This is a genomic window from Bacillus pumilus (assembly GCF_038738535.1).
GTDB lineage: Bacteria > Bacillota > Bacilli > Bacillales > Bacillaceae > Bacillus.
Genome location: NZ_CP046128.1, coordinates 286,023 through 343,693 on the forward strand (window position 1 = coordinate 286,023; position 57,671 = coordinate 343,693).

Here is a 57,671-nt window from a genome sequence, read left to right on the forward strand (position 1 = left end):
TTTATATTTTAAGGTTTTGAGTCGGATTATTGAATAGGTTCAAATGACTGTTTTTGACGAAGGTGTAGCAATTAGAAGGATTTTTATGACTTGTAAATGAGTCTATAGTAATGAATATTTTTTCCTGTTATGTGTATGATCACTTGGTTTGTGTGTTGTTGGCAGAGAGACACATGTCCAGCAAAATGTTGAGGTGTTTAGACAGGCTCTCGACACTGAATGTGTCTTTTCCCGTCAAAATGGCAGTCATCTACACAGAAAGACCACATAAAATAAAAGAGAAACGAAATGGAGGTGGATGTATGGCAGTGGTAAGAGCGACAAGCTCTGATATTGATCTAATGGCCAGACTGCTGAGAGCGGAGGCAGAAGGTGAAGGGAAGCAAGGGATGCTGCTCGTAGGAAATGTGGGCATCAACCGGTTGCGTGCCAACTGCTCTGACTTTAAAGGGCTGCGTACGATTCCACAAATGATTTATCAGGAGCATGCATTTGAAGCGGTCACGCATGGTTATTTTTATCAACGAGCACGAGAAACGGAAAAAGCACTAGCGCGGAGGAATATTAACGGAGAACGATTTTGGCCGGCAAAATTCAGCCTTTGGTATTTTAAACCGCCTGGAAATTGTCCACCGACTTGGTACAATCAGCCGTTTGTGGCAAGGTATAAGTCGCATTGCTTTTATCAGCCAACCGGTGAAACATGTGAAAATGTCTATAACACCTTTTAGCTTGATGAACAGCACAATCCTCTTAGTCAACGATTGCAGAGGGTTGTGTTTTTCTTTTTTTCAAAATGGGTAACCATTGTGTATCAACAAGATGAAGCACGTGATTGGGGGAAATGAAGATGTATCAAGATTTAAAAGGAAAAACAGCCATTGTCACAGGTTCTTCAAAAGGAATCGGACAAGCCATCGCATTACGATTTGGACAAGAGCAAATGAATGTGGTTGTAAACTATAAAGGCGATGAAGATGGTGCTGAAGAAACGGTACAAGCCATTCAGCAGCGCGGAGGTCAAGCGGTGAAAGTACACGCAGATGTCTCCAAAGAGGAAGGAATTCAAGCCATCATGGATACAGCACTGGAGCATTTCGGTACAGTAGATGTGTTCGTTAATAATTCAGGCTTTAATGGCGAAGAAGCGATGCCGCATGAGATGACGCTTGAACAATGGCAAAAAGTCATTGATGTCAATATCACAGGCGCCTTTTTAGGAGCAAAGGCTGCGATCGCCTATATGATGGAGCATGACATCAAAGGGTCCATTTTAAATATATCCAGTGTCCATCAGGAAATACCGCGCCCGTTCAATGTTCACTATTCCACTTCCAAAGGTGGAATGAATATGATGACGAAGACGCTGGCTCTTGATTATGCGGAAGCAGGTATTCGGATCAATGCGATTGCTCCAGGTACAATGGCGACCGAATCGAATGATGATTTGCAGGATGAACAGAAAAAACAAAAGCAGCTTGAAAAGATTCCGATGAGAGCCTTTGGCGAACCGAAGGAGATTGGGTCCGCCGCTGCATTCCTCGTATCTAAGGAAGCTTCGTATATCACAGGCACCACCTTATTTGTGGATGGAGGAATGACGCTTTATCCTTCTCAAATCAATGATTAATACAAAAAGCATCCGCCCGATCAGCCGGCGGATGTTTTTTGTTCGTAGCGGTGTGCGGCTTTGGCTGGTTTGCCGAGCAGCATCGGATACTTGCTCAGGAAGGAGATACACGGCACCATAAGCAGCAAAGTCCCGATCGTATAAAAGAGTGTCCAAGAGAGCTGCGCTGTATCCGCAATATTGATGCCAAGTCCATAATAAACAAATGCTTTCATAATATCGATGCCGGCAAACTGCAAGACAAGAATAACAATAGAATTTCGTCCGAGATACGTCAAAATAGGGGACGTTTTGAATTTAAAGCTTAAATAAATCACGGCAGCTGAACCGAGCAGTGCACATGCATAGAAAAGAAAGAGATCGCCATAGTCGTTAACGCGCATATCGACCCGTGAATTCAAGCTTTGCATGTAAGCCGTCAGTACAAGCAGACCTGTACATAGAAGAAGGGTTGGATCTGTTTTTAATTCCACAAACCATTGCTTTGCCAAAAATCCAATTGAATAAAACACAACAGCCGTCAAGGCGACATTGGCATTCCAAGGCAGACTTTGGTCTAAAAGCAATGTAGAGGCATATCCAGCACCTCCGCAAAGAACGGTCAGTAAGATCAAGACAGCAGGTTTCCCTTTTGTCAGACGGTGCATAAAGAAAAATATAATTTCCACTAAAAAGAGCGTCGTTAAAAACCAGATGGCTGGGTTATGCGTGAGTCTAGCTTCATCTGCATTGGATATAAAAATACCTGTAAACGGAACGAAAGGATCAATATCCGTTTGTCCCTTAAAGGCAAAAAACCGAGTAACGGAGAACCAGAAAACATACGTAATGATGGAGAAATAGAGATAGGGCAAGAGTAAGCTCTTGGCTTTCTTCTGAATAAATGACAGAGCAGGGTGTGAGGATGATCGAAACATCATGCCTGATAGTAAAAAGAAAAGCGGCATATGAAAAGAGTAAATGAATTGCTTTAACGAATCTGGAATGGGCACATGCGCCATGACCACGAGCAGAATGCCGATTCCTTTAGCCGCATCGACCCAATCGAGTCTCTTTTTCATGGCCTGTCATCTCCTTCCTTCTAGCGTCGTAAACGATTCTTTAATATGTACCTCTACTATATAAAAGGTACACCCCTTATGCGTTTACAGTTCGCTAACGATTAGAAGACACATTTGCGATCAGATGACAGACGGAAGGATTTTGACATCTTGATGTTACATTTCCCATTTTTTATGACAATGTAAAAAAAGAAGCCAAGGGGATTGGCTTCAAAATAATTCTGCGATTCGTTTGAAGGAGCGCTGTTTTTCTATCGGATCAAAAGAATTGTTTAGAATCATGATGTCATCCGTTTGATAGCGATCCATCAAGCTAAGTAATTGCTCTTTCACCGTTGCTTTTGAGCCGACAATCATCCGCTGGCGGTTTTGTAACACTTTTTTCTTTTCCTGCGTGGTGTAGTGATAGGCACTGGCTTCTTCTATAGAAGGTACGCGGCTGTCCAGTCCTTTTTCAACACGCAGCAGCCATAAATCTGTACTGCTGGCGATCCGGTCAGCCTCTTCATCTGTTTCACCACAGATGACAAAAACGGCAAACATAGCGTGCGGCTGCGTAGAAAAGACAGATGGAGAAAAGTGAGACCGGTACGTCTCAAATGCTTGTTTGCCGCGTGCAGGGTGGATAAAGTGACCAAAAATATAGTTGATCCCAAGCTCCGCCGCCTGCATGGCACTATTTTCTCCTAGACCAAGCAGCCAAACCGGCGGATGAGCATCGACAAGCGGAGAAGCTTTGACTCCTGCATGCGGGTGCCCAGAAGGCAGGCTGTCTGATAAGTAATATAGAAGATCCTTCAGCTGGCGGTCAAACTGAGACAGGTCTTTATGCACGCCGTCCGTCAAAGCCAGTCTCGTCCTTTCAATTCCGCCCGGAGATTTGCCGACACCGATTTCAATTCGTCCAGGATAAAGAGCCTCAAGCTGCCGCGTGACCTCTGCTACTTTAAAGGGGCTGTACTGCGGAAGTAAAATGCCGCCAGACCCGGTACGTAAGGTTGATGTATGAGCAGCAATATGTGCCATTAATATTTCAGGTGCTGTACTAGCGAGCCCTCTTGTGCTGTGGTGTTCAGCAAACCAATAACGCTCATATCCAAGAGTTTCCGCAAGCTGAGCCAGCTGCGTTGTGTGAATCAATGTCTCTTGGGCTGTCTGACCTTTAGGAATAGCGACTTGATCTAATATGTGAAGTGATGGCATCATCAACATCCTTTCATCGACACGGTCAATGTTCTTCATCTCAAGTATAAAGAAATCCATGAATAGAAGGAAACGAAAGGGTTTATCTCTCGATCGCAAGCTTTTATATTTTCTATATCAACATATAAAACCAAGTGAAATGATGCCTACACTTCGTTCATTCAGCTAGAGCTGCTTACCGGGAACATTCGACAATGTTTCACATGAAACACTTCATTTACGACATGAACCATTTTCAACATGGATCTTTCGTTAAAAAAATATCATCTGTTTGAAACCTATCTTGAACATAGATCGTATATACTAGTAAATAGAAAAAAGAGTAAGAGGCTCCAATGTCATATCATGAATTTTGTCGAATTTTCATGTATGATAATTTTAATAGGGTCCATCGCTTAATAAATAGATTTTTATTATGCTGGAGGAGTGATTGATTTGGCGATTACATTAGAAAAAGGTCAACGTATTGATTTAACAAAAGGCAAAGCAGGGCTAACGAATATTCTTGTTGGACTTGGCTGGGACCCTGTATCACAAGGCGGCGGATTTTTAGGAAAGCTGTTTGGCGGCGGAGGCGGCGCTGATGTTGATTGTGATGCTTCAGTGCTCATGCTGAAAAATGATAAGTTTACGGAAAATAAAGATTTGATTTATTTTGGCAACTTGAAAAGCAAATGCGGTAGCGTCGAGCATACAGGTGACAACCTGACTGGTGAAGGAGACGGAGATGATGAACAAGTCCTCGTCAACTTGAGCAAGGTGCCAGGCAATGTGAATAAATTGGTGTTTGTTGTGAACATCTATGATGCACTAAGAAGAAATCAACATTTTGGTATGATTCAAAATGCGTACATTCGCATCGTGGATCGTTCAAACAATCAAGAATTAGTGAAATATAATTTAAAAGATGAGTATGCAGGGAAAACATCGTTAATCGTTGGAGAGCTTTATCGTCATGAGAATGATTGGAAGTTTGCGGCTGTTGGAAACGGTACAAATGATGCGAAGCTTGCCGATATTACGAGAAACTATATTTAATCAGAAGGGAGAGATTCCTAGTGGGAATTTCCTTAGCGAAAGGTCAAAAAATTGATTTAACAAAAACGAATCCAGGTTTAACAAAAGTGGTCGTCGGTCTTGGCTGGGACGTCAATAAGTATGACGGCGGACATGACTTTGATCTAGACGCAAGTGTATTTCTTTTAGATGCGGCAGGTAAGGCAAGCTCTCCATCGGATTTTGTCTTTTACAATCAAACAACTGGCGGTGGCGGCAGTGTCGTACATACAGGCGATAACCGCACTGGTGAAGGAGACGGAGATGACGAGCAAGTCAATATCGACTTATCAGCTGTACCAGCGAGTATTGAGAAGATTTCATTTGTCATTACGATTCATGATGCGGAAGCGCGCAGTCAAAATTTCGGACAAGTAACGAACGCATATGTGCGTATTTTAAATGCGGCATCAAATGAAGAACTCATTCGCTACGATTTGGCAGAGGACTTCTCCATCGAGACAGCGATTATTGTAGGTGAATTATACCGTCATGGCGGGGAATGGAAATTCTCAGCTGTCGGATCGGGCTATCAAGGCGGACTTGCCCGCATTGCAACGGACTTCGGTTTAGATATCGGGTAACGGCTAGTTTCATATTTTCAAAGACAGGAGAGGTACGAATATGGCGATTCAGCTTTCAAAAGGACAACGTGTCGATTTAACAAAAACCAACCCAGGGCTGACGAAAGTGATGATCGGTCTTGGCTGGGATACGAATAAATATTCTGGTGGAGCCGAATTTGATTTGGACGCTTCGGCTTTCTTAGTCGATGCAAACAATCGTTGTCAGCAAGACACAGATTTTGTCTTTTATAATAACCTTCAGCACCCAAGCGGCAGTGTCACTCATACAGGTGATAACCGGACGGGCGAAGGAGATGGAGATGATGAGCAAATTCTCGTTGATTTCTCAAAAATTCCTGCTAACATTGATCGTATCGGAATTACAGTTACGATTCATGATGCAGAGACGCGCAGCCAGAATTTTGGACAAGTCTCTAATGCGTTTGTTCGGGTTGTAAATGAAGAGGGCGGGGAAGAATTGATTCGCTTTGATTTAGGGGAAGACTTCTCAATTGAAACAGCTGTTGTGGTATGTGAGTTGTACCGCCATGGAAGCGATTGGAAGTTTAACGCCATCGGAAGCGGATTCTCTGGCGGACTTGCAGCTCTTTGTCAAAATTATGGGTTAGAAGTGTAAACGATAGAAACAAATCGATTCAAGTGGCGCTGCCAATGACTCATATGAGGGCCTTTTCCAAAGTGAGAAAGAAACAGCGGTCAAGAATAACAGCAGGCGAAAGCCTGCTGATGCTTCTACACTTATAGGAGGAAAACCAGTTGGATATTTTGAAACATATGTTGGACACGTATGCCTCGTTTTTTGATTGGCATATGTGGGCAGAGGTATTAACAAACCCTGTCTCTTGGGGGCTCATTGGGACCCTTGTTGTGCTTGAAGGATTGTTATCAGCAGATAACGCGCTTGTATTAGCTGTCATGGTGAAACATTTACCAGAAAAGCAGCGTAAAAAGGCATTAACCTACGGATTAATTGGCGCTTATTTCTTCCGTTTTCTATTCATTGGCGTAGGGATGCTGCTTATTAAGTTCTGGTGGATTAAGGTCCTCGGAGCTGCATATTTAGCATGGCTTGTCATTAAGCACTTCTGGTTAGGCGATGGCGATGACGAAGCGAAGGAATTGAAAAAAGAAGGCTGGATGGTTCGTGTATTTGGCGTGTTTTGGGCAACTGTTATTTCTGTGGAAATTATGGACCTTGCCTTCTCGGTGGACAGTATTCTTGCGGCATTCGCTGTATCTGAGGAAGTATGGATTCTGCTATTAGGCGGAATGCTTGGAATTCTCATGATGCGTACAGTGGCACAGTTATTCCTTGTCCTCATTGACCGTATTCCAGAGCTTGAGAATACAGCGTTTATTCTCATTGGAATTATTGCTATCAAAATGGGCTTAAGTGCTGCTCATATTGAAATTCCGCATGTCGCATTCTTTGCAATTATTATCCTAGCATTTATCGGGACGTTTATTGTTCATAAAATCAATAAGAAGAAACATCAAGATGTGACAAACGAAGCTGCGGCTTCAAAAGAAGAATAGGACGATCAAAAAGGAATGGAGTTGACTAGCGGCTCCATCCTTTTTTGAATCATCAGGTCATTTATTTTCTCTAAACAACAGGAGGTGGCACAGCATGCGGTATTTTCGATTTTTATCAGAGGCGAGGCAGCACGATCTTTTTTTCAAGCGGCCAGGGGCGATGCATCCACTGACACAGAGGCATGTTCTTGCGCATGCATTAGGTGCTACTTTGTATATGCCTGCGACAAGACAAGATATAGCAGATATGCTGCTGTCACAGAAATATGAAGCGCTTTGCTCTGTTGTATTTTGCTTGGAGGATGCCATCGGTGATCAAGAAGTGGACATGGCCGAACAGAATCTAGTGGCACAATTGGCCAGTCTCAAAGAGAAAGTAACGCATGCTCCTGAAACGGCTGAACATTTGCCTCTTTTATTTATTCGTGTTCGTTCGCCGAAACAGCTGCTTAAAATGGCAGACTTGCTCGGTTCCTCTCTTCAATTACTTACCGGTTTTGTGTTCCCGAAGTGTTCAGTTCATAATGCGAAGGATTATTTGGACAGTCTGAAACAGGCATCGTCCCAAACGCGGACAACACTTTATGGGATGCCCATTTTGGAAACACCCGATTTATTAGAAAAAGAAACAAGAGATACGGTGTTGTCTGAGTTAAAGCAGATCTTGCTGAATGACGAGGAATATATTTTGAATATTCGCATTGGGGCAACGGATCTTTGTGGTTTGTACGGTATTCGCCGTGATCGTGACACGACCATCTATGAGATCAAATTGATTGCAGATTTAATCACAGATATCATCAATTATTTTGGGCGTTCCTTTGTAATATCTGGGGCTGTGTGGGAGCATTTTGGCCCTGCTCGAAAGGAACAAAAGCCATTCATCCGTGCGCTTTCTCATAGGAGCGGTGAACCGTCTTTATCTGAATTTGATGACGTACAAGGTTTACTCAAGGAGACAAAACTCGATGTGGCTAACGGCATTCATGGAAAGACGGTCATTCATCCAACACATCTTAAGCCGGTGCAAAGCATGTATGTTGTGACGAAGGAAGAGTATATGGATGCATTAAGCATTCTTGAACATGCAGACGGCACAGTTGGCGTAATGAAGAGTACCTTCTCTAATAAAATGAATGAAACGAAGCCGCATTACCGGTGGGCAGAGCACATTTTAATTAAGTCAGATATTTACGGGGTGTTTCATGAAAATAGAAGCTATATCGACATACTCACAGAAGCAGAAGCCGCATACGCTGAGCATCTTGGAACATATGGAAGTTGAGCTTGATCTCAAAGAAGGTGCGCTTCAGCTGGAAAAAGAGCATCTTTTTGACATGGCAGCAAGGGTGAACAAAAAAAGAGCCTTTTTATTCGTTAGTAAGGTGCTCGGTAAGCATATTCCTGTTCATCCAGTAAAACCGCTCCTTGTCTCGGGTCTTTTAGCCATGGCATATGCCCAAGAGCAAACAGGCAAGACATCTCCGCATCAAGACCTTTTAGTAGAAGCACTCAAGACGGATGACCACATGGCATTAACTAAAGCCTACGAAGTGCTCAAAAAGGAGAAGCTTTCAGCAGGAAAACAGCCGATCGTGATCGGCTTTGCAGAAACAGCAACAGCACTGGGGCATGGTGTGTATGACGTAATAGAAGGAGCATCTTACATCCATACGACACGTGAACAGCTGCTGGATCTTGATCCTTCATTGGTATTTGAAGAAGAGCATTCGCATGCGACGGATCAGCTTTGTTATGCAGACGAAGCATTACTTCGCACAGACCGTCCCATCGTGCTAGTAGATGATGAAGTCACGACAGGCCGTACGAATATCAATATCATTCGGGACCTTCATGCAAAGCATCCGCGGCATTCTTACACGATTCTTTCTATTTTGGACTGGCGGACTGAGGAGCACGAGAAAGCCATGTGTGAGCTTGAAGAGGAGCTTGGTATTCACATCACATCATTGTCTTTATTAAAAGGGCAAATGGTCTTTCGGGGCAAAACGCTGGATGAGCCAGCTTATTCGTATGAGATTGCTGAGCAAAAGGATCTGCCAAGTCTCTCTGTTCACTCTCTTCAATCTTTCTTTAAGCACGAGCCGTATGCACTTTCTCATGCAGCAAATTCGGCAGGTCATTCGCCATATATACATGAAACGGGCCGTTTTGGTTTAAACGCAGCAGATACGGCAGCCATCGACCAAGCAGCTGCAGAGGCTGGGCTGAAACTGAAGAAGGAACGCAAAGGAAAGCAGACACTTTGTTTAGGAACAGGTGAGCTGATGTATGTGCCGATGAGACTGGCTGCACATATGGGAGAAGGCGTTCTCTTTCATTCAACGACGAGAAGCCCAATTCACCCTGTTGAAAAGGATGGATACGCTGTTCAAAATGGGTTTACCTTTGTGAGTCCAGAGGATGCCCGAATTCAGCACTACGTGTACAACATACCAAAAGATCAATACGATGATGTATTTCTCTTTTTTGAGAAAAAGGTCTCTCAGGAGGCATTGCGTCCGCTTGTTCACTTATTTGCCGAGCGGCATGTGAAGCATGTGCATATTGTGACTTTATCAGACGAGGTGAAGGTGAATGGCTAATGTGTATACAAAGATGGGAAGCTATCCAGAGCAGGATGTAACCTTCTTACTCAAAGATTTATCATCCATTGAGATGGAGAAAAGTACAGAAGAGCGGGAGCGTTCGATTCAGAGCGGTGCGCATTATTCAGAAATGCTGCCGATTGAGTATAAACCAACGGAATCTTATATGGATTTATTCTATCAATCTCTGAAAGAAAGTAAGGAAAAGGTAGCAGAAGCAGTAGCTGTGGTAGCAGAACAGATTGTGAAAAAGCGAGGCTTCCAAACGGTTCTTTGCAGTTTGGCAAGGGCGGGAACGCCGATCGGGGTGCTCATCAAACGATATATTCGAAAGACATATGGTCTTGAACTGCCTCATTACAGCATCTCTATTATTCGTGACCGAGGAATAGATGAGAATGCGCTGCATTATATGCTCAAAGAACATCCGGGCTTTGAGGTTGCCTTTATTGATGGATGGACCGGAAAAGGTGCGATTTCGAGAGAGCTCCAAAAAGCTGTGATTGATTTTGAAAGAAAGTATGATATTCGTCTTTCTAGTGAACTGGCTGTACTAGCTGACCCTGGCTATTGTACAAATGTCTACGGAACGAGAGAGGACTTTCTCATTCCAAGTGCCTGCTTGAATTCGACGGTATCTGGACTTGTCAGTCGAACGGTACTAAACAACCGCTGGATCAGTGCCGATGATTTCCATGGGGCGAAGTATTATGAAGAGCTGCTTGATGAGGATGTGTCCAATCTGTATGTGGATACAATTGAAGAAGCATTTTCTAGCCTCGAACCAAATGTACGAGAGAAAGCAGAGACCATCCTCACACAGGGAATGCCTGCGGACTGGCGGGGGATGGCGTCCATTGAAGCGATCGGTCAGGAGTTTCAAATTAAAAATACCCATTTGATTAAGCCGGGTGTTGGTGAGACGACCCGTGTGCTGCTTAGAAGAATCCCTTGGAAAATCCTGATTCAGCCTGGGTCTCAGGAGAAGCTGAAGCATATTTTGCTTTTGGCAGAGGACAGAGGCGTTCCTGTCATTGAATATGCCAATATGTCCTATACGTGCTGTGGGCTCATTCGTCCGCTGGAGCAGACGTCATGAAGACAAGTGCGTTTGCTAGTGATTTAGACCGGACACTGATTTACTCACATCGAGTGCTGGATCAGTATGAGTATGAAGGAGATTATGATTTAGTTGAGGTGCTGGATGAACGGCCGCTTTCCTATATGTCGGTTGAAACGAAAAAATCCTTGCAGACAATCCATCAACTGGGCTGGTTCATTCCAGTGACGACAAGAACGACCGCTCAGTATGAACGGATCACCTTCTTTCAGCAAAAGCTCAAACCGGAGTATGCCGTTACGACAAATGGGGGCTGTATCCTTCATCACGGCAAGCCGCTTGAGGATTGGCAGGTCATCGTTGATGAGAGGCTCAAAGCGTGTATGTCAGTCAGAGAGATGCTGAAAGCCATCTCCGACCTTCCAGTTGCGGCATGGGTGAAGCGTACCCGGACAGCAGAGGGGAAATTTCTTTATTTGATTATGAAAGATGAGTATTTGTCTCACATTCCACTTGCTGAATTGAAGCTGTGGGGCGAGGAGAGAGGCTGGCAGGTGTCTCTTCAAGGACGGAAGCTTTATTTTATTCCGGAGCCGCTGAATAAGTGGGATGCTGTTGCTTTTTTAAAGGAACGGCTGGAGCTTGAATATGTATATGGTGCAGGCGATTCCCTTTTAGATGCAGGTCTTATTCGTCAGGCGGATATGGGCTTTGCCCCAAGGCATGGAGAAGTGCTCGACTTTGACCCACTACTTGAGCCGACAGCAGCATCGGGCATGGCAGCAGCAGATGAAATCACCGCTTGTGTCATGAAGCAGATGACGACCGTAAAAAAGCCTTCGATTCGATAGCAGAAGTAGAAGGGTGAATGATATGATAGTAGTAGCTTTCGAGAAAATATAGGAGAAAGGAAGGAGCGGCGTGAGTTATAAAGAAATCGATGTCAACCATACACGGGCGGAGCAGGAAGCCTGGAAAAACGTGCTGAAAAAGCCGCTCCCTGAAAGAGACGGTTATGTAAAGGACGAGCATACATTGTCCTTGCCGCGTCTCGCCGTCCGGGTCCTTGGAACTCCGCATGATGCAACCGATTATTTTATTTATTTACATGAATTATATGAAACAGATGGTGTTCATATTTTAAGTGAAACGCTCAATCGTCATATTGAGCCGGAGCATTTTCAAGCGCTTCAACGCATTCATTTGATTAACCAAGAAGAAAAGGGATTGTCCGTGAATCGCTTTGTGGCTTTTTTAGATGGTGAACAGCTGATTGTACGCCATCCAAACCCTGTGATGAACCGGCATATCCGCCTTTCATTGATCAAGGTGTTTGAGCATTTCAAACAGATGCATGAGGGTGGATTTCAGCATCCCGATTTCCGCCGGGTTCTGCTGGATGTAGTGAAGTTTTCAAATAATCATCTAGGTCCATGGCTGAAGGAAGCCAATATAGAAGAAAAAATGCCGGCTGTCATTTGGTATGGAGAGGCGAATAAAAGTCAGCTTTATTTTCTTTACTATGTCATGCTGATTGGCTGTGATGTTGTGCTATTTCATCCAGAGGGCGAGGATTCGTTCCGCGAATTAGATCCAGAAGAAAAGCTGACTTTTATTGATCAGTATCCGGGAAATTCAAAGCTTGAACCGTTCCCTACTGAAAAGCCTGAGAGGAAATCAACGGTGGCGTACCGCTCGACAAGAGAGCTTGAAGAGGTGCTCCACACGGAAGATTCAATGCTGTATAAGCCGTGGCAATTCAGAGATCATACCCCTCATTCCATTACGCTGAAGACAACGTATGATGAGCTGTTTTTAATTGCAAAGGAACGTTCCTTTATCCGCCCTAATTTTCAAGCAGACCGGGACACGATACAGATTCCGAATCTCTTTGCGAAAATGATGGGGGTCACACGAGACAAGCGTGAATACTGGTATCGTATCCACACATTAATGGAAGGGAAAGAGACGAAGACCATTCGCCATTTTCCTTTTACGAAAGAAGTGTCTTCGAATTATCAATTTCATTATCAGCATGCCCTTTCGTCTGCTGGAGAGATTGATCCTGAATTATTAATGAAAAGCAATGTATGGCAGTTTTCTCATCTATATGAGGGCGCGCAGCGTGCGATAGCAGAGGCGGTATCTCGAATCTGTCAGCATCCAAAGCTATTAAAAGAAGGCAATGAGACCGAATTAGATGTCCGTATTTATTTATTCAAACAGATACTGCATATCGGCCAGGAGCTCATTGAACTCATTCAAACCTTTGATTATGCACAAACCGTACCGAAAGTGATTTTATACCATACGGAATATAATGGTGAGCTGACTCGTTCTGATGCGGCTGCCCTCATTTTCCTAAACGAAATGGGGGTGGATCTCTTCGTGTATCATCCGGCGGGATACCAGTGTATCGAGCGGTATATAGATGACCAATTATTTGATACCCATTGGCTTGATGAGATGGTCATGAATCAGGAGTTTAAAGAGCCATCCATCGTCAGAAAGTTATTTCAATCCATTAAAAATCGATAAGGAGATCAAAGCTTATGACAAATACAAACGGAAATGACATCATTTCAATTGATAAAGAGGAAATCTCCATTGAGAAGGCAGACGATATCCGCGTTCAGCTTCGAAATGAACCAGAAGTGCAAAATATTGCGAGACAGATCGATGCGAAAAATCAGCTGGAGCTGCTTGAATACGGAAAACAGCCGGCCGTTGAAATCTCTAAGTTCTCTGATCGTATTCTTTCGATGATGCGTTCAACAAGTGTCACTGACTCAGGAACGATGCTGACGCAGCTTGGAAAAATTATGGATCGTTTTGATAAAAATGATTTTGACGAGCCAAAGGGTGGTTTGTTGTCAAAAATCTTTAAGCGCGGCGGCAGCATGATTGAAAAGATTTTCAGTAAATATCAAACGCTCGGTGCAGAGATTGAAAAAATTAATGTAGAAATCAGTAAATATAAAGACGAAATGACCAAATCGACTGTGACGCTTGAAGAAATGTATGAGCATAACATTCAATACTATATGGAGCTTGAAAAGTATGTTGTTGCAGGTCAAATGAAAATCGAAGAATTAAAGCAATTGGTTCCTTCTTATGAAGAAAAAGCGGCTAGTGGAAACCAGCTGGCACAAATGGAGCTTGATACACTTCGTAACGGCATTCAAGCATTGGAAGAGCGTGTATATGACCTTGATATGGCACGGATGGTGGCTCTTCAAACGGCACCGCAAATTCGTTTGCTGCAGCGTGGGAATACGAAATTAATCGGTAAAATCAACTCAGCGTTCATCATCACCATTCCAATTTTTAAAAATGGGATCATTCAAGCTGTTACAGCGAAGAGACAAAAGCTTGTGGCTGATTCAATGAGTGAGCTGGATAGAAGAACAAATGAAATGCTGAAACGAAATGCTGAAAACATCTCAAGTCAAAGTGTGGAGATTGCCAAATTGTCTGGACGTCCAAGTATCGACATCGAAACGATCGAATCTTCCTTTAATACAATTGTACAAGGGATGAAAGAGACGAAACAGATCGAAGAAGAAAACAAACGATTACGCGAAGATGGAACAAAACGTATGCTTGAATTGCAAGATAATATTAAGCGGGCTGCCCTAGAGTCCTAAAAAATAAGCTGTCTGTAACTAAAGTTGCAGGCAGTTTTTCCATCAATTTTATTAAAATTTGAAGAAAAAAGGTTTTTATGTGACCATTTTCGGGTAAATCCTGTTCAGGGGAATGGTTCACCCACGTTTGGAAAAGTCCGCTATGGTGAGGATTCGAGTTATTTTTTAGCATAATTAGGAATTTCCAGTAAAATATTGTCTGATGAGAGGAAATACCCCGTAAAATATGTAGTTTATGAAGCATTCTATAGGATTTACGAGTAATACGGCGTATAAACTCTAATCACCAGACCTCTATATGGAATTCATACATATTGTGCGGAAATAAGCGAATTCTAAAGATTGTTCGCATCATAACGCTTATGTTACGGTTATAAAGATGCTAATTTGGAGGGAAAATATGAATTCTGAAGAGAGAACTATCAAAATCAAGATAAATAATGTATCTAAAATTTTCGGTAAAAATGCTAAAAAAGCATCTCAAATGCTTGGAAAAGGGAAAACAAAAAGAGAGATCCTAAAAGAGACCGGCGCAACAGTTGGTGTCAATCGAGCAAATTTTGATGTGTATGACGGCGAGATATTTGTCATCATGGGGCTATCAGGGAGCGGAAAGTCCACACTTGTGCGGCTGCTAAATAGGTTAATCGAACCAACCTCCGGAGAAATATTTATTGATGGGGATATGATAACAAATATGTCAAAGGATCAATTGCGTGAAGTCAGACGGAAAAAGATCAGCATGGTCTTCCAAAACTTCGCATTGTTCCCCCACCGTACGATTCTTGAGAACACAGAGTACGGTCTTGAATTACAAGGTGTAGACAAAGAAGAACGCCGCTCAAAAGCGCTTGAATCCTTAAAGCTTGTTGGACTTGAAGGCTTTGAAGAACAGTACCCAAACCAATTAAGTGGCGGGATGCAGCAGCGTGTTGGATTGGCACGTGCATTAGCAAATGACCCTGACATTTTATTAATGGATGAAGCATTCAGCGCACTCGATCCATTAATTCGTAAAGATATGCAGGATGAATTGCTTGAGCTTCATACATCTGTAGGAAAAACGATCATTTTCATTACCCATGATTTAGATGAGGCGCTTCGGATTGGCGACCGCATTGTGCTCATGAAGGACGGAAATATCGTTCAAATCGGAACACCAGAAGAAATCCTGATGAACCCATCGAATGAATATGTTGAACGTTTCGTTGAAGATGTCGACCTTTCTAAAGTATTAACCGCTGGTCATATTATGAAACGTGCAGAAACAATTCAGATCGACAAAGGGGCACGTGTTGCGCTCACGCTCATGAAAAACCTTGGGATTTCGTCTATCTATGCAGTAGATAAGAAAAAGCATTTATTAGGTGTTATTTCTGCACAAGCAGCGAAAAAGGCGGCAGAAATGGGAGCGTCGCTTGAAACAGTTCTCGATAAAGAATTCACGACAGTATTGGAATCTACGTATTTGACAGAAATCTTTGACGCAGTATCTGATGCAGCAAACATTCCGATTGCCGTTGTCGATGAGAAAAACAGAATGAAGGGTATTGTGGTCAGAGGTGCATTAATTGGTGCGTTATCAGGTAATGATGAGTATATCAACATGTCTTCTAACAAACTTGAGGAAATTAAAACACAAGAGCCTTCTGCACAGGAGGTAGAATAAGATGTTTAGTATGAGTGATTTACCTAGAATTCAGTTCGCGGATTACATTGATCGATTTGTTGACTGGTTAACATTAACGTTTGGTGGTTTCTTTGATGGCATCACAAATGGATTAGCAGGCACAGTAAATGGAATTGTGGCAGCACTTGGTGTGATTCCATCCATTATTTTAACCCTTATTTTTGCCGGCATTGCCTGGTGGATCAGTACAAGAGGAGTTGCTCTTTTCACACTTATTGGATTTTTGCTGATCGACTATTTAGGCTACTGGCATCCAATGCTACAAACACTTGCGCTCGTTTTGACAGCTGTGGTCATTTCCATCGTGATCGGGGTTCCGATCGGTATTTGGGCATCACAGAAGGAAACTGTGCGTAAGATTGTAACACCTATTTTAGATTTAATGCAGACAATGCCTGCATTCGTTTATCTATTACCAGCAATCTTCTTCTTTAACATTGGCGTTGTGCCTGGGGTTGTAGCATCAGTTATTTTCTCCATGCCGCCAACGATTCGTATGACGATTCTCGGTATTAAACAAGTACCAGCTGATTTAATTGAAGCAACAGAAGCATTTGGTTCAACGACATTCCAGCGTTTGTTCAAAGTTCAGCTTCCACTTGCAACAAAAACCATCCTAGCTGGTATTAACCAAAGTATCATGCTTGCTCTATCAATGGTCGTCATTGCGGCAATGGTAGGTGCGCCAGGACTTGGTTCAGAAGTATATAGTGCGGTAACGCAGCTGAAAACAGGAATTGGTTTTGAAGCAGGTATTGCCATTGTGATTGTGGCGATTACACTCGACCGTATTACACAAAACATTAAAACGAAAAAAACCAGGGGGAATGCTTAATGTGGAAAAAGTCTCTCTACATTGGGATGACCGCCCTGCTTGTCTTTTTACTAGCCGCTTGTGGCGTGAAGTCAGATTCAAATGCGAGTGCAGCACAGCAGGTGAATAAAACCATTATCGGCATTGATCCGGGTTCAGGGATTATGGCGCTAACGGATCAAGCGAAAAAGGATTACGGCTTAGAGGATTGGACGGTTGTGTCTGCATCAAGTGCAGCTATGACCGCAACGCTCAAGAAATCTTACGACCGTAAAAAGCCAATTATTATCACTGGCTGGAATCCACACTGGATGTTTACTCGCTATGATTTAAAATATTTAGAGGATCCAAAGAAATCTTACGGTGAAGCGGAAGAGATTCATACGATTTCACGTAAAGGTTTTGCAAAAGATCAGCCGGAAGCAGCCAAAATGCTTAGTCAATTTAAATGGTCTCAAGATGACATGGGCGAAGTCATGATGGATATCCAAGATGGTATCAATCCAAAGGATGCCGCCGTTAAATATGTGAAGAAACATAAAGACCAAGTAGCGAAATGGACAAAAGGCGTGAAAAAGTCGAATGGTGACAAAGTCAATCTTGCCTACGTTGCGTGGGATAGTGAGATTGCAAGTACCAATGTCGCTGCAGAAGTACTGCGTGAGCTCGGATTTGAAGTGACCTTGACTCAGGTGGAAGCAGGTCCAATGTGGACAGCAATTGCAACTGGAAGTGCGGATGCCTCATTATCTGCTTGGCTGCCAAATACGCATAAAACGTATGCAGCGAAGTTTAAAGGGAAATATGATGATCTAGGCACAAGTATGAAAGGTCTTCGCATGGGGCTAGTTGTTCCGACATATATGAAGAACGTCAACTCGATTGAGGATTTGAAAAAATAGCCTATAGTGATGAGGTTCCCTTATAATAGAAGGGAGCATATGAAAAAGCAGTCTGCTCAAAAAGCGGCTGCTTTTTTCTTATATAAGGATGGTGGACGAGTTGTCGATGATGGATAAGCCAATCATGATTTTCCTGCATGGCGGAGGAGTCAGCAGCTGGATGTGGCAGGAGCAGATGGAAACATTCAAGGAAGCGTATGAATGCTATACGCCTGATCTGCTTGGTCATGGGACAAGAGCAAATGAACAGTCATTTTCCATGCGAGAAAGCGCTCTTGAAGTCATCTCGTGGTTCAAGCAGCATGCGCACGGCCGTAAAGTGATACTCATTGGATTCTCTCTAGGTGCACAGGTTGCCGTTGAAGTGTTATCGAATGAGCCTGATATCGTAGACATAGCCGTCATCAACAGCGCTCTTGTGATGCCGCTGCCATGGCTTTACTTGATGGTGAGACCTCTTTTACCTCTTACGTATCCATTATTAAAGAAAGATTGGTTTATCCAGCTCCAAGCTGAAAAGATGGGGCTTCCAAACGATGTACTGAATGACTATGCGGCGGATTCGAAGAGTTTGCAGAAGAAAACCCTTCTGACGATGTTTCAAGAAAATCTCCATTACAAGCTCCCAGACACGTTTCAACAAGCGAAGGCACGGATTCTTGTCACAGTGGGAGAAAAGGAAAAAGGTATCATGAAACGGTCAGCAAAGAAAATAACGACATCACATCCGAAGGCAGCAGGTGTCGTCGTTCCTGATATTGGACATACATTTACGTTTGAAAAGAAAGAACTGTTTATTGATATGATTCAATCCTTTATAGAAGAGCGTGCGTTACCAGTGGAATTAAAGGAAATCAAGTAGCCGAAAGTGAAGACAGGCATAAAAGAGGCAGTTAGATCTTAGAACCTATATGATATAGGCATAAAACGCTTACAGATGAGCTGCAGTCTGACTGAAAGCTCATGAGCTGTAGAAGGAGGAGCTATGAGTAAAAACTATATCATATTCGGTGCGAGTCAAGGCTTAGGGGATGCTTTTGTAAAAGGTCTTCCTTCAAGTGGAGATACAGTTTGGATTGTGTCTCGAAGTGAACCGAGCAGTTTGAACATAGATGACGGTGTACATAGAATTTGGCTGAAAATTGATTTATCAAGCCAAACCCACATCCCTTTTATGCTCGAAGCATTGGAGAATCAAACCATTGATGTTCTCATCTATAACATTGGTTTATGGGAAAAACGAGGCTTTGAAGATGATTATTCATTCGATCACGATCAGCCAGAGGATATCGCTCATTTAATCAATGTGAATGTCATCTCTACGATTACTTACATCCAAGCACTGCTTCCGCACGTAAGGAAATCGGAGAATGGAAAAATCATCGTGATTGGCTCAACGGCGGGACTCGATCATACAAACCTGCCGCAAGTTTCTTTTGTCGCATCTAAATTTGGCCTGCGCGGAATTGTGAATGCACTGAGAGAGCATGTGAGAAAAGATAAAATATCTGTTACCTGTATCAATCCAGGAGAGCTGGCGGCAGAGGTTCCATATGAAGATGGTGCCGAAAAAGCCATCGCTCTATATGATGAAACGAGAATCCCTGTACAGGATATAGTAGAGCTTGCGAGATGTGTGATTCATTTATCAAGGGTATCCTGTGTAAAAGAAATCAATGTCCCAGCCATGACAGATTTGAATGCGTAATATAAAGAAGACCACCCGTTTAAAGAAAAAACGGGTGGTTTTTTGATTTTATGATGAATGCTGCTGAAGTGTTTGATAAACAGCTTCAGTCAAAATCTCAATGCCGGTAAAGATAGCAGAGCGGTCGAATGTCATATAAGGATGATGTAGACCGGGCTCTAGATCACAGCCTAAACCAAGCATCGTGGATTTGATATGCGGAACCTTTGCTGCATAAAAGTGAAAATCCTCTCCGCCTGTCGTTACGATCGGGGGATCGAGCTGTTCTTTGCCTAAAACCTGTTCAATGGCATGAGACATGATCTGGACAGCTTCCTCATTTAAGGTTGCGGCAGGCAGACGGTGATCGGTTGAAAGTGTAATGGAAGCGCCAAAGGCATCCGCTACAGCATGTACGGCTCTTTCAATTTCTTTTTCTAGTTCATCCATCACAACATTTGTTTGTGCCCTGACATCCAATGTAAAAGAAGCTTTGCCAGGGATGATGTTTGAACTGCCTCCGCCAGCATTCAGGTTGGTCATTTTCACAGAATGTGCAACTCTTGGGTCGACATGGATATGCGCGAGTCTCTGTACGAGGGTAGAAGCCACTTCAATGACGTTGACCCCAAGATGCGGGCGTGCACCGTGGGCTTCCTCTCCAATAATTGTGCCGATGTAATGATTACTCGATCCATGCAAAATGGCAGGTGCACAGCGTCCGTTTAATGTTTCTTGAATTGGGCGCACATGCACTCCGTATAAGTAATCAACGTCTGCTAACACACCTTTTTCAATCATTTTCAGCGCGCCGCCGCCTTTTTCCTCAGCAGGCTGAAAAATGAAGCGGATGGTGCCGTTCGGGAGCTCCTTTTCCTTTAATGCCATGAAGGTGCCGAGAGCCATTGTCATGTGTGCATCGTGACCACATGAATGATTGGCTTGAAACTCACCATCTACTTCCTGCCAAAGTGCATCAATATCGGCTCTCACAGCGACCACTGGTGCGCCTTCTCCCATTTCACCAATCACTCCTGTACAGTCGTCAAATGTTCGAGTCTTGCAGCCCATTTTTTTTAATATGCCTTCAAGATAAGCCGTCGTATTCGTTTCTTCCCAGCTGATTTCTGGGTGGGCGTGCAGGTGTTCAAAGATGTCTGTCACGGTCTGTTGCATTTCGTTTGTCAAAGTTGTCATGAGTAGCCTCCTTGCTGACAGAAAATCTGCCAAAACATTCTTTTAGTGAAATAATATTGATCTTAAATATCATCAGTGTTTATAATATAACACATCATTTGATTATTCAGAAAATTAAGTGAAATTCCGATCGGGACAAAGGGGTTTTGACACATGAAAACAGCGGCAGTATCAGCACCAGAGAAACAAAAACGAAAACTTCAAATGCCGGATGCGTATGTTCTCTTATTTATCATTGCGCTCATTTGTACCATTGCAACGTATTTTGTACCAGCGGGTGAATTTGATCGAAAGACATCAGGGGAAATCACAACAGCTGTTCCTGGCAGCTTTCACCGCATTGATCAATCACCCGTGAGTCCCGTTGGCTTTTTTACAGCCATTCAGGAGGGGATGGTAGGGTCCTCTTCTATTATTTTTCTCATTCTATTTACTGGCGGAACCATTGCCATTTTGGAGAAAACAGGTGCTATTAACGGAATGATTCACCATGTCATCAGCAGGTTTCAAACGAAGCAATTATTGTTTATTTGTATTGTTGGAGGATTATTTTCGGTGCTTGGAACGACCGGCATTGTCGTGAACTCTGTTATAGGATTTATTCCAATCGGGATTATTGTGGCAAGGTCCTTGAAATGGGACGCTGTGGCAGGAGCAGCGGTCATTTACATCGGCTGTTATGCTGGATTTAACGCAACCATTTTGTCTCCATCTCCACTAGGTTTATCTCAAACGATTGCAGAGCTGCCGATCTTTTCTGGCATTGGCCTGCGTGTCATTATTTATCTTTGCTTTCTTATATCTAGTATTGTGTACATCTATTTATATACAAGACGCCTGAAGAATAAAGAAAAGGGAAGCCTTCTTGGTGATCAATGGTTTCCTGCGAAGGGGCTTGGCGGAGCTGATGCGGAATCTGTGGACAAGCCTGCATTTACCGGCAGACATAAGCTGATTTTAGCGGTGTGCGGATTGTCTCTTGGGGGCTTCTTATATGGCGCGCTTCAGCTTGGCTGGACCGATAAGGAAATGGCAGGTGTGTTCATTTTTATGGCCATTGCTGCTGGATTGCTTGGCGGATTAGCAGCCAATGATATTGCGAAAACATTTATTGTCGGCTGTCAAAGCCTTGTGTACGGCGCACTCATTGTCGGAATGGCACGCTGCATTTCTGTCATTTTAGAAAACGGTAAGCTGCTGGATACAGTGGTCAATGGCTTGGCGAGTATGCTGACAGGATTTAGTCCAATTGCTGGTGCGATCGGGATGTATATTGCGAGTGCGCTTCTTCACTTTTTGATTTCATCAGGATCAGGAGAAGCGGTTGTCTTTATTCCAATTCTTGCGCCACTGGCTGATTTAATGGGCATCACAAGACAGGTAGCTGTAGAAGCAGTGATGCTTGGTGAAGGGGTGGTTAACTGTATCAATCCGACGTCAGGTGTGTTGATGGCTGTGCTTGCTGCAAGTGGTATTCCTTATGTGAAGTGGCTGCGTTTTATGGTGCCGCTTGCGCTCATTTGGTTTGTCATTGGCCTTGTCTTTATTTGTATCGGCGTTATGATCAACTGGGGACCTTATTAAACATGTATAAAGCTGCTGACAATTGTTTGGCAGTTTTTTTCTTGTGGAAATATGCATGGAGACAGCGCTTTGAAAGCACAATAAGTGTGTTCACAAATTCGCTACATATTTTTTTTGAGCAACCCCCTTGCAAAAGTTTGTGAAGTGTTGCACAATAAGAATGTGAAATACTTCACAAAAGAAAAACAACCTAGTTTTACTCAGGAGGATGAGATAAATGACAAACGAAAAAGTAAACAAAGTAGCACTTATTGGAGCAGGTTTTGTAGGCAGCAGTTATGCCTTTACATTAATAAATCAAGCGATCACAGATGAATTGGTTGTCATCGATTTAAATCAAGATAAAGCAATGGGTGACGTCATGGATTTAAACCACGGGAAAGCATTTGCTCCGCATCCTGTGAATACATGGTATGGAGATTATGAGGATTGTAAGGATGCAGACATTGTATGTATCTGTGCTGGTGCGAACCAAAAGCCAGGTGAAACGAGACTTGACCTTGTTGAGAAAAATTTATATATATTTAAAGGCATTGTAGACAATGTGATGAAAAGTGGATTCGATGGTATTTTCTTAGTCGCCACGAACCCTGTTGATATTTTGACATATGCCACTTGGAAATTCAGTGGCCTGCCAAAAGAGCGAGTGATTGGCAGTGGAACCACACTTGATACTGCAAGATTTAGATACATGCTCAGTGAGTACTTTGAAGCAGCGGCACACAATGTGCATGCGTACATCATTGGAGAGCATGGGGATACAGAGCTTGCTGTGTGGAGTCATGCGAATATCGGAAGTGTACCCATTACAGAATTAATGAAGAGAAATGATCAATACAAACAAGAAGATTTAGATGAGATGATGGAAAATGTCCGCCATGCCGCTTACCAAATCATTGAGAAAAAAGGCGCCACTTACTACGGCGTAGCGATGAGTTTGGCCCGCATTACAAGAGCGATCCTGCACAATGAAAACAGTATTTTGACCGTCAGCACTTACTTAGATGGAGAGTATGGAGCAGAAGATGTCTACATTGGTGTACCTGCCCTTGTGAATCGAAATGGCGCAACAGAAGTGATGGAGCTTGCACTTAATGATACAGAAAAAGAACAATTCGCACACAGTGTGAATGTGTTAAAAGAGATTTTGGCTCCTCATTTTTAATCAAAAGCAACCTATCTGAGCAGAAAAGGATGAATCACTATGTGGCAGCAAATATATAATCCGTTTGGTAATGAGTTCGTGAGTGCATTGGTAGCAATGCTCCCAATTTTGTTTTTCCTGCTTGCATTAACTGTATTTAAGTTAAAAGGTGTTTTAGCCGCTTGTTTTACCTTAATCGTCAGCTTTGTAACAGCTGTTTTCTTCTTTCATATGCCAATTGAAAAGGCATTATCTGCTGTGCTGCTCGGTATATCTAATGGGCTGTGGCCGATTGGATATATCGTCATCATGGCGGTATGGCTCTATAAAATTGCTGTGAAATCTGGAAAATTCGATGTCATTCGTTCTAGTATTGCAGGAATCTCTCAAGATCAACGTCTTCAGCTATTATTAATTGGTTTTAGTTTTAATGCATTTTTAGAGGGAGCCGCTGGGTTTGGTGTACCGATTGCGATCAGTGCTGCTCTCTTAACAGAGCTTGGGTTTAAACCGCTGAAAGCTGCGATGCTCTGCTTAATTGCCAATGCTGCGTCTGGCGCATTTGGTGCTGTGGGTATCCCAGTCATTACAGGGGCGCAAATGGGCAATATGACTCCGCTTGCGTTATCTCAAACCCTTGTGTATACGATACCGTTTATTTCATTCTGTATTCCGTTCCTCCTCATTCTCATTGTGGACGGATTCAAAGGGATTAAAGAAACGCTCCCTGCCTTGCTTGTTGTAAGTGGAAGCTATGCCATTTTACAAGCTGTCACAATGGTGACAATGGGTCCTGAGCTTGCCAATATTATTTCAGCTTTAGCAAGTATGGGCATTTTGGCTTTATTTCTTCGAAAATGGCAGCCGAAACACATTTATCGTGAAGAAGGAGCACCAGCCATTGAACAGAAACAAACGTATCGCGGCATTGAAGTGCTGAAAGCATGGTCTCCGTTCTATATTTTAACCGCCATTATTACGGTATGGAGTCTTCCAGCATTTAAAGCATTGTTTGCTGTAGGAGGCCCGCTCAACTGGACAACCATTTTAGTGAAAATGCCTTTTTTGCATCAGCAAATTGTGAAATTACCACCAATTGCACAAACAGAAACACCTATTGATGCGATCTTTAAAATTGATGTCATCAGTGCAACGGGTACTGCCATTCTGATTGCGGTGATGCTGACAGGTTTGTTTAGCAGACATATTACATTAACAGAAGGAGCTGCCTGCTTAAAAGCATCAGTGAAAGAGCTTTGGGTACCTGTTCTTACCATTTGTTTTGTCATGGGCTTTGCCAACTTGGCGAACTTCGCTGGACTAAGTTCAGCCATTGGGCTTGCACTTGCCAAAACAGGCGATTTGTTCCCGCTTGTCAGCCCGGTGCTTGGCTGGATCGGGGTGTTTATTACAGGATCTGTCGTGAGTAACAACGCCTTATTCGGCAACCTTCAAGCGGTCACTGCTTCTCAAATCGGCTCACAGGCAGGTTTGTTAATCGGGGCAAATACAACTGGCGGGGTCATGGCAAAATTAATTTCTCCACAATCCATCGCCATAGCTACAGCAGCTGTTGGAGAAACAGGTAAAGAATCTGAGCTCTTCCAAAAGACCGTGAAGTACAGCTTCATCCTGCTCGGCATTGTGTGTATATGGACATTCATTCTTGCTCAATTTGTATAGGTTTAAAAAAAGACTGAGACAGCTCTCAGTCGCAGCGTGTAGATAAACCCTCGCATTCTTTGTCCGGTCTGTGCTCCGGTGCTCGTCCTTCCTAGACTGCAAAGGTTTTCTATCACGCTGAAAGAAGGAAGACAAAGGGCTAAAACAAAGATCATTTTAGCCCTTTGTAAACAAAAAAGACTGAGACAGCTCTCAGTCTTTTTTGTTTATGTCGATTCCCTTGTCACAAGCCGGGTAGGCAGCTGGATATGTTCACGCTGTAATGGTTTTTGGTCTTGCAGGATCTCGATTATTTGCTGCACAGACCGCTGGCCAAGCTCTACGATCGGGATGTCAATTGTGGTGATTGTTGGAGCTGTCACCTCGCAAATGTCTTGATTGTCATAGCCGATCACCGCTAGATCCTTAGGGATTTGATAACCGTATGAAATGGCCTGTTTAATGAGCCCTGCTGCGACTTGATCATTACCCGTGAAAATGGCATCAGGTGCATTCTTCATGTCATGGATGACATCCATTAAGCGAAAACCGTCTTCAATGGTGAAGGCCTCCCCGAAAAGCCAATCGTCATGCAGCGGCAAGCCGTGTGCAGAAAGTGCATCAAGATAGCCCTGTTTCCTTTGTTTTTGTGCTTCACTGCTTTCAGTATCAAAGCAAAATCCAATCGATCTTCGCCCTGACTGAATCAAGTAGTCAACCGCTTTATAGGCGGCTTCCCGCTCATCGTATCCAATAATCGGGATGTCTGCTGTTTGATGATATTCGTTCGCCATGACAATAGGGCCGTTCGTTAAAAATGGCTCGATCTTTTCCCACGGATTTTCTAATGCCCCTAATATGACCCCATCTACTTCTCTTTTTTTTAATAATTGAAGCCCTTCAAGCTCTAACGATTCCTGATAAAACGTCTGAAGCACGATGGCTTTATAACCTTGATCCAGTACTTCCTTTGATATGCCTTTAATCAATTGTGCAAAAAAAGGATGGTCCACAGCCGGGACAGACACAGCAATGGTTTTTGTCTGATGTGAACGAAGAGTGCGAGCCGCTGAACTCGGTGTATATTCCATTTCTTTCATCACCTGTAAAATGAGCTGACGCTTTTCCTCTGACACATATGGATGATGATTCAGCACTCTGGAAACGGTGGTGGTTGAAACCCCGCAGCGTTTGGCAATTTCATAAATTGTACACATATTAACAAATCCTTTACACAAAGTTATTGTTCTGAAATCGATAACATCATTTACAATGTGAAACAAGTTAAATATTAACAAATGGAATTGATTAATTGGAGGGAATGGAATGCAAATATTGACGAAGATATCAGGTAAAAGCAAGGATTATCTTCCTTTGCTGGATATGATCAATCAAGGTGTTCAAGTAAAGTCTGATTCAGTTGAGAAGCACCTAGCAAATGAAAAGCTGGTGACGTTCCTTGAGCAAGATATAGGGCGCACAGGCTTGGAAAAAATTCTCTTCCATTATAAACAAAATAAGGAAAAAAAGATACCATTTCTGCCAGTTGATAAACTGATTTCGGAGGATGAGATCGATGATATCATGCTGGTGTTGAAAGAAGTATTGAGTTCTGGCCGTTTTACTTCAGGGCCATATATTCCGGCGTTTGAAAAGCAGCTCGCTGAGTACTTAGGGAAGAAATATGTCATTGCCACGTCAAGTGGAACAGATGCCCTAATGATCAGCCTCATATCAGCAGGCGTCCATCCGGGAGACGAGGTCATTTTGCCAGCGAATAGCTTTGCTGCAACAGAAAATGCAGTGCTTGCGATTGGGGCTGTTCCGGTCTATGCCGATATTGATCCAGATACTTACTGCTTGGCACCGAGTGAAATAGAGAAGCATATCACAGATCAAACGGTATGCATTCTTCCAGTTCATTTATATGGAAAGCAAGCGGATATGAAGGCCATTTCGGCGATTGCAAAACAGCATGGGTTGAAAATCATTGAAGATGGCTGTCAGGCGATCGGCAGCAGCGGCCTTGGAGCATATGGAGATGGACTTGTTCTCAGCTTTAATCCATACAAGAATCTTGGTGTCTGCGGCAAAGCAGGAGCTATCGCGACAAATGATGAAGCCTTAGCGGAAAAATGCATGGAGATCAGCTATCACGGCTTTGAAGTAGGAAAGAAAAATGTCAAACGCAGTGACTACGGCTTTAATTCTAAAATTGATAATTTGCAGGCAGCGATCGGACTCGAACGCATGAAGTATTTAGGATTACAAAACTTTAAACGCTTTTACTTAGCAAAGCGATACATTGACCAGCTGCAAACGCTTGAGGAAGAAGGATACTTGAAGCTTCCGAAGCTGACGGATGATCATGTCTGGCATCTGTTCCCGATTAGAGTGTTGAAGGGAGAACGAGATGAGCTTGCAGCGAAATTGCTGGAAATGGGCATAGAAACAGATGTTTATTACCCGATTCTATCGCATCAGCATCAAACAAATCTTGTTTCTCAAAAGTATAAACAAACGACACTTCCACACACGGAAAAAGCAGCACAGCAATTACTTCACTTGCCGCTGTATCCAGGCATGCCGCTGCAAGATCAGGAGAAGGTCATCGAGGGGGTTCATCATGTTATCAAGTCTTCCATTCAATAAAAAGCTGCTGAATCAGCCGGAAAATCCGAAGTGGATCGTCTTCTGTGACTTTGATGAAACCTATTATTCTCACGGAATGACCGATGAGCAGAGAGAGGATGTAAAGCGGCTGGAAGCCTTTGTGGCAGAAAAGAGCGAAGCAGGACAGCTCATGCTTGGCTGGGTCACGGGAAGCAGCCTCGATTCTGTCACAAGTAAAATGGAAAAAGGCGGTTTTCATCAATTCCCGCATTTCATTGCGTCGAACTTAGGAACTGAAATTGTGTATACATCGGAAGCTCGTTTTGGACAGCCAGATGCGGAGTGGATGAAGCGGCTGGATGCGCAGGGCTTTTCAGATGAAAAAATTGAAGACATCCTGGAAACCGTACGTGAAAAGGGAATTCATCTCAGACCGCAAACGCAGCTGGGCAGCTCAGGGTATAAGAAGAATTTCTATTATCAGGAGCAGGATGAACGGACAGATCTTCATCATCTATCATTCATCCAAACACTTGCCAAAGAGCGCGGGGTGGCGGTCAACATTAACAAATGCAATCCGCTCGCAGGAGACCCTGCGGATTGCTATGATGTCGATTTTTTACCAGTCGGAACAGGGAAGGATGAAATTGTCCGCTTTATGCTGAACCAATATGATCTATCGAAAGATCAAGGCTTTGCCTTTGGAGATAGTGGGAACGATTTGCGGATGCTTCAATCCGTCACGCATGGTTTCCTCGTCCAAAATGCGACGGTCGAAGCCAAGCGGCACCATCATCAGATTTGTCATCATGGGTATGCAAAAGGAATCTATGAAACACTGAAAACAGTGATGTATAAACATGAGGAGGCACATTCATGAAGAAAATTGGAATTGTTGGAGCAGGGAATATTGCAAAAGCTCATGCAAGAGCATTATCAACAATCAAAGGTGCAGAGTTATCCGGTGTCTATGATTTGCACGAGTCAGTTGCACAGGGATTCATTAAACAGTACGGCGGACGTGTGTATTCAAGTATTGAAACACTAGCAGATGCATCTGATGGGTTGATCATTGCCTCCCCTAATTTTTGTCACAAAGACCATGCCCTTCAGGCACTAAGAGCAGGACAGCCCATTTTATGTGAAAAGCCGATGGCTGTGTCGCTGAAGGAAGCGAAGGAAATGGTGGAGACAGCCAAACAGTTCCAGGTTCAAGCCAGTATGGGCTTTAACTATCGTTACTTATCCTTTGTGAATATTTTGAAGAACTTGATTGCCAATGGTGAATTAGGCCGCATTTTGACCGTCAGGACTCATTTTAAGAAAAACAGTGCCCTCAGAAGAAAGACATTTTCATGGAGAGACGGCGGTGAGAGTCTGCGCACGAGCGGTGCATTAGGGGATCTTGGTATTCATTTAATTGATATGCTGTGGTACTTATTTGGCAGTGACATGAAGAAAGAATCACTTAATACCAAGATGCTGACACATGTAAAGGAAAAAGAAGAGAAAAAGGTGCAGGTGGATGATCATACCGAAATTTTCGGTCAGATGGAGAATCAAGTGTTCTTTCACTTGGTCACATCCAAAAGCACGCAGCCTGAGGAATGCGGATTTAGTGTAGAAGTCGTTGGTCATGACAAGGTATTCAAATACCATACGAACATGAAAAACGAATATGAGATCAGTGATGGATTGTGTGTGGAGCGTCATCAAATGCCGCAAACCCTGCTGACAGATCCGCCAAATGAATTTTACGGATGGTCTGATACGTTCCGTGATCAGCTGATGCACTGGGTGAATACAGATTCATATCCATCTCATATGAAAGTGGCTGATTTTGTAGATGGGTATCGCGCACAGGCTGCGCTCAATACATGCTTCGAGAGGGAAGAGGCTGTCAAGTCTGCCCGGACATATTAAAGAGGTGGAGCGGAGGATGTCATGACTCCGCTCCTTTTTAGAGGAAGTGAAAAGATGAAAAAAGTATTTTATTTTGGCTGTGTCTTTTATTTTTTTATTGGGACCATTCATGTGTTTTTTGGCAGCTTAACTCCTTATTTACTGTCAAGTTACGATAAGGGTCCCGGGGAATTATCTTCTTTAATCTTTTTTCAGTTTATTGGTTTTTTGACAGGTGTTCTGTTATCCCCCATTCTTGTGAGGAAAAAAGGCTATGGCGCTGTTCTGACCATGGGTCTTTTGCTGATGATCGGGTCACTTCTCCTTGGACTTTTGGTGCCGGGCTGGACAACACTTGTGCTGGCAGGTTTTTTTCTTGGGAGCGGTGCAGGCAGTCTTGAGACCACAGCCGGAGCGTATGTGATTTCGATGGCAAACAGTGCGAAGCGAATCAGCATCATGGAGGTCTTTTTTGGGTTAGGAGCGCTGTTATTTCCACTTGTGATTCTGCTCACTGTCACTGAACAGACGTGGCACTATGTGTTTTTATTTCAAGTCGGTGCACTGACTTTCTTTCTTATGCTCTGGCTTGCCTTTATGAACAAATTGCCTCGTGGACAGATGGCTTCTTCTTCCAATTCCAATGGGATGAGAAAACCGTCTTTACTTGTTGATCGAAACAATCGAATGATTGTGGTGCTCATGATCTGTTTTGCTTTTTTCTACGCAGGGATTGAAACGAACTTTGCGAACTTTTTGCCGTCGATCATGCTGGATAAAGGGGGAGACAACTGGAGTCTTTTTGCGGTTTCTACCTTTTGGACAGCGATCGTCATTGGCAGAACTGTCATTGCGAGAAAAGCGGATCAGCTGCATCCGCTGCGTTTTTTAAAGCTAAGCGCAGCACTCATGATTGTGCTGCTCGTTGTATTTGCCCTGACAACCCACATCGCCGCGCAGCTGCTTCTCATCTTTTTCATCGGCCTGTGCGCAGCTGGCATGTTCCCAATCGCACTGACTGCATCTGCATTAATGATTGAAAATGCCATCGACGAGGCAACGAGTTACTTTATTGCAGCCGCAAGTTTAGGCGGAGCCTGCTTGTCCTTCTTGATTGGCTTTAGTCTTGAATGGGCAGGAGCAGCAAGTGCCGTCTTTGTTTTCGCCTTCTTAGCTGTTCTTCTGTTTGCAGCTGCGATTCAAATGAATCGTGCTAAGAAAAAGGATACGGTACTGTCGCAGCAATCGGCGCTGAAAGCCGATCGGTAAGCAATATCCAATGTCTCCTTGAGTCCACCTGAAAAGATGACAAAGGACTTGTACTAAAACACAGAACGTTTGAATAATATGTACAAGTCAGCATCAAAAGGAGGACGTCTATGTGGCGGTGTTTTTTGGTTATATCTTTTTAGGGTTGTCACTTTCAGCGCCTGTTGGGCCAGTCAATGCAGCCCAAATCGACAGAGGGATTAAAAGTGGATTTTGGCACGCGTGGATTTTTGGTGTGGGAGCGATGGCCGCGGATATTGTCTATATGCTCCTCATCTATTTTGGTGTCGCCCAGCTTTTGACTGCACCTCTAGTGAAAACCTTTTTGTGGCTGTTCGGCTTTTTCGTTCTGACCTATACGGGCATTGAAAGTCTGCGTAAAATCAATTTGCAGGAGAGCCCGAAAAAGGATGGTGGAAACACTTCGGTTGGTCAGTCGTTCATGACGGGGTTTTTCATTTCTCTTTCCAATCCGCTCAGTATTTTATTTTGGCTTGGCATCTACGGCAGTATTTTGGCTAATACGATTGAAAAGTATGGGGCATCTCAAATGCTGATGTACAGCATGGCTATTTTTATCGGCATGCTGATCTGGGATTTCAGTATGGCGCTGCTTGCTAGTTCGTTTAGGCGCTATTTAAGTGAACGTGTCTTACATGGCTTATCCGTTCTTGCAGGCTTATCTTTACTTGGTTTCGGCGCCTATTTTGGGTATCAAGGGATCATGGCGTTGATTGGGTAGAAAAGCAGACTGATACATTCAGTCTGTTTCAGCGTGTAGACAAACCCTCGCATTCGGTGTCAGTCCTGCGTGCCGGTGCTCACGAATGTCAAATTCGCTCCGCTCCGGTACTCGTCCTTCCTAGACTGCAAAGGTTTTCTATCACGCTGAAAAGAAGACAAAAGGCTAAAATGAAGATCATTTTAGCCCTTTGTCAACAATTTGAAACAGACTGATACATTCAGTCTGTTTTTTGTAAGGATTGACAGACATAACACATTCTTGAATAATGATGGGATATAAAATGGTTTCAAGGAGCTTTGCCATGCGTATTTTTCTTCCAGTATTCAACTATGTGTGCATGCTGATCTTATCAGTTATCACAGCAACATTGTCTATCTGTTTAGCTTATGCTCGGCTCTCATTTATTGGGTGCTCGATTCTGTCTTTTTGATGAAGAACAGATCATAGGAATGATACAAAAGCGCTCTATTAAAAGAAGCAGTTTGACGGCTGCATACACTTGTCTGTTCATGCATCATGGAGTGAAAGACACACATACATGCTCAATTTGAACGAGAACGCCCACCTCTTGAATGCGCAAGGAAAGTCGTTGAAGGACAGTCACCACAGCCTTTTTTTCTCATAGGCTATGGAGAAGACGCTAAAACGAGGTGGAAGAAATGGCCCAGTTGTATGCAAAAAGTTGCCTTGATCAAAATCTACGATCACTAGAAGAATGGAAGCAGGATGCTTTTACTCAATTTGGAGAGATGGTAGGAGATGAGGCAGATACATTCCCTTGTGTACCGGGAAGACAGGGGTTTTTTCTCGATCATTTACGCTATGGGTTTGTTGGTGATCCGAGGGAAGAGGAAGCGGTTGATGAATTAGCCCAGCTGCTGAGAGAATATCAAAGCTGTGCGAAAGAAACGGGTCAATATGCTTCATTTATTTGTTTTTTTGAAACACCGCAGGATTTAAAAGAAAGTTCGCTTGAAGAGTTTGAGCAGCAGTTTTGGTCACTGCTTCAACGACTGCACCAGAAAGATGAAGTGCCATGGCCTGAGGATATTCCACTAGATACTCATCATCATGAGTGGGAGTATTGCTTTCACGGGGAAGCGTATTTTATTTTGTGCTCCACACCGGCTCATAAGCTCAGAAAAAGCCGCCACTTCCCTTATGTCTTGATGGCATTTCAGCCTAGATGGGTGTTTGAGAAATTGAATGGATCGACCAAGTTTGGTCAAAAAATGAGCCAGCTCGTTCGCAAGCGGCTCAAAGCGTATGATGAGGTCAGCGTTCACCCATCATTAAAATGGTACGGTGATCCGACAAATCATGAATGGAAGCAATACTTTCTCCCAGATGAAGAGGCGGAGAAACCAGCCTCCGCCAAATGTCCTTTTACTGCATTAAAAAACATGATGAAATTATGATGCGGTCTGATCCTGCTGCTTCCACTTTTTTCTCATAAATAGCACCATGATGGCAATCACTGCAATGATCCCAAGGCTGATAAAAAAGCCAGGTCGTCCGCTTGCCTCTGTTAAAGTGCCTGAAATGGCGGCTCCAATCAAGAGAAGCGCAAGAATCATTTCGCACGTTTGGCGAGTGGATGGCTTTGATAGCTTTTTACTTGAGAACAGAATGAATACCCATGTGTACAGAAGGGTAAGGCCGGCTGCTGTTGTGAGATGCTCGTAGATGTGTTTGGACAAAAAGAGTGCAAGCAAAATCGAGACAATTAATCCAGCAGCAGTTAAAATAATCGAAGGCCATCCGACATGAGATGGGTCTTTTTGTTTAAAACAAGCAGGTGCATCTTGATGCTCCGACATCGTGCCAAGCAGCGTCGTGACTGCATAGAGTGAGGCAACCAATGTCGAAAAGCCGGCAATAATGAAAATGCCATTAAAGATATGAAGAAAGATTGATAAATGAAATGGATCTAATGATGTAATAAATGGACTGCTGTTCTCGTTAAAGGCTGTTACTGGGACAAGCAAGAGAGCAAGTCCGATCGAGACGATATAGATGACCGCTAGAATGATCAGCATGACGCGTCCAGCCTTTGCCGCATCTTTCGGATCTTTTAAATGAACCGCCATCAGACCCATGACTTCAATTCCCCCAAATGCATAAAACGCGTAAATCAATCCATTCCAAAGACCAAGTGCACCGAGCGGCATCCATTCGTGATCTTTGTTTGGCAGATGCAGGGTCGGTTTATGATCTGTCAGAATGCCGAATAACACAAGCACCGCAAGGATCATAAACAGAAAAATCGCCGCTGTCTTCAGTACCGCAAGGACATTTTCTGTCTTTTGAAAAGAAGAAAGCCCTATGATAATCACGAGCAGGGCAAGAGCGGAGTAAATCGCCGAAAACACCCAGAGCGGAATAGATGGAAACCAGTGGCGGGTAAAAAGAGAAATCGCTGTTAACTGACTTCCCGTAATCAACATTTCTGCAAACCAATACACCCAGCCATTGCTAAACCCTGCCCAGCGTCCATATGCTTTACGAGCATAGGAACAAAATGACCCTTTATCAGGGTTATCGGCTGTCATCGCAGCCAAATGCTTAAAGACGAGATAGGTTCCGACCGCAGCAAGCAAAAAAGAAATGCAGACGGAAAAACCGGACTTTGTAATGGCAATGCTGGAACCAAGGAAGAAACCAGTGCCAATTGTACAGCCGACTCCGATGAGAGAAAGCTGCCACCAAGATAAAGTTTGTTCTTCTTTCAATGCATGTGCAACACCTTTCGATTTCAATGACATTAGCTTGTGACCGCCGTCTTTTTTTATACATGATCAAGGGGACGTTTTGGGCATACTGACATGGAAAGGAGTGCATGTGATGAACGGAGAATATGTCATTTTACCAAAGGATGGACACGGCTTTCGCTTAGGAAAAGGCCAATGTATGCGGGTCGTTGATATTGAAGGTCAGCAAGTAGCAGATGTCATGGCCTATCATGAAAAGGATTTTTATGAAAAATTTGACCAAGGCGCGACAATGGACAGCCTATTTTCGTCAAAAGTGAAAAAAGGGGATAAGCTCTATTCTAATTTATATAAACCGATGTTTACGGTCATTGAAGACACAGTCGAATGCCATGATTTATACATGCCCGCCTGCCGGCAAGAAATGTATCAGCTTTTATACGGACGGACGCATTTAGAGGTCATGCATACATGCTACGATAATTTGCGGACTGCCTTTGAGCCATTTGGGATTCCTAAGGAGGATATGTACTATCCTTTTAATGCCTTTATGAATACAGTCATTGATGAAAAAGGAAAACTGTCTGTGGAGCTCCCAAAATCTCTTCCCGGTGATTACATTCGTCTGCGAGCCGAAATGGATCTCATTGTGGCCGTATCCGCATGTCCTTCTGATATTGGGAAGTGTAATGGCGCAAGCTGTACATCTATACGGGTAGAAATTGATTGAAAAAAGAAAAGGGCCAGTCCATATAGACATGGTCTTTTTCTTTTGTGAATGTTTGATCATTAATGAAAGAGGGGAACGTCTAACAAAATGTTCTTCCTGAAAACATGGTATAATGAAGACTCAAAAAACGTTGTCAAACCAATGAATTCAGAGTAAAACCTGTTCTCTTCATGTAGAGGATGCTTAGGAGGAAAAGTGTATGAGTTTGCAGAAAAAGATCAGCCAAGAGTTGCATGTGCAGCCCTCAATTGACCCAAAGCAGGAGATCGAAAAGCGGGTTGGATTTCTAAAGGAATACTTGAAAAAAACTGGCGCAAAAGGATTCGTCCTCGGCATTAGCGGCGGACAGGATTCAACGCTCGCTGGCCGTCTTGCACAGCTGGCTGCATCTGAGCTGCGTCAAGAAGGAAAAGAAGAGGCAGTCTTTATTGCGGTGCGCCTCCCGCACGGTGTGCAGCAGGATGAAGATGATGCACAGCTCGCTTTATCATTTATTCAGCCGGACAAGTCGTGGAAATATGATATTGCGCCTGCCGTGACTGCATTCAGTGAACAATATCAAAAGGACACAGGCGGTCCGTTGTCTGACTTTAATAAAGGAAATGTCAAAGCACGCATGAGAATGATCGCGCAGTATGCTGTCGGAGGAGAAGAAGGATTGCTTGTCATCGGTACAGATCATGCAGCTGAAGCAGTAACCGGCTTCTTCACGAAGTATGGTGATGGCGGTGCAGATGTTCTTCCGCTCACAGGTCTGACGAAACGCCAAGGCCGGATGCTGCTAGAAGCGCTGCAAGCACCTGAGCGTCTATACTTAAAGAAACCGACAGCGGATCTGCTTGATGACAAACCTCAGCAAACGGATGAAACAGAACTTGGCATTACGTACAATGAAATTGATGATTACTTAGAAGGTAAGCCAGTGTCAGATCAAGCAGCAGAAGCGATTGAAAAGCGTTATGTTCAATCAGAGCATAAACGCCAAGTACCAGCTTCCATGTTTGATGACTGGTGGAAATAAGAAAATGCAAGAGACCTCTCCTTTGATGGAGAGGTTTTTGTCTTTATATTTTTCAAATTGCCTATCTTTTCGCGCGCCATTTATCATATAATAGATACATTATGTAGCATTCCTTGTCGTAAGGAGGACGTGTCACGAATATGAAAAACAATAGAGAAATCCCTGTGAGACAGCGAAATATTGTCCTCATTGGCTTTATGGGTGTTGGGAAAACAACCATTGGGCAGCTGGTTGCCAAAAAGCTATATAGAGATTTTATTGATGTGGATCAGGAGATTGAGAAAAAGTATAACATGACGATTCCTGAGATCTTTCAGCAAAAAGGAGAAGCATTCTTCAGGCAGGCTGAAAAAGATTATATCGTCGATTTATGTGAACATACGCAGCTAAAGATCGTTTCTCTTGGAGGCGGTGCATTCAAACAGGAAGAAATCAAACGCGCCTGCTTGAGGCATTGTACGGTTCTTTTCCTTGATTTATCTTGGGAGAATTGGAAACAGCGGCTTGATATTTTGATTGAAAACCGCCCTGTTCTTCACAACCGGACGATTGACGAGATGAAAGAGCTGTTTGAAGAGCGCCGGGAAATATATGCCCTTCATAACTCAAGAGTCGAAACAGATCATCTAGAAGCTGAGGAAGTCGCCAATTATATTGTGGACACACTCAAGCTTGGCTGGGATTTATACTCGAAATAAAAAAGTCTACCAACGAGGGTAGACTTTTTCTATAAGTTCAATTCTTCATTCCTTGAATGAGTGCAGCTTTTAAACAGAAGGAAATAGGCTGCTGCTGTGCATCGAATTGAAGTTGAAACAGCTGCTTTGTATCAGGGTCTGCGAATTGAAGATGGGAAACGATCTCTTTTTGAACATTCTCTGGTGTGCGTCCACGCATCATCCAGTCCTGATAATCAATTTGCAGATCCCAGTAACGCTTCTCTTTTTGAGTCAGTTGGTTGGCAGCGAAGAGCTCTTTCCATTCTGATAACGAGCTTTCTCGCACATGAGAAGGATCTCTGAGTCTATTTAAGTGATTAATGAATGAATCCTGTGCAGTGTTTTCGGGTGCGTAATGATCGACGAGCAGGAATGTGCCGCCTTTTTTTAAGACACGGCTGATTTCAGACATGGCTGCCGGCAGGTTTGTAAAGTGGTGAGCGGCAAATCGGCACGTCACGATGTCAAATGATTTATCAGCGAAGGGCAGTGCTTCTGCGGCTGCCCGCTCAAAAGTAATATGTTTCAGTTGGCGTTCTTCCGCAAGTGCTGCTGCAACCTCGATCATTTTTTGCGTGACATCAATGCCGATTCCTTTAGAAATGATATCTGAAAAGGAAAAAACGGTATGTCCTGCCCCACAGCCGATATCAAGTAAATGCTCGTGACCCTTCGTATTGGCTATTGCTTTCATCCATTCCAGCTCTTCTCCGGCTGCAAATATAGGTGAATCTCGATAGTTCTCGGCATTTTGTGAGAATTGGTTTTCGGCTTTAGCATATGGATTCATTTCTTCTCCCCCTTTGTTGTCTCTTTATCGTAAAATTCATTTTGTTATTTGTCTAAGACATAAAAGATATGACATGAATAGTTAAAACCTATGAGGTGATGAAAGTGGATATACGAATGATGGAATATGTCATGGAAGTGTACCGGCAGAAAAGTTTTACAAAAGCAGCGGATCAACTTCACATTGCACAGCCTTCTTTAAGCCAACAAATGAAGAAGCTGGAAGAGGAATTAGACACACCCCTCTTTATTCGAAAGTATGGACAAGTCACGCCCACACCTCAAGGGAGTCGATTCATTAAAAGGGCTGAGAACATTTTGAAGGAAAGAGATGATTTGCTGCGTGAAATGGGAGAAGCAGCTTATGAGGTGGGGAAAGAGCTGAACATTGGAGCGCCAGCAGTCACAGGAGGCTATGTCTTGCCCGGTTTATTAAAAACCTTTTGTCAAACGTATCCTCATGTTCACGTTCAACTAATAGAAGAATCACCTCGTGAGCTAGAAAAACTTCTATTGGCTGGAAAGCTGGATTTGGCTATTTTATCTATGCCTGTCGAGCATGAATCATTGAAAACGAAACACATGCTGACAGAGCCGCTTCTTCTCGCAGTTCCGCAAACTGCCCAGCCCTGGTCAACAGATGAATTGAACGAAATCATCAATCAAGCAGATCAGAAAGGGTCTGTTCCGTTTCGCCTTCTGGAAGACGCCGCATTTATTATGCTGAAAGAGGGATATGGCTTTCGGCAAGTGGTCATGGAACTATGTCTTCATCATGGTTTTCAGCCGAAGATTACCTTTGAAACAAGTCATATTCAAACAGCGCAGGCATTGGTCAAAAATGGACTAGGTGTGACAGTTGTGCCGAAAATGGTGGCACAAGAGGAAAGGAACGAAGTCACTTATTTGAAAATTGATTCATGCCCAACCCGCACTCTTGTGTTTGCATATGTGGAAGAAAGGTATTTAACGAAAGCCGCTCAAGCCCTAATGGACCTTTACCAGAATCAAGCTTAAACAAACGTTTAATTAAATGCAAAAAGCAGGGGAGCACCCTGCTTTCTAATAGATATCCAGACGCTGATCCGTCATCACAGGAATTTGCTGTCTCACTTCATCCACTAGCTGAAGATCAATTTCCGCATAATAAATGTCTTCCTCATGGCTTGTTTCAAGCAGAATACGGCCAAGTGGATCAATCACCATGGAGTGGCCAGGGAATTCAGTGTCTCTGCTTGTGCCTGTTCTGTTAACAGCAATCATAAATGACTGGTTCTCAATCGCTCTTGCGATGAGCAGGCTGCGCCAATGATCCACTCTTGCTGACGGCCATTGCGCCGTATTGATGAGCACTTTCGCTCCTTTGTTTACAAGTGTTCTGGAAAGCTGCGGAAAGCGAAGGTCGTAGCAGATCATCGCACCGATCTTCACATCCTCATCATAGTCAAATAAACCAAGCTGATCACCAGCGGTTAAATAGTTGTGCTCATCCATTAAGCGGAATAAGTGAATTTTATCATAATCCACTAAGAGCTCACCTTGGCGGTTAAAGACATACATCGTGTTGGTGATGTTGTCATCTTCTGTGCGCTTGTTCAATACACTTCCTGCGATGAGAACCACTTGGTGTTTGCGGGCAAAGGAAGAGAAGAGCTGTTTTGTGCGTTCACCGTTTACATCTGCAAGCTCCTCGGCTTGTTCAAGATCGTAACCGGTATTCCACATTTCGGGTAAAATGATCAGATCAGGCTGCTGACGGATGGCTTCTTCTAAAAACGCTTCTGCTTTTTGAAAGTTCACATCAGGTTCCCCAATTTGAACGTCCATTTGGACAAGAGCGATTTTCATACAGGTTCCTCCTTTATTCGATGGTGTAAATGTGAAAATCCATGAATGTCTATCGATTTGTTTTGCCTGAGAACATCTAGTTTTCAAGCCAGTTTCTTTATCATAAAGGTTTCAATCTTTTTTGCCAATAGAAATGTCAGAAGGTTTTGTCTTTTGTAGTGAAAATGACTTTCTAAGTCAAGAAAACAGTGATATGATACTCATAACTAATAAAACAAAGGGGGATAGTATGGTATGCAATTGTTCGATTTACCACTAGAAGAGCTAAAAGTATATAAACCGAAGAAAACAGCACGACCTGATTTCTCAGACTTTTGGAAGGCGTCGCTCGAAGAACTGCGCCAAGTGGAGGCAGAGCCAGCACTTGAACCTTATGACTATCCAGTGAAAGGCGTCAAGGTGTACCGCCTGACGTATCAAAGCTTTGGTCATTCTCGAATTGAAGGCTGGTATGCGGTACCAGATCAAACAGGTCCGCATCCAGCGCTCGTTCGTTTTCATGGCTATAATGCCAGCTATGACGGCGGCATTCACGACATCGTCAACTGGGCACTGCATGGCTATGCGACATTTGGTATGCTCGTCCGCGGTCAAGGCGGCAGTGAAGATAAGACAGTGACACCAGGCGGGCAGGCTTTGGGATGGATGACAAAAGGCATTTTATCGAAAGAGACCTACTATTATCGAGGTGTTTATTTAGATGCGGTTCGTGCACTCGATGTTATTCAGTCCTTTCCGGAAGTGGATGAACACCGTATCGGCGTGGTGGGTGGAAGCCAGGGAGGTGCACTGGCGGTTGCAGCTGCGGCACTTTCAGACATTCCAAAGGTCGTCGTGGCAGATTATCCTTACTTATCAAATTTCGAGCGTGCAGTGGATGTGGCATTGGAGCAGCCTTATTTAGAAATCAATTCATACTTTCGAAGAAACAGTGATCCAGAAGCGGAAGAAAAGGTATTTGAGACATTGAGCTACTTTGATTTGATCAATTTAGCCGAATGGGTGAAACAGCCCACATTGATGGCCATCGGTCTGATCGACCAAATCACCCCGCCATCTACTGTGTTTGCGGTATACAACCATTTAGAAACAGATAAAGATTTAAAGGTGTATCGCTACTTTGGACACGAGTACATCCCGGCTTTTCAAACAGAGAAGCTTGCCTTCTTACAAAAGCATTTAAGGATCTAAAAGAACAGAGGCCGCTCTAGGAGGGCCTCTTTTTTAATAGCTCGTATTCTGTCTCGTTTTTTCATCAGGCACTAACGCAGTGATAATCAGGGCAAGGGCAGTGATGATATGAAGAATGAATCCGAGAATCGGAATCCAAGCAAGGCAGGATGTGACAATTCCGATGATGCTTCCAATCATTGGTCCCTGGTCTCGCTTCGATAAGACGAGTGTGATAATATGCAGAATAAGCATGACCATGAGCGGTGAATAGCCATTGCTGATAACGAATAGACCTCCGATCACAGGGATGGCAAGGCAGGCTTCAAAAATCCCGGTGATCCATTTCATAATGCGAGATATAGACATCAGATCCAACTCCTTTTTTATATGTCTTATTCGTATTTTCCCAAAACGTGAAGAAGTCATGCAGAATTCTATAGAAAGAGTTGATGGATGTTGAGAGAGAGAATCAAGGAAGAGCTGAAAATCATCGAAGAAACGTATGACGTAAAGATTTGCCTCGCCGTTGAATCAGGCAGCAGGGCATGGGGATTTCCCTCGACTGATAGTGATTATGATGTTCGTTTTTTATATGTTCCCCGGAAAGAATGGTATTGGGCGATGGAAGAGCATCGTGATGTCATTGAACGGCCGATTGATGACGTGCTTGATATCAGCGGCTGGGAGCTTAGAAAGGCACTTCGCTTATTCAATAAATCAAATCCATCCATCATGGAATGGCTATCTTCTGACATCATCTATGCTGAATCTTTCTCTTTAGCAAAGCAGCTAAGAGAATTAAAGGATCGAGCGTTTTATCCTGCAGCATTGATGTATCATTACCTCAATATGGCGAAGCGGAATGAAAGCCGGCATTTACGAGGGGAGCAGGTGCGAATCAAGAAGTATTTCTATGTGCTTCGTCCGCTATTTGCCTGTCAGTGGATTGAACGCTACCGGACGGTTCCGCCGATGGACTTTCATGAACTGCTCGAGGAGCTAGTGGAGGAAGGCCCGCTTTTAACAGAAATTCACGAGCTGCTCAAACGTAAAATGGACGGAGAGGAAATGGATGTAGAGCACCGTCTCGCCTATGTCCATCCATTCATCGACAAAGAGCTGGCGCGTTTTGATGAATTGGTGAAAAGCTACAATCAGCCGAAAGACAATCTCACGCAAGAATTAAATGAGCTTTTGCAGTCTACCCTTGATGAGGTGTGGGCGTAGGAGGGAAGAGCCAGCCGGATAGCGGCAGGCTCTTTTTTATCTCTTATTGTGATAAAACCACAAAAAAAGTCAGAATTTTTGTCATCTTCAAATATTGTAGCGGACAGCTTATGAGCCTTACAATAAAGACATAGCTTACAAAGAGTGGGAGGTGCCCTTTATGGAGTCGGTCACAAGAAATTTCTTCTTGTTTTTGTCAAAGAGCAGTCTCTTGAACCATATTGCTCGTAATTGGGGAAGTGCTGTTGCATCTAAGAAAATCATCGGTGGGAAAGATTTTGAGAGCGCTATCTCTGTCATTAAACGATTAAATGATCAAGGAATGGCTGTAACAGTCGATCACCTTGGTGAGTTTGTCACAAAGGCAGAGATTGCAAATGAGCGGACGAATGAGTGTATTCAAACCATTCAGCGGATTGCTGAGGCGGGACTCAATTCCCACGTGTCACTCAAAATGACATCACTTGGCCTGGATATTGACGATGACCTTGTGTATCGCAATATGAAAAGCATTTTAGATACGGCAGAGAAACACCGTATCATGGTGACAATCGATATGGAGGATGAACAGCGCTGTCAAAAAACGCTGGACATTTTTAAAGAGATGAAATCTCAATATGAGTATGTCAGTACGGTCCTGCAGGCGTATTTGTACAGAACAGAAAAGGATCTTGATGACCTAAATGAGCTTCAGCCATTTTTAAGACTTGTAAAGGGTGCCTATAAGGAATCCGCCGAAGTGGCGTATCCAAACAAAAAAGACGTCGATCAGAATTATCAAAAGCTGATCGAAAAGCAATTACTCACAGGGAACTATACAGCCATTGCGACACATGACGATCAAATGATCGAGTTTACGAAAAATATTGTGAAAAAACACAATATACCGACAAGTCAGTTCGAATTTCAAATGCTGTATGGCATGAGATCAGAAACGCAGCAGGCACTTGTGAAGGAAGGCTATCAAATGAGGGTCTATACCCCGTATGGACGAGAGTGGTATGGCTACTACATGAGACGTCTTGCAGAACGGCCGGCAAACATTGCCTTTGCTTTAAAAGGGATGACGAGAAAATAATTTGAAACGGGAGCGTGACAAAGATGACAACACCTTACAAACATGAACCATTCACGGATTTTAGCCAGGAAGAAAACCGCAAAGCGTTTGAACAAGCATTAGCAAAGGTAACAGAATCACTTGGTCAAACCTATCCGCTCGTGATTAATGGAGAAAGAATCGAAACGAAAGACCAGATTATCTCGATCAATCCAGCGAAAAAGGATGAAGTCGTTGGAACCGTATCAAAGGCCGGAAAAGAAGAGGCAGAACAAGCGGTTCAGGCTGCGGCGAAAGCATTTGAAACTTGGCGCTATACGTCTCCAGAAGAAAGAGCCAGCGTCATCTTCCGTGCTGCGGCAAGCATTCGCCGTAAAAAGCATGAGTATTCAGCCCTTCTTGTCAAAGAAGCAGGTAAGCCTTGGAATGAAGCGGACGCAGATACAGCAGAAGCGATCGACTTCCTTGAATATTATGCTCGTCAAATGCTGGAGCTGGCGAAAGGCAAACCAGTGAACAGCCGCGAAGGAGAACACAATCAATACGTATACACACCAACTGGCGTGACACTCGTCATTCCGCCGTGGAACTTCTTGTTTGCCATTATGGCAGGAACTACAGTAGCACCAATCGTCACTGGGAATACAGTTGTCTTAAAACCAGCGAGTGCAACTCCTGTGATTGCGGCACGTTTTGTGGAAGAGCTTGAGCAAGCAGGTCTTCCAAAGGGTGTGGTGAACTTTGTACCAGGAAGCGGAGCAGAGGTCGGAGATTACTTAGTAGATCATCCGAAAACAAGCCTGATTACATTCACTGGCTCAAGAGAAGTAGGGACACGTATCTTTGAACGCGCGGCAAAAGTACAGCCAGGTCAGCAGCATTTAAAGCGCGTCATTGCTGAAATGGGCGGTAAAGATACAGTGGTTGTAGATGAGGATGCAGACGTCGAATTAGCGGCTAATGCCATTTTCACATCAGCCTTCGGTTTTTCAGGTCAGAAATGTTCGGCTGGATCTCGGGCTGTCGTCCACGAGAAGCTGTATGACCAAGTGGTCCAGCGAGTGAAGGAAATCACAGAAACAAAAACAACAGCGAATCCTCTTTCTGCGGATGTCTACATGGGACCTGTCATTGATCAAGCGTCCTTTGACAAGATCACGGATTATATCGAGGTGGGCAAACAGGAAGGCCGCTTAGTGACTGGCGGAACGAGTGATGATTCGGAAGGATACTTCATTCACCCAACCATTTTTGCAGATCTTGAGCCAACATCTCGTTTGATGCAAGAAGAAATCTTCGGACCTGTCTTGGCCTTCTCGAAAGTGTCTAGCTTTGATGAGGCACTTGAAGTAGCCAACAACACGGAATATGGTTTGACAGGTGCTGTCATTACCAATAATCGTGATCATATCAACCGTGCGAAGCAGGAGTTCCATGTAGGGAACCTCTACTTTAACCGTAACTGCACAGGAGCCATCGTGGGATACCACCCATTCGGCGGATTCAAAATGTCAGGAACCGATTCAAAAGCAGGCGGTCCAGATTACCTAGCTCTACACATGCAGGCAAAAACGATTAGTGAAATGTTTTAAGTTGGAAAAGCATGAACCTGTGCACACGGGTTCATGCTTTTTTTGCTTGTCTACGACTTGTTTCTATGCAAATCTGTCCGGAAAGAAGTATGATAAATGTATCACTTAATCAGGGAGCAATCGGGATGGAAGAGATATTAGAAAAGCTTCATACATTTTTTGATGTCGATAAGTTAATTGCATTTATTAGCGGGTATTTAAAAAAACCAGTGATTTTAGAAAGCACAGAGTGCCAGCTCCTTGCTTATAATTCTTACAGCATACAGCAGTTTGACCCAGTCAATCAGCAAACGATTTTCTCAAAGGAATGTCCGGGGTCTGTAGTCGATTGGTTAAAGAAAACAGGGGTCATCGAGCGGCTTCACAAGGAGTCAAAGCCTTTTTATGTGAGCGGTCATGACGAGCTCGGGTTTAATCGGCGGGTGGCTGTGAGCGCCAAGCACAAACAAGAGGTTGTGGGCTTTATTTGGGTGCAGGACATTGAGGATTCTCTCACGCAGGAGGAGCTGCAATTTTTGCATGAAGCTTCCTTTCAAGTGGGAAAAGTGATTTATAAGAATAAAAAACAGCTGGAGAAAAAGGAAGGCAAGATTGAAGAATTTTTCAAAAAGGTCATGGATGATCATTTTTATACAGAAGAAGAACTGAAGTGGGAGGCTGAGAATTTAAGCATCCCGCTGCCAGCGGTATTTACTGTCATGGTCGTACACGCTGCCGATAACAAAAGTGAGACGGCAGAAGACGTGAAGGATGTCATTCGAACGTATTTGCAGCTAGAAGATAAGGTGAATCACGTATACTCCGTTCAAGCCGACATTGTCGTGATATTGGGCAGCTTGTCAGACCGGCACTCACCGAAAGCGACTGCGGCTGACGTCATCGCTCATCTGCAATCGAAAACGCATGCCCATCCTTCGCCGCTGTATATCGGGATGGGAAGAGAGTATCGAGATGTCATGAAAATGAGTACAAGTCGATTTGAAGCGATAGAGGTCGTGAAGGCTGTGAAAATTGTTGGGGGGCAAGAGCTGATTCCATATGATTACGAGAATCTGGGGGTTTTCCGGTTCTTAGACTCGATTTACAGCCATCAAAAAAAGAAAAATGATTTCAATCCAGATTTGTTACGTTTGAAGGAAAAAGACCGTGACAGCCAAACTTCTTTTTTAAAAACGCTTGAAGTCTACTTATTGAATAACTGCAAGCTAAAGCCTGCTGCAGAGCAGTTGTTTATTCATCAAAATACATTAAACTATCGAATGAAACAAATCTTTGATATGACCTCAATTGATTTAAGTCACTTCAGTCAGCGATGTGAGTTATTTATTGAATTGATGCTGATGAAAAAGGATCAATAGTCATCGAATCCGCAGGTGCCCGGGATCACCTGCGGGTTTTCATGTGAAAATGGCATACAACTGCTGCGTTTCGTTGTATGATAGGTAAGGATTTTATGAAAGGGGGGCCACCTTTGGGAGCAGTCACCTTGGCCATTTTGATTTTTATCCTGACCCTCGTCCTTGTCATTTGGCAGCCAGGACGTTTAACCATTGGATGGTCAGCATGTGGAGGCGCCATTCTTGCCCTTGTCTTTGGTGTCGTTCATCTGGGCGATGTGTGGGAAGTGACGCATATAGTATGGAACGCGACATTTGCGTTTATTGGCATCATTATTATTTCGTTAATTTTAGATGAAATTGGGTTTTTCGAATGGGCTGCACTGCATATGGCAAAAGCCGCAAGAGGGAACGGTGTCCGCATGTTTATTTATTTAACATTGCTCGGCGCTGTCGTGGCTGCTTTTTTTGCGAACGATGGAGCGGCACTGATTCTGACCCCGATCGTCTTGTCTGTGGTGAGAGCGTTAAAGCTGGATGAGCAGATGATCCTGCCTTTTGTGATGGCGAGCGGCTTTATTGCAGATACAACCTCCTTGCCATTTGTCATTAGTAACTTGGTCAATATCGTATCAGCCGACTATTTTCATATTGGGTTTCTAGAATATACAGCGAACATGTTCGTGCCAAACCTTGTGTCGCTTGGAGCGAGCATGCTAGTGCTTTATGTGTTTTACCGGAAGCTCATCCCAAAAACATACGATCTGTCACAAGCGAAAGAGCCGGCATCAGCTATTCGAGATATCCGCATGTTCCGCTTGTCTTGGTATGTGCTTGGCTGTCTGCTTGTCGGTTATTTTGCAGGAGAACTCATTGGGATTCCGGTCTCCATCATTGTGGGCGGTATTGCCCTTGTCTTCTTGTGGCTGGCGAGAAGAAGTCCGCAAGTGGCGACAAAACGCGTCATAAAAGAAGCACCGTGGTCCATAGTCTTTTTCTCAATTGGCATGTATGTCGTCGTATATGGACTGAAGAATGTCGGTCTCACAGAAATATTGGCGGCATGGATCGAACAAGGCGCATCGCATGGCTTGCTTGCGGGAACGATGTTTATGGGCGTGCTTGCCGCAGTGCTGTCTTCTGTCATGAACAATCTGCCCACTGTGTTAATTGATGCGATTGCGATCGGTCATACAGATACAGCAGGCGTCATGAGAGACGGACTGATTTATGCCAATGTCATCGGCTCCAACCTTGGTCCGAAAATGACGCCAATCGGCTCATTGGCGACATTGCTGTGGCTTCATGTTCTCAAGAAAAAGGGCGTCCATATTTCTTGGGGTGCATACATGAAAGCCGGAATCATCCTGACCATCCCAACCTTGATCCTTACTTTACTAGGGTTATATGTGTGGTTATGGCTGATACATTAAAGCTAAATACAAAAGAGAGCAGATCCATGAGATCTGCTCTCCTTTATTACAGATATTTCGCATAGCGCTTTTCTAAAAAGTCTTGAAGCAATGAGACTACGCTGCAAATGCCCCAGTAAATGAGTGCGACCAAAATATACATGGTCATATAATCGAATTCGCGTCCACCTACAATTTTTGCTTGCTGGAAGAGCTCGGGTACAGTAATCATCGCAGCCAGTGAGGAGGCTTTGATTAAATCGAGCATGACATTGGTCAATGGCGGAAGTGCGATGCGGACAGATTGAGGTAAAATGACACCGCGCATCGTTTGCCAATAGCTGAGACCTAGTGACTTGGCAGCTTCCACCTGTCCACTCGGAACAGAGGAGAGAGCCGCCCGGTTGATTTCTGCAATATAGGCAGCGCTATTGAAGCTGAACCCAATAATGGCAGCAGTGACCGCTGTAAATTCAATCCCGATATAAGGGAATCCAAAATAAAGAATAAATAAAATCACCAGAATGGGCACGCCTCGCATGAATGAGATATACAGCCGTGCAGGCAGCCGAAGCATCCACGTGTTCGCCATTCTGGCAAGCGCAATAAAAAAGCCAAGAATTGTACCAAAAAACATGCTCACAAAGGAAATGAGCAGCGTCAGCCAGATGCCTTTCATGACAAATGGAAATGACGCCTTTGCCAGTGCAGGATTAAATATATATTCTAAATGAATATCTCCCACGATTGCGGCTCCTTATTTAGAAATGTCGACATCTTCGACATCAGCATCTATTTTCTTTGAGACGTCTGCATGATGAAAGAATTTTTCGGAAATCTTTTTCATGGTTCCGTCTTTTTTCATGTCTTTTAAGACACGATTTAATTCTTTTTGAAGCTCTGTGTTGTCTTTCTTCATCACAAAACCTTGTTCGTTTGGCATGTATTTTAAGTCAGGGTGAATCGTAATATTTAATTTCGGGAATGCAGCAAGAGCTAGTGTCTGCAAGTAATAATCATTTAGAATGACATCTGTACGACCATTAGCGACATCCTTTAAGTATTGCTCGTTTGTCGCATTATCATAAATGACTTCCTTCGCACCGTACTTGCGAGCGACATCCATGTAAATCGTTGTGGCAGCACCAGCTGCTTTCTTTCCTTTTAAATCTTTTAACGTTTTAATGCCAGACAAATCATCTTTTCGTACGATCGCCGTGCCATAGGAATATTTATAAGGAGTTGAAAAGGCAAACTTATCTTTTCTGTCATCTGTGATGTCAATGTCGTTTGCAGCGGCATCCACTTGACCAGAATTAATGGCGCTCAGCATGCCATCATAGCCCATTTCTTTAAATTCTACTTTCACATCAAGGCGTTTAAACGCTTCTTTGACCACTTCCACTTCATAACCAGTCAATTGATCCTTGCCATTAGATGTATCATGATATGACGTTGGATAAAGGGTGCCTGAAGTAGCAACCACGATTTTCCCTTTCTTTTGAATCTCATCCCACTTTGAATCTCCAGACTGAGAAGAGCTTGATTGACTGCAAGCAGACATGACAAGTATGAAAGCAGACACAACAAGCATCACCCATACCGATTTTCTATGATAAAAACGACTCATTTAAGAATCCTCCTCTATTTTTTATACAAAACAAAACATAGCACGCTTTTTCTGTTAGGACAACGTTTTCAGAAGAAAAGCGAAAAAGTAAGAATATTATGTGCAATTTGCGTGGTGAAATAATGTATAAAAAAGGAAGGTGCGTACAAAATAATTGCGAATAAAGGAGGGAATAACAATGATGAAAAAAGTAAGTGGCTTAATCATATTATCGATGATGCTGTTGCCTGGTTTTTATATGGAAACAGCTCATGGTGAAACACCCCAAATGGAAAAGCGTCCAGTAACGCATCAAGTAAAATTAACGACAGAACAACAAAAACAAATTGAAATGCTTGAGCAGCAAATTCTTTCTAAACGAAAAGAAGTGATTGAGAAATACGTTCAATATGGTGTGTTAACAAAGGAACAAGGTACACATATTACCAAACGAATGGATGAACATTACAATCATTTGGAAAATAACGGATTCGTTCCATTGCTGAAAAAACCACAGCACCATCGACCATAATGATGAAACCGGCAGCGAGGTGCCGGTTTTTTATTATTTATGAATCTTTTCAGAAGGTGAGGCTTTCACCATCTTTAGGGACAAAAATGGCTTGATCTGCATGATGCTCCTGAATGTAAGCTTGTAAAGAAGCTCTTGTTAGCAAGCAATGGTTCACTGCCTCAAGGTGACAAGCGACAATTTGTGCTTTTGGCTGAGAACGGTGAACGTCTAAAATGTCTTCCTTTGTCATGGTAATCGGATCGCCTTCTAAAAATTGAGCAGCTCCGCTATTAACCACAATGACATCTGGCTTGCATGTATTGACAACCTCCTTCGGCTCATCACACCAAATGGTATCACCTGCAATGTAAAGGGTAGGTTCATCAGGGTGAGAGAAAACAAAACCGCTGACCTGTCCCATCCGCTTCGCTGTTTCTCCTGTCCCATGCTGTCCACCTGTCCGCTTAATATGAACACCGCAAATGTCTATTTCGTCTTCAATGCATGTGACATGCTGGAAACCGGCTTCTTCAACTTCTTTTTTGTCATTCTCCGATTGCGTATAAATGGGCTGGTCTTGAGCTAATTTTTGTTTTGCCTCGTCATCAAAGTGATCCACGTGCAAATGAGTGAGTAAGACAGCATCTGGGTGTAACATGTTGTCTAAGTCAATGTTTACAGGCAGATCAACAATAGGATTGTTCAAATGTTGATTGGCTGTATGAGGAAACGGTGGATATGTTCCTTTTGCTGCTAAAAAGGGATCAATGAAGAAAGTTGCCTGACCATATTGAAGGTATAAAGTAGCATTCCGAATGAGCGTGATTTTCATGAAAAGGCCTCCTTTTTTTCTGATTAAGTTTACAGTATATTAAAAGAGTTCCATATGACAGAGGGTAATGAAAGTCTTTCAGCAGAAGGACTTGATTTTTGAAAGAGGTGAGCCAATGTTAGACCAAACCGATATGGATATATTAAAAGAGCTCTCTAAAAACAGCCGATTGACCATGAAAGCACTAGGTGAAAAAGTTCATTTAACCGGTCAAGCTGTTGCAAATCGTGTGTTAAAGCTTGAAGAAGAGGGTGTGATTGAAGCATATACCATTTCGATTGACTGGCGGACTCAAAAGACCATCCAAACATTTATGCAGCTCTATACCCGCAGTCATCATCACGAACCACTTCTGTCGTTTCTCGACCAACAGGAAGAGATCAAGAACTTGTTTAAAATAAGTGGTGAGGGCTGTTATATGGCTGAAGGCCATTTTTCCAGTCATGATGAACTGGATCTGTTTTTAACGGAGCTGACAAATTACGCAAATTATAAACTGTCTATTGCGGTTAAACGTCTCATTCATCAGTAATAGAAGAGACGCAGGAGGAAAAGGAACGATGAAAAAATTAATCAAAAATCAAGCTGAACCGATGACAAAGGAAAGAATCAAAGCAGACTTGGTTCAACTTGGTGTGAAAAAAGGCATGATTTTATGTGTTCACTCATCTTTATCATCTATCGGCTGGGTAAACGGAGGCGCTGTTGCCCTCATACAAGCATTGATGGAAACCTTATCAGAAGAGGGGACACTGATCATGCCGGCACAAACGTTAGAGCTTTCTGATCCCGCTGATTGGATCGATCCGCCTGTTCCTTTTTCGTGGTGGAAATCGATCAAAGAGACGATGCCTGCATTTGATCCAGCATACACGACGCCAACAGCAATGGGAAAGGTAGCGGAAACGTTTTGGAAATACCCAGGCGTGGCGAGAAGCAATCATCCTCATTTTTCATTCACAGCCTGGGGCAAAAGGAAACATGAGCTTCTGAAACACCACGCACTTTCTTTTGGATTAGGAGAACATTCGCCTCTAGCCCGCATGTATGATCTTCAGGCTCAGGTGCTGCTGATTGGTACGTCATTTGAGAGCCTGACAGCTTTCCATCTTGCTGAATATCGCATCCCTCAGCAAGACCTCATGACAAGAGGAGCTCCCATCTTAGAAAATGGTTGGAGGGTATGGAAAGAGTACCAAGATATTATCACAAGAGAAGAACTATTTGAGCAGATCGGTCGTGATTTTCTGCAATCAGGAGGCACTCATGATCACGGTCAAATCGGACTTGCCAGTTCATATTTATTGCCGGTGAGAGAATCAGTAGACTTTGCGGAAAAGTGGCTTGATTTGTACGATCAGTCGTGATCTACACAGTTTGGAAATTTATATGATAAAGGTCTTGATCAGGCTGCTGTGAGGTATAGCAGGTGAGCTGATAGTCTCCCTTTGGAATAGGGAAAGACAGCACCTGAGCCATGACGCTTGTGATATAAACTTGATCGCTTGCATGCGTAAAAGGCACTGTAACTGTTCTGTCAGCCGAGGCTGGGGGCATATCGCTATTTAAAGTTACAGTAATAGATGCTTTTCCGTTGTTGACCCCTTCAAAGGACACACCCTGATCTCCCATGGCGAATCCTTGAAGAATGTCATCATCTGACCAATCAATCACAGGTGGTGTTTTGCTTCCGGTGTATACGGTGATTTGGTGATAAGAGATAGATAGGGAATAGGCTTGGTTTAACTTATTCATTTAAAAAACTCCTTTATACATAGATTTTCGTTGGAATGTGAATGATTGAAAGAATGATTCTTGAAGAGAATGTTAGGCAGCAAGACGATTGTCGCCGTCTTGCGCTTCTATTTGAGGAATCTAGATGTGAAATTGCGAAACCCTTGCTTTTAAATCTCCTGCTAAATGGGCAAGAGCTTCTGATGATGCTGTTACTTCTTCCATTGCGGCAAATTGTTCTTCTGTTAAACCGGCTACTTGCTGTGAATGTTCACTCGTTAGTTTAACGCCTTCTGTGATAGTGGCAAAGGATTGTTTCGCATCGTTTGTATAAGCTGCGATTTTTTGTGATGCACTAGATAAATGCTTGATGCCATCTGCCATTTCTCTCATTGACTGTTGAATATCAATAAATGATTCTTCTGTATGAGAAATAAGTACAGTCCCTTGAGCCGCTTCCTCTTTTACTCGTTTGATGGCATTCGTCGAATGAGTCATCTCTTTTTGGATTTCAGAAATGAGATGGGAAATCATATTTGATGATGCTTGAGATTCTTCAGCGAGCTTTCTCACTTCGTCTGCGACAACCGCAAAACCTTTTCCATGCTCGCCTGCTCGTGCTGCTTCAATTGCTGCGTTAAGAGCAAGCAGGTTTGTCTGATTAGCGATGTCTGTAATAACATTGGAAATATGATCAATTTCAGCTGAACGTGTTTCTAATGCTTTGAATGGCTGTCCCATTTTCCTCTATTGATTTTGCAATAGATGTCATTTGTGAGTTTACTTCCCCAATATTCTGTACACCTTTTAGGGCCATTTCTTGTGCAATTGACTTCTTGAAGCCATTTGTTCCGCATTTTCCGTGATGTTTGCCAGCTCGTTAGATACTTGAATCATCGTGTGCTCACTTGTTGTCATTTGAGCAGATTGTTCTTCTGATGATTGAGCTACTTCTTGAATACTGTGGGTGATTTTTTCTGATGCTGCACTTGTTTCTTCTGCGCTAGCTGAAAGCTGCTCAGATGAGGTGGCCACTAATTCAGATGTGTTCATGACATTAAGAATGGTTTGATTTAATTTTTCCCGCATCTTATTGAAATGACCAGCCAGGTCAGACAGTTCATCGCCTGCCGTATTCGACACATTGATGGTTAAATTTCCTTCGCCGGCACTTTTAATGGCAGAAGCTATGCACTTGAGGCGTGACTGAAACCGCTTTGTGAAAATAGAAATAATGATAACTGCAACAATTAAACTTAACAACAGAACAATGACAAATTGAATATAGAATGACTGAAGCATTTGTGAAATCATGCTTTGATTGGCGCCCGTATAAAAAATACCAATCGTTTTGCCTGCTTCATTTTTGATCGGCATATAAGCCGTTTGATAGTCTTTCCCGGCAACATTTGCTGTGCCGTAATAGTTTTCTCCTTTATCTAATACAGTGGCCTTCACTTCAGGTGAGACTTCTGTACCGACAGCTCGTTTTCCGTTTAACATGACATTCGTCGCGACACGGGTATTCCCTTGGAAAATTGTGATGGTATCATCGGTATATTCAGCTAATTGGTCAACCAATGTATCATGATCATTGATTGGGGTATCCCCTTTATAAAGCTTGCCATCTTTTATCAGCCACGAGCCTGCCACTTTTTCATCTAGGTAGGCATAGCCTAGCTTTAATCACTTTTTACTTTTTCAGTGGCCATGTGCTTGATGTTTTCTGTCATTTCACGATTCACCACATAACCAACAACTGCTGAAAAGATGATGAGGACACTTAAAAAGATCAGCAAAATTTTGGCACCAAGCCTCAGTTTTCCCTTTTTTTTCATGCTTTTTGACTCCTTTAGGTATAAGGTAGGATAATCCCCTTTTTAAGGATTATCAGCATGAAAAAAATGTTTGAAATACCTGTATGCAGTTACGAGAAAATTTTTTTAGATAGAAAAGGGAAATGGCGTTAATCGATGATAAATTGTATTCTTGTGCCGTCAGGATCATCCGATAATTGATGACCGACCCATGAGCCTGCTCCCCTATTATCTGAAGGACTGATATATTTGACAGAAGCTCCTGTTCCTCCTTCCTTACACATCGCCATCGGCCATTCGTCCCGATCATACCCGCGCTTTGTTGGGATGCCATGAAGTGATTGGTCTCTCTGTTCATCGCTATGTTTACGGTCAATCGTACATACGGATGAATGGCCTTCATCAATTGCCTCTTCTATGTGCTTCGCGGTTTCTGGGTAACGATCTGATGGGAAGTGAATGGTTTTGTCATAAGATGAATTCGTCGTCTCTTGTTTACTTTGCTCCAGCTGAATATAGCCTGTTGCTACACCAACGACGATTAGTAAAAGCAAGAGAATGATTTTAAGAAGTTTCATAGATGCTAGCTCTCTTTCTTGTTTGCGTATTTTGTAAACAGAAGTATAGCAGAATTACTTACCAATTTCTCCTGGTTTTGAAAAAACGCCTTTTAAAGTTCGAAAAACGGTTTTTATCCGTTTTCTTGCTTTTCATATTTGTAAAAATTCATAAAAATTTTAATTTTGCTGGTCAAAAAAAGATTATGCTTTATCAAAATGGCTTTATCACTGCTTTTTGGGCTAATTTCAAGAATTTAACACACAGAAATTTTAAAAAAATAAAATTGACTAGACCGATATGCTTTAATAATATGGAGTCAAATATCAAAAAATGTCGTAATTTATCAAAATATGATTCTATTTACATTGCAGGAGGGGAGTACAAATGGCGGATGTCTCTTATCGGCTTGGTATAGACATAGGAGGAACATTTACTGATTTATCGCTGATGAATGAAGCAACAGGGGCGCTGACTGAACTCAAAACACCCACAGTGACTGACGACCCAGCCCAGGGAATTATCAATGGGCTAAAACTTCTAAAAGACAGAGGTGTTGATTTATCTAAAATCCAATATCTCGTACATGGAATGACAATCGGTCTTAATACATTATTGCAGCGGAAAGGAGCAGATTTAGCCCTTTTTGTGACGGAAGGCTTTCAAGACATATTATCACTACAACGATTACGATTACCCATTCCTTATGACTTCAATTCTCGTTTGCCGGAACCGTTGATACCACGAAAGCATGTATACCCAATCTCTGAAAGGTTGATACACGATGGTACGATCAAAAAACCTCTCCATCTGCAGCAATTAGATCATGCTGTCCAGCAGGTCATGTCTAAAAGGCTAGCAGGTATTGTCATTTCTTTTTTACATAGTTATCAAAATCCAGTTCATGAATTACAGGCAAAAGCCTATATCAAACACCATTATCCGCAATTAGAAGTCCTTACTTCATCTGAATTATGGCCTCAAATGAGAGAATACGAGCGTACTGTGATGTCTGTTGTCAATTTGTACATTCAACCAAAGGTAAAACAGTATTTACAAACATTGAAAAGCCGTTTGAAAGAAGAAGGTGTACCAATTTCTCCATACATTACACAATCAAATGGTGGTTTAATGGATGCAGAAAGTGCAGCAACTTCACCTGTTAAAACACTTTTTTCTGGTCCGGCAGCTGGTGTCATTGGTGCGGCAAGAATCGCAGCCTCTGCAAACGAATCCAACCTGATCACTTTTGATGTAGGGGGGACGAGTGCAGATATCTCCATTATTCAAAAGGGGCAGCCTACAATGGCTCAGTCTAATCAGCTTTCAGGTTTTCCTATCATTCTTCCATCTGTTGCGATGTATTCAATAGGGGCAGGCGGAGGTTCTGTCGCGTGGATTGATCAGGGCGGGCTTCTCAAAGCAGGACCAGAATCAGTTGGCTCACAGCCGGGACCAGCTTCGTATGGTAAGGGAAAGAAAGCTGCCTTAACTGATGCGTTCCTCATATGCGGTTATCTCAATCAAGAGCGTTTTGCTGGAGGACATTTACACCTACAGCTATCCGCGGCGGAAAAGGCCTTTCAGCCAATTGCTGACCAGCTCAACAAAACGGTAGAAGAAGCGGCTGACCAGCTGATCCAAGTAGCTGTCGCCAATATGTACACAGAATTAAGCAATGTCATGGAGCAGCAAGGGTTTGACCCAAGAGATTTTAGTTTACTAGCGTTTGGCGGAGCAGGACCGGTTGTGGCGAATTTCCTTGCTCGAGAAATCCATGCGAAAAACGTGGTCGTTCCTCCAAGTCCAGGAACATTATGTGCATTAGGTGCTCTGACCGCTGATTTTATTCATGATGCGGTGCTGTCGAAGAAAATATGCTTACAAGACTACTCGATAGATCAACTAAAACAAGATTTTGAGATGCTTTCGCGAAAAGCGGCTGATTGGTTCAGTCGGCAGAACATTCAGCATATTAAACAGACATCCATTCTATTATTGGCAGATGCACGTTATCAAGGACAAGCCTTTGAGATTGAATTACCATTATCAGCTGAATGGCTGAAGCAAGAACAAGATATCCACCAACTCATTGAAGCCTTTCACAAACTGCATCAGCGTCAATATGGTCATAGAGATGATCAGGCGAACATCGAGTTTACTCATTTACGAGTTCGAGTCATAGGCGAGACGCCGCCGCTGCCTTTCACACCTGTTCATGAAAGCAGCGGACAATCTTTGAAGCCATATGAATACAGGCGAATCTTTATAGAAGAAAAAGAACATGAAGCAGCTATTTATTACAGAGATACTTTGTCAGTAGGTTCTGTCATCAATGGACCTGCCATTATTGAGCAGGATGATACGACAACATTGATTCTGCCAAATTGGACAGGCAGCATTGATCAATCAGGGAACTTGGTGATTTCAAGGGAGGCGGCTTTACATGAGAACTGATCCAGCAAAGCTTGAGATGATGCGCAGTTATTTTAATGCAATTGCGTCTGGCATGGGACATGTCATTGAGCGGACGTCTTTTACGACTTTCGTCAAAGAATCAGCTGACTTTGCGACAGCGTTAGCCACGCCTTCTGGAGATTTCTTTGTTTATCCGAAGACAGTGGGTGTAACGATCTTTTTAGGGCTGAGTCTTAAAAAAGCGATTGAAGAGAGCGGGGCGATGCAGCCGGGAGATATTATCATCACAAATGACCCTTATACGACAGATGGTTTAGCGACTCACCTGCCGGATGTCCATATCATTAAGCCAATTTTCGTAGATGGTGAAATTGTCAGCTATGCTTGGTCTTTTGTTCATGTGAGTGATGTGGGCGGACTTGTGCCCTCGAGTATTTCACCGACAGCAACAGATGTCCATCAAGAAGGATTAAGAATCCCGCCAGTGAAAATTTATGAAGGCGGGAAAGAGAATCAGGTCGTTCGTACCTTTTTAAGAGCCAACAGCCGAGCCAGTCATTTAAATGATGGGGATATCAATGCGATGATTGCTGCAGTAAATACAGCAGAAATTCGGTTAAAAGAAATGATCGGCAAATTTGGAAAAAATGAAGTGAAACAAGGAATGATGGACCTGCTGAAGCAAGCTGAGATTCGTGCAGGAAAGGTCATTGAAGCCATTCCGAATGGAACGAGTGAATTCGCTGATTATTTAGATGATGATATGATCTCGGATGTGCCGATCCGTTTGAAAATCAAGTTAACGGTGAAAGGAAAGCGGCTGATTCTTGATTTTTCTGAGTGTGACCCTCAAGTGAAAACAGCTTTTAACCTTGTCACCAATGGTCAGAAGCATTCCTTCCTATATCAAGGGTTGATTAATTACATTATTAGTAAAGATCCCTTTATACCGATTAATGGCGGAATAACATATCC

At 43.2% G+C, this 57,671-nt stretch carries 57 protein-coding genes (1 of these 57 only partly in view); 41 read left to right on the plus strand and 16 right to left on the minus strand.

Annotated features, from left to right (window positions below):
* Nucleotides 1–302: 302 nt before the first annotated feature.
* Together GKC25_RS01560 and GKC25_RS01565 are read left to right on the plus strand one after the other, a co-directional pair.
* The gene (locus GKC25_RS01560) at nucleotides 303–731 is read left to right on the plus strand and encodes a cell wall hydrolase (protein ID WP_034664257.1); all 429 of its coding nucleotides are present in this window, start codon (nucleotides 303–305) and stop codon (nucleotides 729–731) included.
* A gap of 119 nt (nucleotides 732–850) precedes the next feature.
* A complete protein-coding gene (locus GKC25_RS01565; RefSeq protein ID WP_034664255.1) occupies nucleotides 851–1,630 on the plus strand; it encodes a glucose 1-dehydrogenase in 780 nt (259 codons plus the stop codon).
* Between the two features lie 20 nt (nucleotides 1,631–1,650).
* On the opposite strand, the gene GKC25_RS01570 is transcribed toward GKC25_RS01565, so the two are convergent.
* The gene (locus tag GKC25_RS01570; RefSeq protein ID WP_034664253.1) at nucleotides 1,651–2,691 is read right to left on the minus strand and encodes an acyltransferase family protein; all 1,041 of its coding nucleotides are present in this window, start codon (nucleotides 2,689–2,691) and stop codon (nucleotides 1,651–1,653) included.
* Between the two features lie 210 nt (nucleotides 2,692–2,901).
* Nucleotides 2,902–3,894, minus strand: coding sequence for an LLM class flavin-dependent oxidoreductase (locus tag GKC25_RS01575; RefSeq protein ID WP_034664251.1), 993 nt, complete (start codon nucleotides 3,892–3,894; stop codon nucleotides 2,902–2,904).
* Between the two features lie 435 nt (nucleotides 3,895–4,329).
* Between GKC25_RS01575 and GKC25_RS01580 the strand changes: the two genes are divergently transcribed.
* From GKC25_RS01580 to GKC25_RS01650, 15 genes are all read left to right on the plus strand, one after another.
* On the plus strand, nucleotides 4,330–4,932 hold the full coding sequence (locus GKC25_RS01580; protein WP_034664249.1) for a TerD family protein: 603 nt from the start codon (nucleotides 4,330–4,332) through the stop codon (nucleotides 4,930–4,932).
* A 20-nt stretch (nucleotides 4,933–4,952) separates the two neighbouring features.
* Nucleotides 4,953–5,534: a TerD family protein gene (locus GKC25_RS01585; protein WP_034664247.1), complete on the plus strand. Its 582-nt coding sequence runs from the start codon at nucleotides 4,953–4,955 to the stop codon at nucleotides 5,532–5,534.
* 40 nt (nucleotides 5,535–5,574) lie between these two features.
* On the plus strand, nucleotides 5,575–6,153 hold the full coding sequence (locus tag GKC25_RS01590) for a TerD family protein (protein WP_034664245.1): 579 nt from the start codon (nucleotides 5,575–5,577) through the stop codon (nucleotides 6,151–6,153).
* Nucleotides 6,154–6,293: 140 nt separating this feature from the next.
* The gene (locus tag GKC25_RS01595) at nucleotides 6,294–7,073 is read left to right on the plus strand and encodes a TerC family protein (protein WP_034664243.1); all 780 of its coding nucleotides are present in this window, start codon (nucleotides 6,294–6,296) and stop codon (nucleotides 7,071–7,073) included.
* 94 nt (nucleotides 7,074–7,167) lie between these two features.
* Nucleotides 7,168–8,358, plus strand: coding sequence for an HpcH/HpaI aldolase/citrate lyase family protein (locus GKC25_RS01600; RefSeq protein WP_342689889.1), 1,191 nt, complete (start codon nucleotides 7,168–7,170; stop codon nucleotides 8,356–8,358).
* Nucleotides 8,348–9,679: a phosphoribosyltransferase family protein gene (locus tag GKC25_RS01605; protein ID WP_034664230.1), complete on the plus strand. Its 1,332-nt coding sequence runs from the start codon at nucleotides 8,348–8,350 to the stop codon at nucleotides 9,677–9,679. Before GKC25_RS01600 ends, GKC25_RS01605 begins: the two co-directional genes overlap by 11 nt.
* Nucleotides 9,672–10,781, plus strand: coding sequence for a cysteine protease StiP family protein (locus GKC25_RS01610; RefSeq protein ID WP_034664228.1), 1,110 nt, complete (start codon nucleotides 9,672–9,674; stop codon nucleotides 10,779–10,781). Before GKC25_RS01605 ends, GKC25_RS01610 begins: the two co-directional genes overlap by 8 nt.
* Nucleotides 10,778–11,593: an HAD family hydrolase gene (locus GKC25_RS01615; protein WP_034664226.1), complete on the plus strand. Its 816-nt coding sequence runs from the start codon at nucleotides 10,778–10,780 to the stop codon at nucleotides 11,591–11,593. The genes GKC25_RS01610 and GKC25_RS01615 overlap by 4 nt, the downstream gene beginning before the upstream one ends.
* A gap of 70 nt (nucleotides 11,594–11,663) precedes the next feature.
* Nucleotides 11,664–13,280, plus strand: a complete 1,617-nt coding sequence (locus tag GKC25_RS01620) for a YceG family protein (protein ID WP_034664223.1) — start codon at nucleotides 11,664–11,666, stop codon at nucleotides 13,278–13,280.
* Nucleotides 13,281–13,294: 14 nt separating this feature from the next.
* Nucleotides 13,295–14,389: a toxic anion resistance protein gene (locus tag GKC25_RS01625; RefSeq protein WP_003217200.1), complete on the plus strand. Its 1,095-nt coding sequence runs from the start codon at nucleotides 13,295–13,297 to the stop codon at nucleotides 14,387–14,389.
* Between the two features lie 400 nt (nucleotides 14,390–14,789).
* Nucleotides 14,790–16,058, plus strand: a complete 1,269-nt coding sequence (opuAA, locus tag GKC25_RS01630; RefSeq protein WP_034664221.1) for a glycine/proline betaine ABC transporter ATP-binding protein OpuAA — start codon at nucleotides 14,790–14,792, stop codon at nucleotides 16,056–16,058.
* 10 nt (nucleotides 16,059–16,068) lie between these two features.
* Nucleotides 16,069–16,914, plus strand: a complete 846-nt coding sequence (gene opuAB, locus GKC25_RS01635) for a glycine/proline betaine ABC transporter permease subunit OpuAB (protein ID WP_034664471.1) — start codon at nucleotides 16,069–16,071, stop codon at nucleotides 16,912–16,914.
* Nucleotides 16,914–17,795: a glycine betaine ABC transporter substrate-binding protein gene (locus GKC25_RS01640; RefSeq protein WP_034664219.1), complete on the plus strand. Its 882-nt coding sequence runs from the start codon at nucleotides 16,914–16,916 to the stop codon at nucleotides 17,793–17,795. Before opuAB ends, GKC25_RS01640 begins: the two co-directional genes overlap by 1 nt.
* 106 nt (nucleotides 17,796–17,901) lie before the next feature.
* Nucleotides 17,902–18,657 carry an alpha/beta fold hydrolase gene (locus GKC25_RS01645; protein ID WP_223251574.1) on the plus strand — a complete coding sequence of 252 codons (756 nt, stop codon included), beginning with the start codon at nucleotides 17,902–17,904 and terminating at the stop codon, nucleotides 18,655–18,657.
* A gap of 123 nt (nucleotides 18,658–18,780) precedes the next feature.
* Nucleotides 18,781–19,503, plus strand: a complete 723-nt coding sequence (locus GKC25_RS01650; protein ID WP_034664217.1) for an SDR family NAD(P)-dependent oxidoreductase — start codon at nucleotides 18,781–18,783, stop codon at nucleotides 19,501–19,503.
* Nucleotides 19,504–19,551: 48 nt separating this feature from the next.
* Here GKC25_RS01650 and GKC25_RS01655 read toward each other — a convergent pair whose 3' ends face one another.
* The gene (locus GKC25_RS01655) at nucleotides 19,552–20,679 is read right to left on the minus strand and encodes a M20 peptidase aminoacylase family protein (RefSeq protein ID WP_034664215.1); all 1,128 of its coding nucleotides are present in this window, start codon (nucleotides 20,677–20,679) and stop codon (nucleotides 19,552–19,554) included.
* Between the two features lie 153 nt (nucleotides 20,680–20,832).
* On the opposite strand from GKC25_RS01655, the gene GKC25_RS01660 reads away from it, so the two are divergent.
* The 3 genes from GKC25_RS01660 (at nucleotide 20,833) to GKC25_RS01670 (ending at nucleotide 25,090) form a co-directional block, all read left to right on the plus strand.
* Nucleotides 20,833–22,263 (plus strand): YfcC family protein, encoded by a 1,431-nt coding sequence (locus tag GKC25_RS01660; RefSeq protein WP_034664213.1) that lies wholly within the window; start codon nucleotides 20,833–20,835, stop codon nucleotides 22,261–22,263.
* 217 nt (nucleotides 22,264–22,480) lie between these two features.
* The gene (locus GKC25_RS01665) at nucleotides 22,481–23,428 is read left to right on the plus strand and encodes an L-lactate dehydrogenase (RefSeq protein ID WP_034664211.1); all 948 of its coding nucleotides are present in this window, start codon (nucleotides 22,481–22,483) and stop codon (nucleotides 23,426–23,428) included.
* A gap of 39 nt (nucleotides 23,429–23,467) precedes the next feature.
* Nucleotides 23,468–25,090 (plus strand): L-lactate permease, encoded by a 1,623-nt coding sequence (locus GKC25_RS01670; protein ID WP_034664209.1) that lies wholly within the window; start codon nucleotides 23,468–23,470, stop codon nucleotides 25,088–25,090.
* A 206-nt stretch (nucleotides 25,091–25,296) separates the two neighbouring features.
* On the opposite strand, the gene GKC25_RS01675 is transcribed toward GKC25_RS01670, so the two are convergent.
* A complete protein-coding gene (locus tag GKC25_RS01675; RefSeq protein WP_034664207.1) occupies nucleotides 25,297–26,286 on the minus strand; it encodes a LacI family DNA-binding transcriptional regulator in 990 nt (329 codons plus the stop codon).
* 109 nt (nucleotides 26,287–26,395) lie between these two features.
* Between GKC25_RS01675 and GKC25_RS01680 the strand changes: the two genes are divergently transcribed.
* The 6 genes from GKC25_RS01680 to GKC25_RS01705 all read left to right on the plus strand — a co-directional run bounded on the left by GKC25_RS01680 (nucleotide 26,396) and on the right by GKC25_RS01705 (nucleotide 33,016).
* Complete coding sequence (locus tag GKC25_RS01680; RefSeq protein ID WP_034664205.1) at nucleotides 26,396–27,721, plus strand: DegT/DnrJ/EryC1/StrS family aminotransferase; 1,326 nt, start codon at nucleotides 26,396–26,398, stop codon at nucleotides 27,719–27,721.
* A complete protein-coding gene (locus GKC25_RS01685; protein WP_034664203.1) occupies nucleotides 27,696–28,562 on the plus strand; it encodes an HAD-IIB family hydrolase in 867 nt (288 codons plus the stop codon). Before GKC25_RS01680 ends, GKC25_RS01685 begins: the two co-directional genes overlap by 26 nt.
* Complete coding sequence (locus tag GKC25_RS01690; RefSeq protein WP_034664201.1) at nucleotides 28,559–29,605, plus strand: Gfo/Idh/MocA family protein; 1,047 nt, start codon at nucleotides 28,559–28,561, stop codon at nucleotides 29,603–29,605. Before GKC25_RS01685 ends, GKC25_RS01690 begins: the two co-directional genes overlap by 4 nt.
* 54 nt (nucleotides 29,606–29,659) lie before the next feature.
* The gene (locus GKC25_RS01695; protein WP_034664199.1) at nucleotides 29,660–30,853 is read left to right on the plus strand and encodes an MFS transporter; all 1,194 of its coding nucleotides are present in this window, start codon (nucleotides 29,660–29,662) and stop codon (nucleotides 30,851–30,853) included.
* Between the two features lie 112 nt (nucleotides 30,854–30,965).
* Complete coding sequence (locus GKC25_RS01700; RefSeq protein WP_034664197.1) at nucleotides 30,966–31,595, plus strand: LysE family translocator; 630 nt, start codon at nucleotides 30,966–30,968, stop codon at nucleotides 31,593–31,595.
* 662 nt (nucleotides 31,596–32,257) lie between these two features.
* The gene (locus GKC25_RS01705; protein WP_106038502.1) at nucleotides 32,258–33,016 is read left to right on the plus strand and encodes a YqcI/YcgG family protein; all 759 of its coding nucleotides are present in this window, start codon (nucleotides 32,258–32,260) and stop codon (nucleotides 33,014–33,016) included.
* Here the strand turns inward: GKC25_RS01705 and GKC25_RS01710 are convergent.
* On the minus strand, nucleotides 33,011–34,363 hold the full coding sequence (locus GKC25_RS01710; RefSeq protein WP_034664193.1) for an amino acid permease: 1,353 nt from the start codon (nucleotides 34,361–34,363) through the stop codon (nucleotides 33,011–33,013). The genes GKC25_RS01705 and GKC25_RS01710 overlap by 6 nt on opposite strands.
* A gap of 79 nt (nucleotides 34,364–34,442) precedes the next feature.
* Here GKC25_RS01710 and GKC25_RS01715 point away from each other — a divergent pair, with 79 nt between their 5' ends.
* The 3 genes from GKC25_RS01715 to GKC25_RS01725 all read left to right on the plus strand — a co-directional run bounded on the left by GKC25_RS01715 (nucleotide 34,443) and on the right by GKC25_RS01725 (nucleotide 36,758).
* Nucleotides 34,443–35,039 (plus strand): DUF1989 domain-containing protein, encoded by a 597-nt coding sequence (locus tag GKC25_RS01715; protein WP_034664192.1) that lies wholly within the window; start codon nucleotides 34,443–34,445, stop codon nucleotides 35,037–35,039.
* A 199-nt stretch (nucleotides 35,040–35,238) separates the two neighbouring features.
* Nucleotides 35,239–36,060: an ammonia-dependent NAD(+) synthetase gene (gene nadE / locus GKC25_RS01720; protein ID WP_034664190.1), complete on the plus strand. Its 822-nt coding sequence runs from the start codon at nucleotides 35,239–35,241 to the stop codon at nucleotides 36,058–36,060.
* A 140-nt stretch (nucleotides 36,061–36,200) separates the two neighbouring features.
* Nucleotides 36,201–36,758, plus strand: a complete 558-nt coding sequence (locus GKC25_RS01725; protein WP_034664188.1) for a shikimate kinase — start codon at nucleotides 36,201–36,203, stop codon at nucleotides 36,756–36,758.
* A 37-nt stretch (nucleotides 36,759–36,795) separates the two neighbouring features.
* Here the strand turns inward: GKC25_RS01725 and GKC25_RS01730 are convergent, their stop codons facing one another.
* Nucleotides 36,796–37,569 (minus strand): class I SAM-dependent methyltransferase, encoded by a 774-nt coding sequence (locus GKC25_RS01730; protein WP_034664185.1) that lies wholly within the window; start codon nucleotides 37,567–37,569, stop codon nucleotides 36,796–36,798.
* A 116-nt stretch (nucleotides 37,570–37,685) separates the two neighbouring features.
* On the opposite strand from GKC25_RS01730, the gene GKC25_RS01735 reads away from it, so the two are divergent.
* Entirely contained in the window at nucleotides 37,686–38,585 is a 900-nt protein-coding gene (locus GKC25_RS01735) for a LysR family transcriptional regulator (RefSeq protein ID WP_034664183.1), read from the plus strand.
* Between the two features lie 45 nt (nucleotides 38,586–38,630).
* Here the strand turns inward: GKC25_RS01735 and GKC25_RS01740 are convergent, their stop codons facing one another.
* On the minus strand, nucleotides 38,631–39,416 hold the full coding sequence (locus GKC25_RS01740; RefSeq protein WP_034664181.1) for a carbon-nitrogen family hydrolase: 786 nt from the start codon (nucleotides 39,414–39,416) through the stop codon (nucleotides 38,631–38,633).
* Nucleotides 39,417–39,650: 234 nt separating this feature from the next.
* On the opposite strand from GKC25_RS01740, the gene GKC25_RS01745 reads away from it, so the two are divergent.
* Nucleotides 39,651–40,607, plus strand: coding sequence for an acetylxylan esterase (locus GKC25_RS01745; protein ID WP_034664179.1), 957 nt, complete (start codon nucleotides 39,651–39,653; stop codon nucleotides 40,605–40,607).
* Nucleotides 40,608–40,640: 33 nt separating this feature from the next.
* On the opposite strand, the gene GKC25_RS01750 is transcribed toward GKC25_RS01745, so the two are convergent.
* A complete protein-coding gene (locus GKC25_RS01750) occupies nucleotides 40,641–40,955 on the minus strand; it encodes a hypothetical protein (RefSeq protein WP_012008865.1) in 315 nt (104 codons plus the stop codon).
* Nucleotides 40,956–41,045: 90 nt separating this feature from the next.
* Here GKC25_RS01750 and GKC25_RS01755 point away from each other — a divergent pair, with 90 nt between their 5' ends.
* From GKC25_RS01755 to GKC25_RS01775, 5 genes are all read left to right on the plus strand, one after another.
* Complete coding sequence (locus GKC25_RS01755) at nucleotides 41,046–41,816, plus strand: nucleotidyltransferase domain-containing protein (RefSeq protein ID WP_187704557.1); 771 nt, start codon at nucleotides 41,046–41,048, stop codon at nucleotides 41,814–41,816.
* 160 nt (nucleotides 41,817–41,976) lie between these two features.
* A complete protein-coding gene (locus GKC25_RS01760) occupies nucleotides 41,977–42,894 on the plus strand; it encodes a proline dehydrogenase family protein (protein ID WP_034664177.1) in 918 nt (305 codons plus the stop codon).
* Between the two features lie 23 nt (nucleotides 42,895–42,917).
* Entirely contained in the window at nucleotides 42,918–44,465 is a 1,548-nt protein-coding gene (pruA, locus tag GKC25_RS01765) for an L-glutamate gamma-semialdehyde dehydrogenase (RefSeq protein ID WP_187704323.1), read from the plus strand.
* 125 nt (nucleotides 44,466–44,590) lie between these two features.
* Nucleotides 44,591–45,823: a PucR family transcriptional regulator gene (locus tag GKC25_RS01770; protein WP_095285946.1), complete on the plus strand. Its 1,233-nt coding sequence runs from the start codon at nucleotides 44,591–44,593 to the stop codon at nucleotides 45,821–45,823.
* A 113-nt stretch (nucleotides 45,824–45,936) separates the two neighbouring features.
* Entirely contained in the window at nucleotides 45,937–47,235 is a 1,299-nt protein-coding gene (locus GKC25_RS01775; RefSeq protein ID WP_316250403.1) for an arsenic transporter, read from the plus strand.
* Between the two features lie 46 nt (nucleotides 47,236–47,281).
* Here the strand turns inward: GKC25_RS01775 and GKC25_RS01780 are convergent, their stop codons facing one another.
* Complete coding sequence (locus tag GKC25_RS01780) at nucleotides 47,282–47,959, minus strand: amino acid ABC transporter permease (RefSeq protein ID WP_034664171.1); 678 nt, start codon at nucleotides 47,957–47,959, stop codon at nucleotides 47,282–47,284.
* 12 nt (nucleotides 47,960–47,971) lie between these two features.
* Complete coding sequence (locus GKC25_RS01785) at nucleotides 47,972–48,844, minus strand: transporter substrate-binding domain-containing protein (protein ID WP_187704325.1); 873 nt, start codon at nucleotides 48,842–48,844, stop codon at nucleotides 47,972–47,974.
* A gap of 181 nt (nucleotides 48,845–49,025) precedes the next feature.
* Here GKC25_RS01785 and GKC25_RS01790 point away from each other — a divergent pair, with 181 nt between their 5' ends.
* Complete coding sequence (locus GKC25_RS01790; RefSeq protein WP_034664467.1) at nucleotides 49,026–49,355, plus strand: YckD family protein; 330 nt, start codon at nucleotides 49,026–49,028, stop codon at nucleotides 49,353–49,355.
* Between the two features lie 49 nt (nucleotides 49,356–49,404).
* Here the strand turns inward: GKC25_RS01790 and GKC25_RS01795 are convergent, their stop codons facing one another.
* The gene (locus GKC25_RS01795; protein ID WP_060595506.1) at nucleotides 49,405–50,169 is read right to left on the minus strand and encodes an MBL fold metallo-hydrolase; all 765 of its coding nucleotides are present in this window, start codon (nucleotides 50,167–50,169) and stop codon (nucleotides 49,405–49,407) included.
* A gap of 115 nt (nucleotides 50,170–50,284) precedes the next feature.
* Here GKC25_RS01795 and GKC25_RS01800 point away from each other — a divergent pair, with 115 nt between their 5' ends.
* Nucleotides 50,285–50,701: an Lrp/AsnC family transcriptional regulator gene (locus GKC25_RS01800; RefSeq protein WP_034664465.1), complete on the plus strand. Its 417-nt coding sequence runs from the start codon at nucleotides 50,285–50,287 to the stop codon at nucleotides 50,699–50,701.
* Nucleotides 50,702–50,729: 28 nt separating this feature from the next.
* On the plus strand, nucleotides 50,730–51,536 hold the full coding sequence (locus tag GKC25_RS01805; RefSeq protein ID WP_307499020.1) for an aminoglycoside N(3)-acetyltransferase: 807 nt from the start codon (nucleotides 50,730–50,732) through the stop codon (nucleotides 51,534–51,536).
* Between the two features lies 1 nt (nucleotide 51,537).
* Here the strand turns inward: GKC25_RS01805 and GKC25_RS01810 are convergent, their stop codons facing one another.
* The 5 genes from GKC25_RS01810 to GKC25_RS01820 form a co-directional block, all read right to left on the minus strand.
* A complete protein-coding gene (locus GKC25_RS01810; protein ID WP_106038505.1) occupies nucleotides 51,538–51,924 on the minus strand; it encodes a competence protein ComJ in 387 nt (128 codons plus the stop codon).
* Between the two features lie 120 nt (nucleotides 51,925–52,044).
* The gene (locus GKC25_RS18420) at nucleotides 52,045–52,644 is read right to left on the minus strand and encodes a methyl-accepting chemotaxis protein (protein ID WP_425389169.1); all 600 of its coding nucleotides are present in this window, start codon (nucleotides 52,642–52,644) and stop codon (nucleotides 52,045–52,047) included.
* 66 nt (nucleotides 52,645–52,710) lie between these two features.
* Nucleotides 52,711–53,556, minus strand: a complete 846-nt coding sequence (locus GKC25_RS18425; RefSeq protein ID WP_254637611.1) for a methyl-accepting chemotaxis protein — start codon at nucleotides 53,554–53,556, stop codon at nucleotides 52,711–52,713.
* A gap of 29 nt (nucleotides 53,557–53,585) precedes the next feature.
* Nucleotides 53,586–53,741, minus strand: coding sequence for a hypothetical protein (locus GKC25_RS18430; protein ID WP_268496291.1), 156 nt, complete (start codon nucleotides 53,739–53,741; stop codon nucleotides 53,586–53,588).
* A gap of 128 nt (nucleotides 53,742–53,869) precedes the next feature.
* Complete coding sequence (locus GKC25_RS01820) at nucleotides 53,870–54,298, minus strand: NucA/NucB deoxyribonuclease domain-containing protein (protein ID WP_034664156.1); 429 nt, start codon at nucleotides 54,296–54,298, stop codon at nucleotides 53,870–53,872.
* 367 nt (nucleotides 54,299–54,665) lie between these two features.
* Between GKC25_RS01820 and GKC25_RS01825 the strand changes: the two genes are divergently transcribed.
* Both GKC25_RS01825 and GKC25_RS01830 read left to right on the plus strand, forming a co-directional pair.
* Nucleotides 54,666–56,735, plus strand: a complete 2,070-nt coding sequence (locus GKC25_RS01825; protein ID WP_034664154.1) for a hydantoinase/oxoprolinase family protein — start codon at nucleotides 54,666–54,668, stop codon at nucleotides 56,733–56,735.
* On the plus strand, nucleotides 56,725–57,671 hold the beginning of the coding sequence (locus tag GKC25_RS01830) for a hydantoinase B/oxoprolinase family protein (RefSeq protein ID WP_342689890.1). It continues 1,039 nt past the right edge of the window; only the first 947 of its 1,986 coding nucleotides appear in the window; its start codon is at nucleotides 56,725–56,727; its stop codon lies off the right edge, out of view. The genes GKC25_RS01825 and GKC25_RS01830 overlap by 11 nt, the downstream gene beginning before the upstream one ends.

Bases quoted from the DNA above. Each gene is read 5' to 3' on its own strand.
- GKC25_RS01560 (WP_034664257.1), top strand. From the start codon at position 303: ATGGCAGTGGTAAGAGCGACAAGCTCTGATATTGATCTAATGGCCAGA.
- GKC25_RS01565 (WP_034664255.1), top strand. From the start codon at position 851: ATGTATCAAGATTTAAAAGGAAAAACAGCCATTGTCACAGGTTCTTCA.
- GKC25_RS01570 (WP_034664253.1), bottom strand. From the start codon at position 2,691: ATGAAAAAGAGACTCGATTGGGTCGATGCGGCTAAAGGAATCGGCATT.
- GKC25_RS01575 (WP_034664251.1), bottom strand. From the start codon at position 3,894: ATGCCATCACTTCACATATTAGATCAAGTCGCTATTCCTAAAGGTCAG.
- GKC25_RS01590 (WP_034664245.1), top strand. From the start codon at position 5,575: ATGGCGATTCAGCTTTCAAAAGGACAACGTGTCGATTTAACAAAAACC.
- GKC25_RS01600 (WP_342689889.1), top strand. From the start codon at position 7,168: ATGCGGTATTTTCGATTTTTATCAGAGGCGAGGCAGCACGATCTTTTT.
- GKC25_RS01605 (WP_034664230.1), top strand. From the start codon at position 8,348: ATGGAAGTTGAGCTTGATCTCAAAGAAGGTGCGCTTCAGCTGGAAAAA.
- GKC25_RS01610 (WP_034664228.1), top strand. From the start codon at position 9,672: ATGGCTAATGTGTATACAAAGATGGGAAGCTATCCAGAGCAGGATGTA.
- GKC25_RS01615 (WP_034664226.1), top strand. From the start codon at position 10,778: ATGAAGACAAGTGCGTTTGCTAGTGATTTAGACCGGACACTGATTTAC.
- GKC25_RS01625 (WP_003217200.1), top strand. From the start codon at position 13,295: ATGACAAATACAAACGGAAATGACATCATTTCAATTGATAAAGAGGAA.
- opuAA (WP_034664221.1), top strand. From the start codon at position 14,790: ATGAATTCTGAAGAGAGAACTATCAAAATCAAGATAAATAATGTATCT.
- opuAB (WP_034664471.1), top strand. From the start codon at position 16,069: ATGAGTGATTTACCTAGAATTCAGTTCGCGGATTACATTGATCGATTT.
- GKC25_RS01640 (WP_034664219.1), top strand. From the start codon at position 16,914: ATGTGGAAAAAGTCTCTCTACATTGGGATGACCGCCCTGCTTGTCTTT.
- GKC25_RS01645 (WP_223251574.1), top strand. From the start codon at position 17,902: ATGATGGATAAGCCAATCATGATTTTCCTGCATGGCGGAGGAGTCAGC.
- GKC25_RS01650 (WP_034664217.1), top strand. From the start codon at position 18,781: ATGAGTAAAAACTATATCATATTCGGTGCGAGTCAAGGCTTAGGGGAT.
- GKC25_RS01655 (WP_034664215.1), bottom strand. From the start codon at position 20,679: ATGACAACTTTGACAAACGAAATGCAACAGACCGTGACAGACATCTTT.
- GKC25_RS01660 (WP_034664213.1), top strand. From the start codon at position 20,833: ATGAAAACAGCGGCAGTATCAGCACCAGAGAAACAAAAACGAAAACTT.
- GKC25_RS01665 (WP_034664211.1), top strand. From the start codon at position 22,481: ATGACAAACGAAAAAGTAAACAAAGTAGCACTTATTGGAGCAGGTTTT.
- GKC25_RS01670 (WP_034664209.1), top strand. From the start codon at position 23,468: ATGTGGCAGCAAATATATAATCCGTTTGGTAATGAGTTCGTGAGTGCA.
- GKC25_RS01675 (WP_034664207.1), bottom strand. From the start codon at position 26,286: ATGTGTACAATTTATGAAATTGCCAAACGCTGCGGGGTTTCAACCACC.
- GKC25_RS01680 (WP_034664205.1), top strand. From the start codon at position 26,396: ATGCAAATATTGACGAAGATATCAGGTAAAAGCAAGGATTATCTTCCT.
- GKC25_RS01685 (WP_034664203.1), top strand. From the start codon at position 27,696: ATGTTATCAAGTCTTCCATTCAATAAAAAGCTGCTGAATCAGCCGGAA.
- GKC25_RS01690 (WP_034664201.1), top strand. From the start codon at position 28,559: ATGAAGAAAATTGGAATTGTTGGAGCAGGGAATATTGCAAAAGCTCAT.
- GKC25_RS01695 (WP_034664199.1), top strand. From the start codon at position 29,660: ATGAAAAAAGTATTTTATTTTGGCTGTGTCTTTTATTTTTTTATTGGG.
- GKC25_RS01705 (WP_106038502.1), top strand. From the start codon at position 32,258: ATGGCCCAGTTGTATGCAAAAAGTTGCCTTGATCAAAATCTACGATCA.
- GKC25_RS01710 (WP_034664193.1), bottom strand. From the start codon at position 34,363: ATGTCATTGAAATCGAAAGGTGTTGCACATGCATTGAAAGAAGAACAA.
- GKC25_RS01715 (WP_034664192.1), top strand. From the start codon at position 34,443: ATGAACGGAGAATATGTCATTTTACCAAAGGATGGACACGGCTTTCGC.
- nadE (WP_034664190.1), top strand. From the start codon at position 35,239: ATGAGTTTGCAGAAAAAGATCAGCCAAGAGTTGCATGTGCAGCCCTCA.
- GKC25_RS01725 (WP_034664188.1), top strand. From the start codon at position 36,201: ATGAAAAACAATAGAGAAATCCCTGTGAGACAGCGAAATATTGTCCTC.
- GKC25_RS01730 (WP_034664185.1), bottom strand. From the start codon at position 37,569: ATGAATCCATATGCTAAAGCCGAAAACCAATTCTCACAAAATGCCGAG.
- GKC25_RS01735 (WP_034664183.1), top strand. From the start codon at position 37,686: ATGATGGAATATGTCATGGAAGTGTACCGGCAGAAAAGTTTTACAAAA.
- GKC25_RS01740 (WP_034664181.1), bottom strand. From the start codon at position 39,416: ATGAAAATCGCTCTTGTCCAAATGGACGTTCAAATTGGGGAACCTGAT.
- GKC25_RS01745 (WP_034664179.1), top strand. From the start codon at position 39,651: ATGCAATTGTTCGATTTACCACTAGAAGAGCTAAAAGTATATAAACCG.
- GKC25_RS01750 (WP_012008865.1), bottom strand. From the start codon at position 40,955: ATGTCTATATCTCGCATTATGAAATGGATCACCGGGATTTTTGAAGCC.
- GKC25_RS01760 (WP_034664177.1), top strand. From the start codon at position 41,977: ATGGAGTCGGTCACAAGAAATTTCTTCTTGTTTTTGTCAAAGAGCAGT.
- pruA (WP_187704323.1), top strand. From the start codon at position 42,918: ATGACAACACCTTACAAACATGAACCATTCACGGATTTTAGCCAGGAA.
- GKC25_RS01770 (WP_095285946.1), top strand. From the start codon at position 44,591: ATGGAAGAGATATTAGAAAAGCTTCATACATTTTTTGATGTCGATAAG.
- GKC25_RS01785 (WP_187704325.1), bottom strand. From the start codon at position 48,844: ATGAGTCGTTTTTATCATAGAAAATCGGTATGGGTGATGCTTGTTGTG.
- GKC25_RS01790 (WP_034664467.1), top strand. From the start codon at position 49,026: ATGAAAAAAGTAAGTGGCTTAATCATATTATCGATGATGCTGTTGCCT.
- GKC25_RS01795 (WP_060595506.1), bottom strand. From the start codon at position 50,169: ATGAAAATCACGCTCATTCGGAATGCTACTTTATACCTTCAATATGGT.
- GKC25_RS01800 (WP_034664465.1), top strand. From the start codon at position 50,285: ATGTTAGACCAAACCGATATGGATATATTAAAAGAGCTCTCTAAAAAC.
- GKC25_RS01805 (WP_307499020.1), top strand. From the start codon at position 50,730: ATGAAAAAATTAATCAAAAATCAAGCTGAACCGATGACAAAGGAAAGA.
- GKC25_RS01810 (WP_106038505.1), bottom strand. From the start codon at position 51,924: ATGAATAAGTTAAACCAAGCCTATTCCCTATCTATCTCTTATCACCAA.
- GKC25_RS18420 (WP_425389169.1), bottom strand. From the start codon at position 52,644: ATGGGACAGCCATTCAAAGCATTAGAAACACGTTCAGCTGAAATTGAT.
- GKC25_RS18430 (WP_268496291.1), bottom strand. From the start codon at position 53,741: ATGAAAAAAAAGGGAAAACTGAGGCTTGGTGCCAAAATTTTGCTGATC.
- GKC25_RS01820 (WP_034664156.1), bottom strand. From the start codon at position 54,298: ATGAAACTTCTTAAAATCATTCTCTTGCTTTTACTAATCGTCGTTGGT.
- GKC25_RS01825 (WP_034664154.1), top strand. From the start codon at position 54,666: ATGGCGGATGTCTCTTATCGGCTTGGTATAGACATAGGAGGAACATTT.